52 protein-coding genes (2 of these 52 cut by a window edge) are annotated in these 57,671 nt (G+C 52.4%); 28 read left to right on the forward strand and 24 right to left on the reverse strand.

Annotated features, from left to right (window positions below):
- From fghA to ptrR, 3 genes are all read right to left on the reverse strand, one after another.
- Nucleotides 1–616 carry the 5' portion of an S-formylglutathione hydrolase gene (fghA, locus tag NAL19_RS08380; RefSeq protein ID WP_317630311.1) on the reverse strand. Its footprint begins 230 nt before the window's first position, so the window shows 616 of its 846 coding nt (coding positions 1–616); it begins with the start codon at nucleotides 614–616; its stop codon lies off the left edge, out of view.
- A 40-nt stretch (nucleotides 617–656) separates the two neighbouring features.
- On the reverse strand, nucleotides 657–1,778 hold the full coding sequence (locus NAL19_RS08385; RefSeq protein ID WP_161529211.1) for an S-(hydroxymethyl)glutathione dehydrogenase/class III alcohol dehydrogenase: 1,122 nt from the start codon (nucleotides 1,776–1,778) through the stop codon (nucleotides 657–659).
- Nucleotides 1,779–1,889: 111 nt separating this feature from the next.
- Nucleotides 1,890–2,780, reverse strand: coding sequence for a putrescine utilization regulator PtrR (gene ptrR / locus NAL19_RS08390; protein WP_263059404.1), 891 nt, complete (start codon nucleotides 2,778–2,780; stop codon nucleotides 1,890–1,892).
- 690 nt (nucleotides 2,781–3,470) lie between these two features.
- Here ptrR and NAL19_RS08395 point away from each other — a divergent pair.
- The 3 genes from NAL19_RS08395 to yeiB all read left to right on the forward strand — a co-directional run bounded on the left by NAL19_RS08395 (nucleotide 3,471) and on the right by yeiB (nucleotide 7,470).
- The gene (locus NAL19_RS08395) at nucleotides 3,471–5,153 is read left to right on the forward strand and encodes a methyl-accepting chemotaxis protein (RefSeq protein ID WP_263059405.1); all 1,683 of its coding nucleotides are present in this window, start codon (nucleotides 3,471–3,473) and stop codon (nucleotides 5,151–5,153) included.
- 328 nt (nucleotides 5,154–5,481) lie between these two features.
- Nucleotides 5,482–6,144, forward strand: coding sequence for a GTP cyclohydrolase I FolE (gene folE / locus NAL19_RS08400; RefSeq protein ID WP_005967317.1), 663 nt, complete (start codon nucleotides 5,482–5,484; stop codon nucleotides 6,142–6,144).
- Nucleotides 6,145–6,282: 138 nt separating this feature from the next.
- A complete protein-coding gene (gene yeiB / locus NAL19_RS08405; protein ID WP_263059406.1) occupies nucleotides 6,283–7,470 on the forward strand; it encodes a DUF418 domain-containing protein YeiB in 1,188 nt (395 codons plus the stop codon).
- A gap of 9 nt (nucleotides 7,471–7,479) precedes the next feature.
- Here yeiB and sanA read toward each other — a convergent pair whose 3' ends face one another.
- Entirely contained in the window at nucleotides 7,480–8,259 is a 780-nt protein-coding gene (sanA, locus tag NAL19_RS08410) for an outer membrane permeability protein SanA (RefSeq protein WP_263059407.1), read from the reverse strand.
- Between the two features lie 225 nt (nucleotides 8,260–8,484).
- Nucleotides 8,485–9,798, reverse strand: a complete 1,314-nt coding sequence (rimO, locus tag NAL19_RS08415) for a 30S ribosomal protein S12 methylthiotransferase RimO (RefSeq protein ID WP_263059408.1) — start codon at nucleotides 9,796–9,798, stop codon at nucleotides 8,485–8,487.
- A gap of 156 nt (nucleotides 9,799–9,954) precedes the next feature.
- On the opposite strand from rimO, the gene NAL19_RS08420 reads away from it, so the two are divergent.
- From NAL19_RS08420 to NAL19_RS08430, 3 genes are all read left to right on the forward strand, one after another.
- The gene (locus tag NAL19_RS08420; RefSeq protein WP_263059409.1) at nucleotides 9,955–10,263 is read left to right on the forward strand and encodes a hypothetical protein; all 309 of its coding nucleotides are present in this window, start codon (nucleotides 9,955–9,957) and stop codon (nucleotides 10,261–10,263) included.
- Nucleotides 10,260–10,913 (forward strand): zeta toxin family protein, encoded by a 654-nt coding sequence (locus NAL19_RS08425; RefSeq protein WP_263059410.1) that lies wholly within the window; start codon nucleotides 10,260–10,262, stop codon nucleotides 10,911–10,913. Before NAL19_RS08420 ends, NAL19_RS08425 begins: the two co-directional genes overlap by 4 nt.
- A gap of 139 nt (nucleotides 10,914–11,052) precedes the next feature.
- A complete protein-coding gene (locus tag NAL19_RS08430) occupies nucleotides 11,053–12,219 on the forward strand; it encodes a PQQ-dependent sugar dehydrogenase (protein ID WP_263059411.1) in 1,167 nt (388 codons plus the stop codon).
- A 31-nt stretch (nucleotides 12,220–12,250) separates the two neighbouring features.
- Here NAL19_RS08430 and NAL19_RS08435 read toward each other — a convergent pair whose 3' ends face one another.
- The gene (locus NAL19_RS08435) at nucleotides 12,251–12,868 is read right to left on the reverse strand and encodes a glutathione S-transferase family protein (RefSeq protein ID WP_263059412.1); all 618 of its coding nucleotides are present in this window, start codon (nucleotides 12,866–12,868) and stop codon (nucleotides 12,251–12,253) included.
- Nucleotides 12,869–13,012: 144 nt separating this feature from the next.
- Between NAL19_RS08435 and NAL19_RS08440 the strand changes: the two genes are divergently transcribed.
- The 4 genes from NAL19_RS08440 (at nucleotide 13,013) to NAL19_RS08455 (ending at nucleotide 17,096) form a co-directional block, all read left to right on the forward strand.
- Complete coding sequence (locus NAL19_RS08440; protein WP_263059413.1) at nucleotides 13,013–13,858, forward strand: MetQ/NlpA family ABC transporter substrate-binding protein; 846 nt, start codon at nucleotides 13,013–13,015, stop codon at nucleotides 13,856–13,858.
- 82 nt (nucleotides 13,859–13,940) lie between these two features.
- Nucleotides 13,941–14,957, forward strand: coding sequence for a methionine ABC transporter ATP-binding protein (locus tag NAL19_RS08445; protein WP_225087809.1), 1,017 nt, complete (start codon nucleotides 13,941–13,943; stop codon nucleotides 14,955–14,957).
- Nucleotides 14,950–15,609, forward strand: coding sequence for a methionine ABC transporter permease (locus NAL19_RS08450; RefSeq protein ID WP_180777004.1), 660 nt, complete (start codon nucleotides 14,950–14,952; stop codon nucleotides 15,607–15,609). Before NAL19_RS08445 ends, NAL19_RS08450 begins: the two co-directional genes overlap by 8 nt.
- Before the next feature lie 281 nt (nucleotides 15,610–15,890).
- Nucleotides 15,891–17,096 (forward strand): serine hydrolase, encoded by a 1,206-nt coding sequence (locus tag NAL19_RS08455; protein ID WP_263059414.1) that lies wholly within the window; start codon nucleotides 15,891–15,893, stop codon nucleotides 17,094–17,096.
- On the opposite strand, the gene deoR is transcribed toward NAL19_RS08455, so the two are convergent.
- The 3 genes from deoR to NAL19_RS08470 form a co-directional block, all read right to left on the reverse strand.
- The gene (deoR, locus tag NAL19_RS08460; protein WP_225087812.1) at nucleotides 17,093–17,866 is read right to left on the reverse strand and encodes a DNA-binding transcriptional repressor DeoR; all 774 of its coding nucleotides are present in this window, start codon (nucleotides 17,864–17,866) and stop codon (nucleotides 17,093–17,095) included. The two genes, NAL19_RS08455 and deoR, sit on opposite strands and share 4 nt — an antisense overlap.
- Before the next feature lie 31 nt (nucleotides 17,867–17,897).
- Nucleotides 17,898–18,566, reverse strand: coding sequence for a deoxyribose-phosphate aldolase (deoC, locus tag NAL19_RS08465; protein WP_263059415.1), 669 nt, complete (start codon nucleotides 18,564–18,566; stop codon nucleotides 17,898–17,900).
- A 331-nt stretch (nucleotides 18,567–18,897) separates the two neighbouring features.
- A complete protein-coding gene (locus NAL19_RS08470) occupies nucleotides 18,898–20,586 on the reverse strand; it encodes an aspartate:alanine antiporter (RefSeq protein WP_225087814.1) in 1,689 nt (562 codons plus the stop codon).
- Between the two features lie 384 nt (nucleotides 20,587–20,970).
- Between NAL19_RS08470 and NAL19_RS08475 the strand changes: the two genes are divergently transcribed.
- Entirely contained in the window at nucleotides 20,971–21,342 is a 372-nt protein-coding gene (locus NAL19_RS08475) for an inner membrane protein YbjM (RefSeq protein ID WP_225087815.1), read from the forward strand.
- Between the two features lie 79 nt (nucleotides 21,343–21,421).
- Here NAL19_RS08475 and NAL19_RS08480 read toward each other — a convergent pair whose 3' ends face one another.
- A complete protein-coding gene (locus tag NAL19_RS08480) occupies nucleotides 21,422–21,688 on the reverse strand; it encodes a GrxA family glutaredoxin (protein ID WP_010277298.1) in 267 nt (88 codons plus the stop codon).
- A gap of 307 nt (nucleotides 21,689–21,995) precedes the next feature.
- Here NAL19_RS08480 and nfsA point away from each other — a divergent pair, with 307 nt between their 5' ends.
- The 9 genes from nfsA (at nucleotide 21,996) to rlmC (ending at nucleotide 30,965) form a co-directional block, all read left to right on the forward strand.
- The gene (nfsA, locus tag NAL19_RS08485; protein WP_263059416.1) at nucleotides 21,996–22,715 is read left to right on the forward strand and encodes an oxygen-insensitive NADPH nitroreductase; all 720 of its coding nucleotides are present in this window, start codon (nucleotides 21,996–21,998) and stop codon (nucleotides 22,713–22,715) included.
- 16 nt (nucleotides 22,716–22,731) lie between these two features.
- Nucleotides 22,732–23,643: a 30S ribosomal protein S6--L-glutamate ligase gene (gene rimK, locus NAL19_RS08490; RefSeq protein ID WP_263059417.1), complete on the forward strand. Its 912-nt coding sequence runs from the start codon at nucleotides 22,732–22,734 to the stop codon at nucleotides 23,641–23,643.
- A 278-nt stretch (nucleotides 23,644–23,921) separates the two neighbouring features.
- Nucleotides 23,922–24,401, forward strand: a complete 480-nt coding sequence (locus tag NAL19_RS08495) for a YbjN domain-containing protein (RefSeq protein WP_039275494.1) — start codon at nucleotides 23,922–23,924, stop codon at nucleotides 24,399–24,401.
- Nucleotides 24,402–24,773: 372 nt separating this feature from the next.
- Nucleotides 24,774–25,883 carry a spermidine/putrescine ABC transporter substrate-binding protein PotF gene (potF, locus tag NAL19_RS08500; RefSeq protein ID WP_263059418.1) on the forward strand — a complete coding sequence of 370 codons (1,110 nt, stop codon included), beginning with the start codon at nucleotides 24,774–24,776 and terminating at the stop codon, nucleotides 25,881–25,883.
- Nucleotides 25,884–26,086: 203 nt separating this feature from the next.
- Nucleotides 26,087–27,220 carry a putrescine ABC transporter ATP-binding subunit PotG gene (gene potG, locus NAL19_RS08505; RefSeq protein ID WP_181829136.1) on the forward strand — a complete coding sequence of 378 codons (1,134 nt, stop codon included), beginning with the start codon at nucleotides 26,087–26,089 and terminating at the stop codon, nucleotides 27,218–27,220.
- A gap of 14 nt (nucleotides 27,221–27,234) precedes the next feature.
- Nucleotides 27,235–28,200: a putrescine ABC transporter permease PotH gene (gene potH, locus NAL19_RS08510; protein ID WP_194430074.1), complete on the forward strand. Its 966-nt coding sequence runs from the start codon at nucleotides 27,235–27,237 to the stop codon at nucleotides 28,198–28,200.
- Nucleotides 28,197–29,042 carry a putrescine ABC transporter permease PotI gene (potI, locus tag NAL19_RS08515; protein WP_010277277.1) on the forward strand — a complete coding sequence of 282 codons (846 nt, stop codon included), beginning with the start codon at nucleotides 28,197–28,199 and terminating at the stop codon, nucleotides 29,040–29,042. Before potH ends, potI begins: the two co-directional genes overlap by 4 nt.
- Nucleotides 29,043–29,250: 208 nt before the next feature.
- Nucleotides 29,251–29,703, forward strand: a complete 453-nt coding sequence (locus NAL19_RS08520; protein WP_225087819.1) for a YbjO family protein — start codon at nucleotides 29,251–29,253, stop codon at nucleotides 29,701–29,703.
- 128 nt (nucleotides 29,704–29,831) lie between these two features.
- Nucleotides 29,832–30,965: a 23S rRNA (uracil(747)-C(5))-methyltransferase RlmC gene (gene rlmC / locus NAL19_RS08525; RefSeq protein WP_263059419.1), complete on the forward strand. Its 1,134-nt coding sequence runs from the start codon at nucleotides 29,832–29,834 to the stop codon at nucleotides 30,963–30,965.
- A gap of 343 nt (nucleotides 30,966–31,308) precedes the next feature.
- Here rlmC and artJ (NAL19_RS08530) read toward each other — a convergent pair whose 3' ends face one another.
- The 5 genes from artJ (NAL19_RS08530) to artP form a co-directional block, all read right to left on the reverse strand.
- Nucleotides 31,309–32,040 (reverse strand): arginine ABC transporter substrate-binding protein, encoded by a 732-nt coding sequence (gene artJ / locus NAL19_RS08530; RefSeq protein ID WP_010306608.1) that lies wholly within the window; start codon nucleotides 32,038–32,040, stop codon nucleotides 31,309–31,311.
- Nucleotides 32,041–32,323: 283 nt separating this feature from the next.
- Nucleotides 32,324–32,992, reverse strand: coding sequence for an arginine ABC transporter permease ArtM (artM, locus tag NAL19_RS08535; RefSeq protein ID WP_263059420.1), 669 nt, complete (start codon nucleotides 32,990–32,992; stop codon nucleotides 32,324–32,326).
- Nucleotides 32,992–33,708, reverse strand: a complete 717-nt coding sequence (gene artQ, locus NAL19_RS08540) for an arginine ABC transporter permease ArtQ (RefSeq protein WP_180741276.1) — start codon at nucleotides 33,706–33,708, stop codon at nucleotides 32,992–32,994. Before artQ ends, artM begins: the two co-directional genes overlap by 1 nt.
- A gap of 11 nt (nucleotides 33,709–33,719) precedes the next feature.
- Nucleotides 33,720–34,451, reverse strand: coding sequence for an arginine ABC transporter substrate-binding protein (gene artJ, locus NAL19_RS08545; RefSeq protein ID WP_225087823.1), 732 nt, complete (start codon nucleotides 34,449–34,451; stop codon nucleotides 33,720–33,722).
- 20 nt (nucleotides 34,452–34,471) lie between these two features.
- Nucleotides 34,472–35,200, reverse strand: coding sequence for an arginine ABC transporter ATP-binding protein ArtP (gene artP / locus NAL19_RS08550; protein WP_225087825.1), 729 nt, complete (start codon nucleotides 35,198–35,200; stop codon nucleotides 34,472–34,474).
- A gap of 314 nt (nucleotides 35,201–35,514) precedes the next feature.
- Between artP and NAL19_RS08555 the strand changes: the two genes are divergently transcribed.
- The gene (locus NAL19_RS08555; RefSeq protein WP_263059421.1) at nucleotides 35,515–36,342 is read left to right on the forward strand and encodes an N-acetylmuramoyl-L-alanine amidase; all 828 of its coding nucleotides are present in this window, start codon (nucleotides 35,515–35,517) and stop codon (nucleotides 36,340–36,342) included.
- On the opposite strand, the gene NAL19_RS08560 is transcribed toward NAL19_RS08555, so the two are convergent.
- The 3 genes from NAL19_RS08560 to hcp form a co-directional block, all read right to left on the reverse strand.
- Nucleotides 36,339–37,775 carry an SDR family oxidoreductase gene (locus NAL19_RS08560; RefSeq protein WP_263059422.1) on the reverse strand — a complete coding sequence of 479 codons (1,437 nt, stop codon included), beginning with the start codon at nucleotides 37,773–37,775 and terminating at the stop codon, nucleotides 36,339–36,341. The two genes, NAL19_RS08555 and NAL19_RS08560, sit on opposite strands and share 4 nt — an antisense overlap.
- Before the next feature lie 173 nt (nucleotides 37,776–37,948).
- Nucleotides 37,949–38,956: an NADH oxidoreductase gene (hcr, locus tag NAL19_RS08565; RefSeq protein ID WP_263059423.1), complete on the reverse strand. Its 1,008-nt coding sequence runs from the start codon at nucleotides 38,954–38,956 to the stop codon at nucleotides 37,949–37,951.
- 96 nt (nucleotides 38,957–39,052) lie between these two features.
- Nucleotides 39,053–40,705: a hydroxylamine reductase gene (gene hcp, locus NAL19_RS08570; protein ID WP_263059424.1), complete on the reverse strand. Its 1,653-nt coding sequence runs from the start codon at nucleotides 40,703–40,705 to the stop codon at nucleotides 39,053–39,055.
- Nucleotides 40,706–41,002: 297 nt separating this feature from the next.
- Between hcp and NAL19_RS08575 the strand changes: the two genes are divergently transcribed.
- A complete protein-coding gene (locus tag NAL19_RS08575; RefSeq protein ID WP_225088132.1) occupies nucleotides 41,003–42,667 on the forward strand; it encodes an ATP-dependent endonuclease in 1,665 nt (554 codons plus the stop codon).
- A 223-nt stretch (nucleotides 42,668–42,890) separates the two neighbouring features.
- Here NAL19_RS08575 and cspD read toward each other — a convergent pair whose 3' ends face one another.
- Nucleotides 42,891–43,130: a cold shock-like protein CspD gene (gene cspD / locus NAL19_RS08580; protein WP_263059425.1), complete on the reverse strand. Its 240-nt coding sequence runs from the start codon at nucleotides 43,128–43,130 to the stop codon at nucleotides 42,891–42,893.
- A gap of 420 nt (nucleotides 43,131–43,550) precedes the next feature.
- Between cspD and clpS the strand changes: the two genes are divergently transcribed.
- Nucleotides 43,551–43,871, forward strand: a complete 321-nt coding sequence (clpS, locus tag NAL19_RS08585; RefSeq protein WP_005967385.1) for an ATP-dependent Clp protease adapter ClpS — start codon at nucleotides 43,551–43,553, stop codon at nucleotides 43,869–43,871.
- 29 nt (nucleotides 43,872–43,900) lie between these two features.
- Nucleotides 43,901–46,174, forward strand: coding sequence for an ATP-dependent Clp protease ATP-binding subunit ClpA (clpA, locus tag NAL19_RS08590; protein ID WP_263059426.1), 2,274 nt, complete (start codon nucleotides 43,901–43,903; stop codon nucleotides 46,172–46,174).
- A gap of 162 nt (nucleotides 46,175–46,336) precedes the next feature.
- Here the strand turns inward: clpA and infA are convergent, their stop codons facing one another.
- The 5 genes from infA to trxB form a co-directional block, all read right to left on the reverse strand.
- Nucleotides 46,337–46,555, reverse strand: coding sequence for a translation initiation factor IF-1 (infA, locus tag NAL19_RS08595; protein ID WP_002211347.1), 219 nt, complete (start codon nucleotides 46,553–46,555; stop codon nucleotides 46,337–46,339).
- 113 nt (nucleotides 46,556–46,668) lie between these two features.
- Nucleotides 46,669–47,373 (reverse strand): leucyl/phenylalanyl-tRNA--protein transferase, encoded by a 705-nt coding sequence (gene aat, locus NAL19_RS08600; RefSeq protein ID WP_263059427.1) that lies wholly within the window; start codon nucleotides 47,371–47,373, stop codon nucleotides 46,669–46,671.
- Nucleotides 47,374–47,407: 34 nt separating this feature from the next.
- Nucleotides 47,408–49,147 carry a heme ABC transporter ATP-binding protein/permease CydC gene (gene cydC, locus NAL19_RS08605; RefSeq protein ID WP_263059428.1) on the reverse strand — a complete coding sequence of 580 codons (1,740 nt, stop codon included), beginning with the start codon at nucleotides 49,145–49,147 and terminating at the stop codon, nucleotides 47,408–47,410.
- Nucleotides 49,147–50,913 (reverse strand): heme ABC transporter permease/ATP-binding protein CydD, encoded by a 1,767-nt coding sequence (gene cydD / locus NAL19_RS08610; RefSeq protein ID WP_263059429.1) that lies wholly within the window; start codon nucleotides 50,911–50,913, stop codon nucleotides 49,147–49,149. The genes cydC and cydD overlap by 1 nt, the downstream gene beginning before the upstream one ends.
- 235 nt (nucleotides 50,914–51,148) lie before the next feature.
- Complete coding sequence (gene trxB / locus NAL19_RS08615) at nucleotides 51,149–52,111, reverse strand: thioredoxin-disulfide reductase (RefSeq protein ID WP_263059430.1); 963 nt, start codon at nucleotides 52,109–52,111, stop codon at nucleotides 51,149–51,151.
- A 584-nt stretch (nucleotides 52,112–52,695) separates the two neighbouring features.
- On the opposite strand from trxB, the gene lrp reads away from it, so the two are divergent.
- The 4 genes from lrp to NAL19_RS08635 form a co-directional block, all read left to right on the forward strand.
- Nucleotides 52,696–53,190: a leucine-responsive transcriptional regulator Lrp gene (gene lrp / locus NAL19_RS08620; RefSeq protein ID WP_010277211.1), complete on the forward strand. Its 495-nt coding sequence runs from the start codon at nucleotides 52,696–52,698 to the stop codon at nucleotides 53,188–53,190.
- A gap of 114 nt (nucleotides 53,191–53,304) precedes the next feature.
- On the forward strand, nucleotides 53,305–56,778 hold the full coding sequence (locus NAL19_RS08625) for a DNA translocase FtsK 4TM domain-containing protein (protein ID WP_263059431.1): 3,474 nt from the start codon (nucleotides 53,305–53,307) through the stop codon (nucleotides 56,776–56,778).
- Nucleotides 56,779–57,009: 231 nt separating this feature from the next.
- A complete protein-coding gene (gene lolA / locus NAL19_RS08630; RefSeq protein WP_263059432.1) occupies nucleotides 57,010–57,621 on the forward strand; it encodes an outer membrane lipoprotein chaperone LolA in 612 nt (203 codons plus the stop codon).
- Nucleotides 57,622–57,628: 7 nt separating this feature from the next.
- Nucleotides 57,629–57,671, forward strand: the beginning of a protein-coding gene (locus tag NAL19_RS08635; protein WP_263059684.1) for a replication-associated recombination protein A. The gene runs 1,301 nt beyond the window's last position; only the first 43 of its 1,344 coding nucleotides appear in the window; it begins with the start codon at nucleotides 57,629–57,631; its stop codon lies off the right edge, out of view.

Here is a 57,671-nt window from a genome sequence, read left to right on the forward strand (position 1 = left end):
GGCAGCTGTCATACTGCAACCACTGCGTTTCATCCTCGCCGAGATAGGCAGTCAGCGCCTTGCGTCCCCAGGGAACCTGACTTGGGTTAACGATCGGTGCGAACGCCGATGCAGACAGGAATTTTTCCGGGTTGCGTAGCGCCAGCATCAGCGCGCCGTGTCCGCCCATCGAATGCCCGCTGATGGACTGACGACTATTCACGTTAAAATGCTGCTGAATCAGTGCTGGCAGTTCACTGCTGATGTAGTCATACATCCGGTAGTGTGCCGACCAAGGCGCCTGCGTGGCATTCACGTAGAACCCTGCACCCTGACCCAAATCGTACCCTGCATCGTTCGCTACGCCATCGCCGCGTGGGCTGGTATCCGGCATGACCAGCACCAGACCCAGCTCGGAAGCAATGCGCTGCGCGCCCGCTTTTGTCGTAAAATTTTCGTCGTTGCAGGTTAACCCGGACAGCCAGTAAAGCACGGGCGGCGGTGTATCATCCTGCGTCGGCGGCAGATAGATGCTGAACGTCATCGCGGTGTTCAGCGTGTCTGACACATGGCGGTAGCGCTGTTGCCAGCCGCCAAACATACGGTGTTCTTCCAGCAGTTCCAGTGATGAAGTCATCGCTGTACAGCCTCCTTTTTCTGTTCCTGACGGTGTGCAATTAACCGAAATGGATCACTGAGCGAATCGATTTGCCTTCGTGCATTAAATCGAATGCGGTGTTGATGTCATCCAGTCCCATGGTGTGGGTGATGAAATCATTCAGCGGGAACTCACCTTTCAGGTAACGATCGACAATGCCTGGCAGTTCGCTACGGCCTTTTACGCCTCCGAAGGCAGAACCGCGCCATACGCGACCGGTCACCAGTTGGAACGGACGAGTGGCGATTTCTTCGCCTGCACCTGCGACGCCGATGATGATGGATTCACCCCAGCCTTTATGACAGCACTCTAGCGCGGAACGCATGACATTGACGTTACCGATACACTCGAAGGAGAAGTCCACGCCGCCATCGGTCAGTTCAACGATGACGTCCTGAATCGGCTTATCGTAATCTTTCGGGTTGATCAGGTCGGTGGCACCCAGTTTACGCGCCAGATCGAATTTACTGGTGTTGAGATCGATCCCGATGATGCGTCCGGCGCCCGCCATCTGCGCACCGATAATCGCCGACAGACCAATGCCGCCGAGACCGAAAATCGCAACGGTATCGCCCGCTTTCACTTTGGCGGTATTCAACACGGCACCCATACCGGTGGTGACGCCACAGCCCAGCAGGCAAACTTCTTCCAGCGGCGCTTCTTTATTCACTTTCGCCAGCGAAATTTCAGGCACGACGGTGTGCTCTGCGAAGGTAGATGTGCCCATGTAATGGAAAATCGGCTGGCCATTTTTAGAGAAACGGGTGGTGCCGTCTGGCATCAGGCCTTTACCCTGCGTGGAACGAATCGCCTGACACAGGTTGGTTTTGCCGGAGCGACAGAATTTACATTCGCCACATTCTGGGGTGTAAAGCGGAATCACGTGATCGCCAACGGCAACGCTGGTCACGCCTTCCCCGATGGCTTCGACAATCCCGCCGCCTTCATGACCAAGAATCGCCGGGAATACGCCTTCAGGATCTTTGCCCGACAGCGTGTAGGCATCCGTGTGGCATACGCCGGTTGCGACGATACGTACCAGGACTTCACCTTTCTGTGGTGGCATCAGATCCACTTCTTCAACCGACAGTGGCTGGTTGGGACCCCAGGCGATGGCGGCACGGGTTTTAATCATTTGCATGGTGGAGACTCCTAATGGCATTCCGTTATGGGTTGTAAATTGCATGAGAGGACGGGGTATTCATCACTGTGTCGTCCTGTCTCGAAAAGGCTTACTCAGGGAAAATAAGGGTTAATTCTGCTGAGTAGGTGGTTCAATCATGCTGCACTGTTCAATAATGAGTTTTTTCAGCGCTTCGACATTAGGGCCGAAGGCGTCGCGCCGCCAGACGAGCCACGTAGACGCGGTGGCGATGTCGGGCGGCAATTCATGTACCTGAACGCGCGCACCAGCTGGCAACGATTCAAGGACGGTATACGGGAGCATGGCGAGCCCGGCACCGCTGGCTACACAGGCAAGCATGGCATGGTATGAGTGAATTTCCATGATAGTACCGGGCACTACGCCATCTTGCTGGAACCAGCTCTCAAGGCGCTTTCGATAGGAACAACTGGGGCGGAAAGCAAACAGCGTATCGTGGCTGGCATCCCGCGCATGGCTAATCGGCGCGTGCGTCGTGCCGGATATCAGTACGAGTCGTTCCGTAAAGCATGAACAGCCATTCAGCTCATCGTAAACGACGGGGCCATCGACTAACGCTGCTGCCAGCGTTCCTGCACGTACGCGCTCAATGATTTCCCCGGAAGTACCGGTATTCAGAGACAGCGACACGCTGGGGTAACGCTGATGGTAAGCCGCTAATAGCGTAGGTAAACGGGTTGCCGCCGTGCTTTCCATTGAGCCTAGCGCGAAATTACCTGCGGGTTCGCCCGTACGCGTCATGCTGATCGCTTCTTCGCTAAGCGCCAGAATACGCTGCGCATAGCATAAGAAATTGTGCCCAATCGGGGACAGGCGCAGGCGCTGTTTCTCACGGATGAACAGGTCGGTACCCAATTCCTGTTCCAACTGGCGTAACCGCGTGGTCAGATTTGAGGGCACCCGATGAAGCTGTTCCGCGGCGCGTGCGACGGAGCCCGTTTCAGCAACGAGACAGAACATGCGGAGCTGGGTCAAATCCATATCTTTCTCTTTTTGTAATGAACTGGTGTTTGATTATTCATTTTTTGTGAAGTGTAGCGACAAGCTGCGCGTTTCGCAACTGGCTTAGGCCACATTGATGTGAACGTTACGTAAACCCGACGTGATGAAATGTGCGCTGAATGATGAAAATGACGGGCGTAATTATCATCAGAATTAATATTTTGGCTTAGAAAGAGATAAAACGATCACGACCTGAATTAATAGCTCCACAATCAAATTTATAACGAGTAGGGGCATATTTTTCTGAGAATAAGACCAGAATGGAAAATAAGAATAATCACAGGAAAATAAACCTGTATTTTACCCTCGCACAATAGTAAAGCAGGAAGTAAATATATAATTAAAATAAATAGTTAAATGTATAAATAAATTATCGTATCAAAGCAATAGACAAAAGCTATCACAATATATTGTTTTGATCGCATTTACTAATGAAATGACGTAAAGTGCCTGCCAGAAGTGCCGATAATGTTAATGTATGGTAGGAATATCTTATCATTATTGTAAGGAAGTGTATCTTTTGGTTATTAAAGGAAAATAATTCTAACTAATGAGAGCATCTGCTTTTCATTAAATGACGTAACACCAGGCGTATTTCCAATTAAAAATGTGCAGCTATGTTGCAGAAAGCGCAGAGGAAAGTCGCCAGATAATTTATAGGAGTCTTCTGTGAATTTTTTTAAAAATATTACCATCAGGGCAATGCTTTTAACAATATTGGGTCTGTTTCTGGTTGTATGGGGAGGCGCGTCTTTCTTTACTACCACCTCATTAAGCAGCATGACCAAGTTATTAGAATCCGGTGAAACTCAACGTAAAAACGTAGCGATGCTGGCAAAAGGCAATGACCAATATTTTCGTACGGTTACTCGTGTCGTTCGCTCGATGGATTTCCAGCAAACGGGTGATGTCGCTGATGCGGAAAAAGTATTCACGTCTGCCACTGCGGCATTTAAAATCACGTCAGATCAACTGGCTGCTTTTAAAGCCGTTGAGCACGTCGGCGTTGATAAAGCAACCGTAGATAATATGATCGCCGCGTGGACCCAGCTACTGGATAACGGGTTGACGCCGATGCTGAATGCTGCGCGTGAGAATCGTCAGGAGGAGTTCCGTCAGCTTTTCCGTAAAACCTACCCGCCGTTGAGCGTGGCATTCGGCGCTAATATGGAGAAATACCAGACGGCGCTCCTTTCCTCGTCACAGGCGTCAATGAGCGAGGTCTATGGGCTGGCTAACTGGAGTAATCATATACTGTTGGGCGCGGCCATTCTTGGATTGCTCATCCTGCTGTTGACGGATCGCTATCTGGTTCACTACCTGGTTAAGCCGTTGAATATAATCAAAGGGTATTTTCAGTTGCTGGCTGCCGGGCAACTTAACCACCCGATTGACGAGTTTGGTCGTAACTGTGCCGGGCAGTTGATTCCTTATCTGAAAGAGATGCAGTGCAGTCTGGTTAATACGGTGTCCATTATCCGCGACAGCTCTGCCTCCATTCATCAGGGTTCCAGTGAAATCAAAAGCGGCAATAACGATTTGTCCGCACGTACCGAGCAGCAGGCTGCGGCACTGGAACAAACGGCCGCCAGTATGGAAGAGCTGAGTGCGACGGTGAAACAGAATGCTGATAACGTTCATCAGGCCACCAAGCTGGCGCAGGATGCTTCCGTTGCGGCGAAGAAAGGGGGCGACGTCACGGCAGATGTGATGGCGACGATGGCAAGCATTACGACCAGCTCGAAGAAAATTGCTGATATCACCAGCGTGATTAACGGCATTGCCTTCCAGACCAACATTCTGGCGTTGAACGCGGCAGTGGAAGCAGCCAGAGCCGGTGAACAAGGGCGTGGTTTTGCAGTGGTGGCGGGTGAAGTGCGTAATCTGGCGCAGCGCAGTGCTCAGGCGGCGAAAGAAATTGAAAGCCTGATTACGGAATCGGTTGAACGTATCAACACGGGGTCAAATCAGGTTACGCAAACTGGCGAAGCGATGGATTCCATCATTTCTGCCATCACCCGGGTGAACGACCTGATGGGGGAAATCGCATCGGCATCGGATGAGCAAAGCCGCGGTATTACTCAGATTGGTCAGGCGGTGACTGAGATGGATGGCGTGACACAGCAGAACGCCGCGCTGGTACAGGAGTCTGCCGCTGCCGCTGCATCGCTGGAAGATCAGGCTCGCCAGTTGACTGAGGCTGTATCGGTATTCCAGCTGTCGGCCGCAGAGGCGCATCGTCGCCCTCAGCAGCGTCTGGCAGAGAAAGCGCCAGCGGTGGAGAAGCCGATGTTATTAGCGGCCGCAGGTGGTAGAAAAGGCAATGCTAACGACAACTGGGAAACCTTCTGATAGCCCTACGACACGCGGCGTCAGCGCGCTGACGCCTGCAAAAATCAGATGATTTATCGCTAAAAGCACTGGGATTTTCCCGGTGCTTTTTTTGTTTATCAATGGAACATTGATGGCGGAATCGTGGTCTTCCTGTGCACAAGATTTCACCCCCCGTTACGGCACAGTGGTACACCCACTGCGGGTGATAACCTGAATCTATTTCAACAATCATGACGTACAATCACTGGATAATCGTAACTCTCTCAACTAGAGTGTTGACGGCGCTAAGGTCTGATCAAGGCCGTGATAGTGCGATAGGCATAGTTACACCTGCAGGAGAATAATAATGTCATCACTAAGTAAAGAAGCCGTTATGGTGCACGAAGCACTACTGGCACGCGGCCTGGAAACGCCGCTGCGCGGGGCGCTGTTGGATCGGGATACGCGTAAGCAACGTATTGCCGAGCATATGACGGAAATTATGAATTTGCTGAGTCTCGATCTGAGCGATGACAGTCTGGCTGAAACACCGACTCGTATCGCCAAAATGTACGTTGATGAAATATTCTCCGGCCTGGACTACGCCAATTTCCCCAAAATCACCATCATTGAAAACAAAATGAAGGTCGATGAAATGGTTACCGTGCGCGATATCACGCTGACCAGCACCTGCGAACACCATTTCGTGACGATCGATGGGAAAGCGACGGTGGCGTATATTCCGAAAGATGGCGTCATTGGGTTGTCGAAGCTCAACCGTATCGTCCAGTTTTTCTCTCAGCGCCCGCAAGTGCAGGAGCGCTTAACGCAGCAGATTCTCGTCGCGCTGCAAACGTTATTGGGAACCAATAACGTTGCCGTTTCGATCGATGCGGTGCATTACTGCGTGAAGGCGCGCGGTATTCGTGATGCGACCAGCGCCACAACCACGACATCGCTCGGCGGGCTGTTTAAATCCAGCCAGAACACGCGTCAGGAATTCCTGCGCGCGGTTCGCCACCACAATTAAGCCCGCTCTGATTGGTGATGATGAAGGAATTCCCTCTCGTCATCGCCACATCGGCTATCGTCAAATCAGCAAGCATCTTCGCTTTTTCCCTTTCTGTGCATACAATCGCTACTTCGATGATTTGAACATGTAATTTGTATGCCTTCTCACACTGTACCATCACCTCATTTGCCACTTTCGCGGCCACCTTCACGGATAGCTACGCTGGATTTCGCGCGCGGCGTCGCCATCCTGGGTATTTTACTGCTGAATATTACGGCGTTTGGTTTACCGCATGCGGCATACCTTAACCCAGCCTGGCAAGGAGACCCCACGTTGTCCGATGCCTTAACGTGGGCGGCGATGGATCTGCTGGCGCAAGCAAAATTCCTGACACTGTTTTCTCTCCTTTTTGGTGCGGGGCTACAGCTATTGCTGCCGCGAGGGAAACGCTGGGTACATGCGCGTCTGTTCTGGCTGATGATCATCGGGCTAATTCATGCCATTTTTCTGTGGGATGGTGACATTTTGCTCGACTATGCGCTGATAGGGTTGGTGTGTTACGGCATGATTCGCCATGCAGAAAGCAGCCAGTTGCTCATGCGCACGGGGGCGGTTCTGTATCTGGTGGGAATCGGCGTGCTGTTTGTACTGAGTCAGATTCTGAGCCTGCAACCGGGGCGATTCTGGCTACCAGGTATGGCGGATGTCACCTACGAGGCTTATTGGCGGGCGTTAGGTGGGCCGGAAGCGTGGAGTAATCGCGTCGATCTGCTTACGGAAAGCCTGTTGTCGCTGGGCGTGCAGTACGGCTGGCTGCTGGCGGGATCGATGCTATTAGGCGCCGGGTTGATGCGCAGCGGCTGGCTGAAAGGGGAATTTAGCACGGCGCACTATCGTAAGGTGGCACTGTGGTTGATTCCACTGGGCGTGGCGATTAACAGTATCGGCGTGGTGGGGCAGTGGCTGGTGGACTGGGAATATCGCTGGAGCGGGCTGTTATTGCAAATTCCGCGCGAGCTGAGTTCACCCTTGCAGGCGATAGGTTATCTGGCGTTGTGCTACGGTTTTTGGGGCACGCTGTGCCAATGGCGCATCACGTACTGGATTACGGATGTTGGGCGCATGGCATTAACCAACTATTTGCTACAAACGCTGATTTGTGTGCTGCTGTTTAACCAGCTCGGTCTGTTTATGGCTTTCAGCCGCCTGCAATTGTTGGCGCTGGTTCCCATTATCTGGATCGCCAATCTGGTCTTTTCTCACTACTGGCTGCGCTATTTCCGTCAGGGACCGTTGGAATGGCTATGGCGCAAACTCACCCATGCGATAGGGAAAACCGAGTAGAACAAGCCCCTAAGGTGCGGCGTGCTCGTTCTGCGGTTTGGATTCGGGCTCGGTTCTCGCTGGTTGGTCAGGTTTAGCCTGATGAACGGGCGAGGGCAGCACCTGCTCCGGCAGAACGGCAGGATAATCCGGGGCATCTTCTGGAATGGTATGTTCTGCGGGAATCGGCACCTGCGGCCCTAAAAAGCGCGGTTCGCGTTTGAGGATATACAGATCGAACAGCGCACCCAAACGAGCGCCAAACTCACGAACCCGCACGGTCATCATATTTTTGGGCGAAGGCACGGCGTAACACTGCGCCTGAATCCCGAGGTGCAGCGCAATGAATAGCGCGCGTTCGCAGTGGAAACGTTGGGTGATGATGGTGAAATCGTTGGTATCAAACACCTTGCGTGTTCTGACGATGGAATCCAGCGTTCGGAACCCCGCATAGTCCAGCACGATATCCGAAGGTGGAACGCCCGCGGCGATCAAATCGCGACGCATTGTCATCGGTTCATTGTAGCTTTGCAGCGCGTTATCACCGCTGAGAAGCAGATAGCTGACTTTACCGCTGTTGTAAGCGTTAATCGTCCCTTGCATACGGAACAGATAATATTGGTTGATCACGCCGGTGCGGTAGTATTTCGCCGTCCCCAATACGACGCCAACCTGACGCTTTGGCAAGGTCTGAAGTTCATCGTAAATAAATGGCGCAGTTTTCCAACTGATCCAACGATCGAGGGCAAAAGCAGAGAGCAGCAGCACGCCAATGAGGGCTAACAAACCGAATGTCAGGCGTTTCCACATGCTTATGCCTCGGGCAAGGCTAGTCGACTAATCATGCCTCAAGGCTACTTTACCTGACAGGGTGACGCAAGACGAAGGCGAGGAACGGGCTGTCTATTGATTGAATTTTCAGCGTTAAGGTGAAAGGGCGTGAAAGTAAAACGCCAGCCTTTCGGGCAGAAAAGCTGGCGTGATGGGCATACAGGTCTCGCTCCTAACCGATCGGCATGAAGCGTGATGGGCGTGTTAAATCCGGCTACCCCACAGATCGTATTCATCGGCGTGTTCGACTTTGACCTTAACGATATCGCCGACTTTCACGCCAGTTTCTCCGTTCAGGTAAACCGCGCCGTCGATTTCAGGAGCGTCGGCCATGCTGCGGCCAATCGCGCCTTCTTCGTCGATTTCATCGATCAACACCAGCACTTCACGGCCAATTTTATCCTGCAAACGCTGGGTAGAAATGGCCTGCTGAAGCTGCATGAAACGATGATAGCGCTCTTCCTTGATCTCTTCCGGCACCGGATCCGGCAATGCGTTGGCGGCTGCGCCTTCGACCGGGCTGAATTTAAAACAGCCCACGCGGTCGAGTTTGGCTTCTTTCAGGAAGTCGAGCAGCATTTGGAAATCTTCTTCCGTCTCGCCAGGGAAACCGACAATGAAGGTAGAACGCAGCGTTAAATCTGGGCAGATTTCGCGCCAGCGCTTAATACGCTCCAGCGTTCTTTCTACTGCGCCGGGGCGCTTCATCAGTTTGAGAATTTTCGGGCTGGCGTGCTGGAGCGGGATATCCAGATAAGGCAGGATTTTGCCTTCCGCCATTAATGGAATCACATCGTCTACGTGAGGGTAAGGGTAGACATAGTGCAGGCGCACCCACACACCGAGAGACGCCAGTTGCTCACACAGGCTGACCATGCTGGTCTTGACCGGCTGCCCGTTCCAGAATCCGGTACGCTGCTTCACATCTGCGCCGTACGCCGAGGTATCCTGAGAAATCACCAGCAGCTCTTTTACGCCGGCATCCACCAGACGTTTCGCTTCATCCAGCACCGAGCCGATCGGGCGGCTATCCAAATCGCCACGCATGGAAGGGATGATGCAGAATGTACAGCGGTGGTTACAGCCTTCTGAAATTTTCAGATACGCGTAATGGCGCGGCGTGAGTTTCACGCCCTGCTCGGGAACCAGGCTGGTAAACGGGTTGTGCGTTGGTTTAGGGACATATTGATGCACGTGCGACAGCACCTGCTCGTAGCTGTGCGGGCCGGTAATTTCCAGCACTTTTGGATGCACTTCGCGTATTTGATTTTCTTTGGCACCCAGACAGCCTGTGACGATAACTTTACCGTTCTCATTCAGCGCTTCGCCGATGGCTTCCAGCGACTCTTGTACGGCGCTGTCAATAAAACCACAGGTATTGACGATCACCAGTTCAGCGTCGTCATAGCGCGGGACGACCTGATAACCTTCAGTACGCAGTTCGGTCAGAATCCTCTCGGAGTCGACGAGGTTTTTCGGGCAGCCGAGGGAAACAAAGCCGATACGTGGTTGTTGCATATTATTCGCTCACAAAATAAACAGAAAATAAAAACCGGAGGATTCTACACCATAGTTGATTATCCTTATAGTCAGTGGTGTAAAACTCAGCATTTTATCGCCGTAGTGGTGATGGTTTTTGTGGAAGGCGCTTCGCAAAGAAGGGCTAAATAGTAAATGCACGCAGAACGTTATGGTATACTTTTTCATCATTACCATGATTCAGGAGGCATGATGGTGCAGCGAATTAAAATCGTGCGGAAGCATCAACGTAAAAGCAAAATTGATGATAATCGGACCTTAATGCAGATCGGTGCCCGTGCCTCAAAGCAGGCGATCAAAGAAGCGTTGGATTCCGGTGTATCAATCGTTTATATCAAAGATGGCTGGCTGGTCAGTCAAGCACCTGATGGTACGCTCTCAGAAATTAAACCCGTGGACGGTCAACCGCCAATTAAGCTTAGGGAGCTGCTTTGCCGAGCTTGAGACTGGTTGCAGGCCCGAATGGATCGGGCAAAACGACGTTGACTAAAGAATTGCGAGAAACCTACGCCGTTCCTTTGGGGCAGTACCTTAACCCCGATGATATTGCAAAACATATTGATCTCCCTGCGTTGCTGGGGGAAGTGGTCGATAAAGCACTGTTGTCCGATGAATCAGCCGCTAGGCTGGCACAGAGAATTTCCTTAGGTTTGAGAGAGGACTGGATTCGCGATCGGCTTTCTTTTACCTATGAGTCCGTGATGAGTCACAAAAGTCATCTCGATTTTGTAAAAGCGGCAAGAGAAAGCGGTTATAAACCCTATCTTTATTATGTCTGTACGTCAGATCCAGAACTCAACGATGAGCGAATCACTCAGCGTGTTGCATTAGGCGGGCATAGTGTGCCGAAGGATAAGGTCTTCGGGCGTTATCAGCGTAGCTTGGTGTATCTCTCTGAGATGATCCGGCTCTGCCATCGTGCTTATTTTTTCGATAATTCAACGACGACGCTGACGTTTCTTGGTGAGGTTACACCGGATGGCTTTCTTGATATCGTCGAGGAATCGTTTGATAACGTGCAGCCTATGTGGTTGTACAAAAATGTGATGACGTCGTGGGATGAAAACAAAATCAGGATGATTCAGCCGAGATAACCCAATTTATCATGTCCGCCGCTTCAGCTACTGGTTTCTTTGAATTTCTTCAATAAATGTAAACCTTGCCCCGTTTTTTTGCACAAACATTGCCCGCAGCCTAAATTTACAGGACTTTTTGTTGGATGGAGACAACGCTATGTCCTATTGCCCGATGCCTCGCAATTCTGCTTCACACACCCGGTTACGACGATTTTCTGCTGCGCCACATTGGCTGCTGCTCAGTGCGACACTGCTGTTTTCCAGCCAGCTAGTAGCGGCGGAACCGAAGGTAACGGAATTGCAGGATAAGCTGGATCACCCGTGGTCATTAGCTTTTTTACCGGAGAATCAGGGGATTCTGATTACAGAACGTGCCGGGAATTTACGCTTATGGAAAGCGGGCAGTGCGTTGTCTGCCCCGATAGCGGGCGTGCCGAAGGTCTTCGCTAAATCACAGGGCGGATTGCTGGAAGTCGCGCTATCGCCGGACTTTGCGCAGAATCGACGCATCTACCTGAGCTTTGCCGAAGAGGGGGGCGAGGGTAAAGCGGGAACCGCGGTCGGCTACGGTAAACTGTCCGAGGATAATAAGCGGTTAGAGAATTTCACGGTCTTCTTCCGTCAGGAACCGAAGCTGTCGACGGGTAACCACTTCGGCGGCAAGCTGGCGTTTGATCGACAAGGGCATCTGTTTATCGCACTGGGCGAAAACAACGAACGCCCGACCGCACAGGATCTGGATAAACTACAAGGCAAGATTGTTCGCCTGACGGCGGAGGGGAAAGTACCGCCCGATAACCCGTTTGTGAACACGCCTAACGCACGGCCGGAAATCTGGTCCTACGGACACCGTAATCCGCAGGGGTTGGCGATTAATCCGTGGTCTGGCGTACTGTGGGAAAATGAACATGGCCCGAAAGGCGGCGATGAAATCAATATCCCCAAAGCCGGTGAGAATTATGGCTGGCCGATTGCGACCCACGGTATTAACTATTCCGGGTTAAAGATTCCAGAAGCGAAAGGAAAAGAGATTGCAGGGATGGCGAACCCGGATTTCTATTGGGAAAAATCACCGGGCATCAGCGGAATGGCTTTCTACAACAGCGATCGTTTCCCGCAGTGGAAAAATTCGGTTTTTATCGGCGCACTGGCAGAGAAGAACCTGATTCGTCTAACGCTTGATGGCGACAAAGTCGTTTCACAAGAGCGCTTGCTGAGCAACCGCGATGAACGCATTCGCGACGTAAGGCTGGGGCCTGACGGTTACCTCTATTTGCTGACCGATCACGACAATGGCAAATTGCTGAAAGTCGGACTGGAGTAAGAAATCAGGCACTTTGCGGTGCCTGTTTTACTTAAGACAGAGGAATCATGACGTGCTTCTGATACGCCGGGCGCTCGGTGAGTTGCTGATACCAGCGTTCCAGATGCGGGTGCGACTGCTGCTCAATCGGCATATTCAGCCAGCCGTAAACAATACAGCCTAGTGGAATATCGCCAACGCCAAACTGTTCACCGGATAGCCACGGCTGATTAGCCATAACCGTATCGACAATATCGAACAGGCGTTCGCATTCGGTGATGCCTTTCTGTACTAACGCCATATCGCGTTTTTCCGGTGCGACGCGCACCATATTGATGAACACTGGCCCGAAATAAACGGCGAGGGCGCTGGCCCAGTCCATCCATTTTTCAGCACTGGCGCGTTTGCCGGGATCCGCGAGATACAGCGAATCCTGGCCATACTGCGCCGCCAGATAACGAACGATGGTGTTGGACTCCCACAGCACCAGGTCGCCGTCCCGCAAACAGGGGATGAGGCCATTCGGGTTCATCGCCAGATAATCGGCTTCATGGTTAAGGCCGAATTGCCCACCCGCCGCAATATGCTGATAAGGCAGCGCCAATTCTTCCGCGCACCACAGGACTTTCTTTACGTTGGTCGAATTATCACGACCCCAAATCGTTATCATACCTGCCCCTCTTTCTTCGTGAAGCTTGCCCCGGTCATCCGCGACAGCCGATGAGAAATAATGATATGCCTTTTTATTCTTTATGATTTAACTTGTCATTCTTAATAATGACAGCAAGTTACATTCAGACAGGAAAGTTACACAATGAAATTGACGCATTCTGTTCGCGCCGTGTTGGGCATCACATTGCTGACTGCTGGTATGCAACTGGCGATGGCCAGCAGCGATCCTCAGACGATCACATTTGGCGTGGCACCAGGGCCGTATGGCGACATGGTGAATCTGGCCATCAAACCTGAGCTGGTGAAAAAAGGCTACAAGGTCGTCGTGCGTGAATTCAGCGATTACGTTCAGCCTAATCTGGCGCTGGCCAACGGTAGTATTGATGCCAACCTCTTCCAGCATACGCTGTATCTGGAAAAATTCGCCGCCGATAAAGGGTTAAAAATTTCCCCGCTGATTACCGTTCCGACAGCCAGCATGGGCTTCTACTCGAAGAAAATCAAATCGCTGGATGAGCTGAAAAAAGGAGATGTCGTCACGCTTTCTAACGACGCCACCAATCTGGCGCGTGGCCTGCGTTTCCTGCAATCGCTGGGGCTGATTACGATTAAGTCGGATATCGATCCGACGAAGGCTTCCGAGAAGGATATTCTTGAAAATCCGCGCGGGTTGGTCTTCAAACCGATGGAAGCGGCGCAACTGCCCCGCACGCTGGATAGCGTGACGGCATCGTTGGTGAACGGTAATTTCGCGCTGGCGTCTGGTCTGAAACTGTCATCAGCCATTAAGCTGGAAACGCTGGATGAGAACCTGAAGAACGTTATTGCCGTGCGCACCGACGATCTCGATAAACCCTTTGTTAAAGATACTAAGGCGATTGTGGAATCACCCGCTTATGCCGCGGTGATCAACGATCCGGCGTTGATGTATAGCCAGTTCCAGAAACCTGAGTGGATGCAGGCAAAAACGCCAGCGCCCGCACAGTAAGCGTCAGGCTTACACAGAATACCATTTGGCCGGTCTATGACCGGCTTTCTTCTTGTGCGCTCAGGCCAGGAGTTTGCGGATAATGATTCAGTTAGAAGGGGTAAGCGTTGACTTCTCTCACGGGAAGCAGCCAGAAAACCGCGCGGTAGACGATGTGTCGCTGCACATCCAGCGCGGGGAAGTTTACGGCATTGTTGGCACCAGCGGTGCGGGAAAAAGTACGCTGCTGCGAACCATCAATCTCTTGCAGCGGCCGACGTCAGGCCGTGTGCGCGTCAATGGCGTGCTCATCAGCGAGCTGTCAGGACATCCTCTGCGGGAACAGCGGCAAAAAATCGGCATGATCTTTCAGCATTTCAATCTGATGCAGACGCGTACCGTGGCGGAAAACGTGGCATTTAGCTTGAAAGCCGCCGGGAAATCCAACGCGGATATCGCGACGCGCGTGCCGGAAATTCTGAATCTGGTGGGGCTGGCAGATAAAGCATCGTCTTATCCGGCACAGCTCAGCGGTGGTCAGAAACAGCGCGTAGGCATTGCCCGAGCGATTGCCAACGATCCCGAAGTCTTGTTGTGCGATGAGCCTACGTCGGCGCTCGATCTGGAAACTTCCGCTGCCATTCTGGCGCTGTTGAAAGAGATTAACGACAAACTGGGCATCACCATCGTGCTGATTTCTCATGAAATGAGCGTGATTAAGGCCGTTTGCGATCGGGTGGCGGTGATGACGGGCGGTCGGGTTGTGGAAGAAGGCGATGTTTTTGATATTTTCGCGACGCCGCAACACGCGTTCACGCGTCAACTTGTGTCCCACACGCTCGATTTGGCGCTGCCGCCGCGCTTGCTGAAGGATTTGCAGGGCACATTATTGAAGATTCTGTTCGTCGGCGAATCGGCGGAGCAACCTGTGCTGTCGGATGTCGCGACGCGCTTTGGCGTGTCCGTCAATATCCTGCACGGTAAGATCGAATACATCGGCAATCGTGCGCTAGGCATCCTCGTGGCGCTATTGACCCATCCATCCAACCCCGTAAAAGTGACGGAAGCGGTGGAGCATATTCAGGTAAGGACGGCGAACGTGGAGGTGCTGCATGGCTGATTTATGGATCGATCTGGTCGCGGCGTTCGGTGAAACGTTCCAGATGGTGGGAATTTCTACGCTGCTTGCCGTCATCGGCGGTTTACCGCTGGGGCTGCTGATTTATGTCACGGACAGGAATCTGTTCTGGCAAAATCGTGCCGTCTATCTGTTTGGCACCGTGCTGGTGAATATTATCCGCTCAATTCCCTTCGTGATTCTGCTGGTCTTGCTGTTACCGCTCACGCAGTTTCTCTTGGGGAATACGATTGGCCCAGTGGCGGCGGCGGTGCCCATGTCGGTGGCAGCCATCGCATTCTATGCGCGTCTGGTGGATAGCGCACTGCGTGAAATTGACCCCGGCATTGTGGAGGCGGCCGAAGCATTTGGCGCCAGCCCGATGCGTATTATTGGCACGGTGCTACTGCCAGAAGCGAAAGCAGGATTATTGCGCGGCCTCACGATTACGCTGGTGAGCCTCATCGGCTATTCGGCGATGGCGGGTATTGTCGGTGGCGGTGGCGTGGGGGATCTGGCGATCCGCTTCGGCTATTACCGCTATGAAACCGAGGTGATGGTGATCACCGTGGTTGCACTGGTTATTCTGGTGCAGGTGGTACAGACGCTGGGTGACTGGCTGTCAAAGCGTGCAGATAAGCGCGAACGCCGTTAAGGGTTTTCCATGCACTGGCACGGGGGTTGGATTGCCATGTTCCTCGTGCCATCCGTTATGTCCTCTGATTACCTGATACCTACATTTTCAGATATTCCTTATTTTTCCTAAGTCCTTTTTTTATCAGCATTTTTTGAGACGCTTTCATTTCTTTGACTATCTTTACAGAAGGAACGGTTTTCATCCCAGAGATGACGCGTTACCTTTATGTGTTACTAAAGTTTTCAAAACATATTGAAAATTAAGAATTTTTAACGACTGATGGACATTGCGGCGAACTCATGAAAACAACCCCTTTCCTGACCAGACTCACGTCTTTCTCTGTAGGTACGGTATTGCTTGTTGGTTTGGTGCCCTTCACCTATGCGGAACAGCTGCCTGCGGTGCCGCAGATCGAAGCCAAAGCCTTTATTCTGATGGATTATCATAGCGGCAAAGTGCTGGCGGAGAGCAATGCCGATGAGCGCCTTGACCCTGCCAGCCTGACAAAAATTATGGCGAGCTATGTCATTGGTCAGGCTATTAAATCCGGTAAAATTAGTCCGACTGATGAAGTGACCGTCGGCAAAGATGCCTGGGCAACCGGCAATCCAGCGCTGCGTGGTTCGTCGCTGATGTTCCTTAAGCCGGGTGACCGTATTCCCGTTTCTGAGCTAAATAAAGGCATTGTCATTCAGTCCGGTAACGATGCCAGCATTGCGCTGGCGGATTACGTCGCGGGCAGTCAGGATGCGTTTGTCAGCCTGATGAACAATTATGTGAAGGCGCTTAACCTGACGAATACGCACTTCCTCACCGTGCACGGGCTTGATGCCGCAGGGCAGTATAGCACTGCACGTGATATGGCGCTGTTAGGGCAGGCGCTGATCCGCGACGTGCCGGAAGAGTATGCGTTGCATAAGGAAAAAGAGTTCACCTTCAATAATATCCGCCAGCCTAACCGCAACCGCCTGTTGTGGAGCACGAATCTGAATGTGGACGGCGTGAAAACCGGCCATACCAACGGTGCGGGGCATAATCTGGTGGCCTCGGCAACGGAAGGCAATATGCGCCTGATCTCCGTGGTGCTGGGTGCGCAAACCGATGCCATCCGTTTCCGTGAAAGCGAAAAGCTGCTTACGTGGGGCTTCCGTTTTTTTGAAACGGTAACGCCTATTAAGGCGGATTCCCCCTTTACCACGCAGCGGGTTTGGTTTGGCACTGAGACAGAAGCGCGACTTGGCGTCGCACAGGATGCCGCGCTGACCATCCCGAAAGGGCAAATGAAGAACCTGAAAGCCAGCTTTACGCTCAATCAGCCGCAGCTTTCCGCGCCGCTGACCAAAAATCAGGTTGTCGGCACCATTGATTTTCAGCTGGATGGTAAAAGCATCGGTCAGCGTGAACTGGTGGCGATGGATGATATCCCCGAGGCCGGTTTCTTTAGCCGCCTCTGGGATACGGTAATGATGAAGATGCAGCAGTGGTTCGGCGGGTTATTCGGTTAATTCCCCGCGTGGATTAACTGAATGCCGTTGTTGGCGAAGTAACGTAGGTATGGTTCGCCCGGTGCGCTGTCGGAAATGACCGTATCAAACAGCGTGATCGGGCCGATACAGGCGCGCTTGATCTGGCCGAATTTGCTGCTGTCTGCCACGATAATGATGCGCTGTGCGGTTGCCATGGCGCGTTGCTTCATACCCAGCTCGGCAAAATTAAAACAGGTCGCGCCTGCGTTAAGTTCGATACCCGCCGCAGAAATAAACGCTTTATTCGGGCAGATGTTGTCCAGCTCGCTGCGCTGGTTGAGCGGAGTGAAAATCGCGTTATCGGGATGGTATTCCCCACCGCACAAAATCACTCTGCACGCCTTTTTTTCCTGTAGTGCTAAAAAGGTATTCAGGGAATAGCAAATCGCGGTAAAAGGCAGTTCATCAGGAATGGCATCAATGATGAAGGGGATAGTGGTGCCGCAGTCGAAAAAAACGGTATCGTTTGCTTCCACGAGATGCGCAGCCGCCGCACCGATAGCCTGCTTTTCTCTGACCTGTTTGGTCTGCTGGTCGGAGACGAAATAGTTTGTGACGCCGTTATTCTTCAGGTCGCTCACGACGTAGCCGCCGAGCAGTATGACGCAGCTGGAATCTGCGTTCAGATCGCGGCGAACGGTCATCTCGGACACGCCGAGTAGCTGTGCGGCGTCCTTCAGATGGAGTTTATCGGTTTTCTTTAATGCCTGAGCCAGTCTGCCGATTCGTTCGTCGCGCCGCGTTTCCATAAAATTCCCAGCTCGTAAGCTATTTTTGTTGTTAGTAGTTTCCTGCTGCGCCGGCTTCGCCTGAAACGATAGCGACGCCTGAGCTGGTACCGATGCGTGTGGCGCCTGCTTCAATCATACGCTGTGCCGTTTGGCGATCGCGAACCGCGCCAGATGCTTTGACACCCATCTCGCTGCCGACGGTGTTACGCATCAGTCGAACGTGTTCTTCGCGTGCACCGCCGGTGCTGAAACCGGTAGACGTTTTGACGAACGCGACATCCAACTGACGACACATTTCACACACCAGTACAATCTGTTCGTCATCAAGCAGACAGGTTTCCAATATTACCTTCAACGGTATAGCGGCGCAAACCTCGCGCACGGCCTGAATATCCGCTTTGACGGCGTCAATCTTCCCGCTTTTCAGCCAGCCGACGTTAATTACCATGTCGATTTCCTGAGCACCGGCATCAATTGCCGCTTTGGCTTCAAAAGCCTTGCTGGCCGTCAGGCCTGCACCGAGAGGGAAACCGATAACAGAGCACACCTGAACGTCAGTGCCTGTCAGCTTTTCGGCGACTAAGGGAACGTAGCCTGAATTCACACAAACAGCATAAAAACGGTGTGCTATCGCTTCCTCGCACAGCGTGATGATTTGCTGTTCGGTAGCATTGGCGGCCAGCAGTGTGTGGTCGATATAGCGTGCGTAGTCAGTCATGGTAAATCCTTGATGATATCGATAAGAGAGCGTGATTATGACACTCAATGATTTTAATGTCACAAAAATAACAATAAAATTAATTTTTGTTATTTAAATAACATCTCATGAAATGAATGTGATTACCGATGGATGACAATCAAGAAATAGGAAAGAGAGTGGATAGCGCAAGGTAGAAAAGAAAACGCCCATCATTCTTGAACCTGAAAGGCGGGAACGATGGGCTCCTCAATAAGGGGAATCAAAGAAAAGCAGTGGCACTTATTCAGACTTTAGGGCAAAGAAAAAGTTCTCGCTTATCTGGAAAATAATGACGATTTCTTACATTTTTTCAGCCGGGTAGTTCAGGCCAAATAACCACGATCAGTGAACCCGCTAATGTCAGCAGTACGTTAGCGATAGCATAGGTACCTGCATAGCCGAGCGCAGGGATGTTACTGCGAGCCGTATCGCTGATAATGTCCATGGCGGGGGCGCAGGTTCGTGCGCCCATCATCGCGCCGAACAGCAGCGCCCGGTTCATTTTCAGTACATAGGCGCCGAACAGGAAACAAATTACCACCGGAACCAGACTGACAATAAGCCCCGAAGCCAGCATCTGAATACCGACTTCTCCCAGGCTGCTGTTGATTGTGCTGCCCGCGCTCAGGCCAACGCCTGCCATAAAGACCATCAGGCCAAATTCTTTGACCATGTTGAGCGCGCCTTGCGGGATATAGCCGAAGGTCGGGTGGTTGGCGCGCAGGAACCCCAGCATGATGCCAGCGAATAGCAACCCGGCTGCGTTACCGATGCCGAAAGTGAAGTTGCTGAATTGGATGGTGATCAGCCCGATCATTACACCGATGACGAAAAACGCGCAGAAGGCCAGCAGGTCGGTAACCTGGCTGTGAATAGAAATAAATCCGATTCTGTCAGCAATGCTTTTTACCCGACGGGCGTCGCCGCTGACCTGCAAAACATCCCCTTTATTCAGCACGACGCTATCGTCAATCGGCATTTCAATCTGGCTGCGGATAATACGGTTCAGGAAACAGCCGTGATCGGTGAGTTTCAATTGGCTCAGGCGTTTGCCGACGGCATTGTGGTTCTTGACGACGATCTCTTCCGTCACAATGCGCATGTCCAGCAAGTCACGATCGAAAACTTCCTTGCCGTCGCGGAAATTGGAGTTCAGGCGAGCGTGCGAGTCTGGATAGCCGACCAGCGCGATCTCATCACCGATTTGCAAAACGGCGTCGCCGTCGGGGCTGGCCAGAATTCCGTTGCGGCGGATGCGTTCGATGTAGCAGCCGGTCTGGCGATAGATTCCCAGCTCGCGTAAATTTTTGCCGTCCGCCCAGTCGACCAACTCCGGCCCGACGCGATAGGCGCGAATGACGGGCAAATAGACTTTTCTCTGGCTGTCTGCGTCCAGCCCGCGCTCGCGTGCAATCTGCTGTGCGCTGGTGGGCAGGTCCTGATGCTGGAGTTTGGGCAGATAGCGAGCACCGAAAATGAGGCTGACCAGCCCGACCAGATACGTCAACGCATAGCCCAGACTCAGGTGATCTTGCTCAATACCGAGCTGGCTTCCCATACTGGCGGTATTGCGCAGCGTGTCGCCCGCACCGACCAGCACGGGCGTCGATGTCATGGAACCGGCCAGCATCCCCGCCGTCAGACCAATCCCCCAACCAAATAATTTACCTAACCCCAGCGCCAGTAGCATTGCGCTACCAACCATTACCAACGCCAGCATGAAATAATTTTTCCCGTCACGGAAGAAAATAGAAAAGAAATTGGGGCCGGCTTCCACTCCCACACAAAAAATAAATAACATAAAACCGAGGCTCAGCGCTTCGGTATTAATCGAAAAATGTTGTTGGCCGAGTAATAAAGAAACAACTAAAACGCCAATAGAATTACCGAGTTGTACTGGCCCGAGGCGCAATTTCCCCAGACAGAGTCCTAATGAAAGAACCACAAATAACAGCAGAATGTAATTCCCATTTAACAAATCAGCGACGTTTATATTCATGGAATGTAACTTGTTGTTTACCAGTAAGTGCTTGATGTTATTCATTATGGCGGCTAGATTTAGCCATGAAATGCATGAGTTCCCGTGACGGTATCAATACGCGTCAGCTGAAAGGAATCAGCCTCGTTCAGTATAATTTATCCGATAAAATTGTTCAGTGTAATTATTGTTTAATTTAATGATTGTGGTGTCGCTGTTGAAGGAATGTAGCAGGTTATTGTCTTTTTCTGCGGATAATCTGCGCGTCGAATAAATCGTAGCGAAGCCTCATGTTTTTCATATCGGGGAATACGATACCCATCATTTTTACCATGCCGCATGTTTTCTCGCATGTTGCGGTATCTGGTGGATGCAGATTGGGAGGCATATTGAAAGGGGCGATTTATGGCAAAAAATAAAGGTTGGGTGGGTGCGATCTGCTGTTTTCTCTTGTTCACCGTTGTATTTCTGAGTCAAAAATTTGAGGTATCGGATGTCGCGGTGAATGACGGGTTGCGTGGCAGCCCAGGGATGTTGCTTTTTCTGCTGCCCGGCATGGTAGCCTGTTTTCTTTCCGCGCGTGGTCGCTTGCTTTACCCGCTGTTTGGTGCGCTGGCGGCGATGCCCGTATGCTTATTGGTGCTTCACCTGTGGAATACGCCGATGCGCTCTTTCTGGCAAGAGCTGGCCTACGTGATGAGTGCGGTCTTTTGGTGTGTGCTGGGCGCGTTGGGTATGCTGTGTTTACGCGGTGTTTATCGACGCTATCTTCGCTAAGCGCTTATTTCATCACCATAAACGCATCGCCATAAAAAAGCGCGGACTTTCGCCGCGCTATTGTCCTGCCAGTTCGATATTATGACTGGAACAGAGCCAGGTGCTCTTTGGCATAGGCTTCAAAATCGGTGCAGCCGCCGATGTGTTTTTCATCCAGGAAAATCTGCGGTACGGTTTCAACTGGTTTTCCTACCGTCTTGGACAAATCTTCTTTTGAGATGCCTTCTGCATGGATGTCAACATAGCGGAAGCTGAAGTCATCACGTTGCTCGGCCAGTTTTTCTGCCAGTTCTTTCGCACGTACACAATAAGGGCAAGCTGGGCGCCCGAAAATTACAGCGAACATGTAAACTCCTTTGTAAAATTAGAAAATGTTCTCATTCCTGAAACGCATAGCGTGACGTCTATTGCAGACAAGATCACGACTAAAAGTGTTACGGTTAATGAGGTTACTGCGAATTACGCTACTATACCGACATTTATCAATACTATGCCCGTATTCATTGATGAAAAATAGTCGTCATTACCTGTTACAACGATTTGCTGAAGCTATTAGGCAGTGGAGTAATGCAGCTTCTGCCTGAGCTACGATATAATTCCGCCATACTTCAAGCTGCCTATTAGATGTACTTTATCGACTGAAGGATGCCAGTGTGACACCAACCATTGATTTGCTACAGCGCCATCGTTCTATCCGCGCGTTTACGTCTCAGGCAGTGACGGATGAGCAACGCCACGCCATTATTACCTCCGCACAAAGCGCGTCCAGCTCCAGCTTTTTACAATGCAGCGCCATTATTCGTATCACCGATCCTGCCGTGCGTGAAACGCTGGTTCACTATACCGGCGAGCAAGGCTATGTGGCGCAAGCGGCAGAATTTTGGGTCTTTTGTGCCGATTTCCACCGCCATGTGGAGATCTTTCCACAGGCTGAAACCGGGCTGGCCGAGCAGTTGCTGATTGGCTGTGTCGATACCGCCCTCATGGCGCAGAATGCACTGGTCGCCGCGGAGTCGCTGGGGTTGGGCGGGGTATTTATCGGCGGAATCCGTAACCGCATTGCTGATGTGACACAGTTACTGCAATTGCCGCCGCTGGTTATACCATTGTTTGGCCTGTGTCTTGGATACCCGGACGCGGAACCGATGCTCAAGCCGCGCATGCCAACCGCCATGATGCTGCATGAAAATATCTATCAGCCGCTCGATCGTGATGTGCTGGCGCAATACGACCAGCACATGGAGGAATATTATCTGCAACGTACCGGTAGCCGCCGCGAGAGCTGGAGTGAGCACGTCGAACGGACGCTGAAAAAAGAGTTACGTCCATTCATGCTGGACTACTTACATCAACAAGGATGGGCGATACGCTAGTATCTGTAGGATATTTATGAAGATAGCCATTCTGTCTCGTGATGGGGCGTTATATTCCTGTAAACGCCTGCGTGAAGCGACTGAGGCGCGCAAGCACAGCGTTGAGATTATCGATCCGCTTTCCTGCTACATGAATATCAATTCAGCGGCGCCGTCGGTGCATTACCGTGGTCGTCGGCTGGATAAATATGACGCGGTGATTCCGCGCATTGGTTCACAGATTACGTTTTACGGCACGGCGGTATTGCGCCAGTTTGAAATGCTGGGAAGCTACCCGCTGAATAATTCTGTGGCGGTAATCCGCGCCCGCGACAAACTGCATTCACTGCAACTGCTAGCCCGCGAAGGCATTGACCTGCCAATCACCGGATTTGCCCACTCGCCGGATGATACCGGTGACCTGATCGCGATGGTAGGTGGCGCGCCGCTGGTCGTTAAACTGGTGGAAGGCACGCAGGGGATTGGTGTGGTATTGGCCGAGACGCGTCAGGCAGCGGAAAGCGTAATTGATGCCTTTCGCGGGCTGAATGCCCATATTCTGGTGCAGGAATACGTGCGTGAAGCGCAGGGTAAAGATATTCGTTGTCTTGTGATCGGTAATCGGGTTGTTGCGGCGATTGAACGGCAGGCGAAAGCGGGGGAGTTTCGTTCAAATCTGCATCGCGGTGGCTCGGCGAATAACGTGAAAATTACGGCACAGGAGCGTGCGATTGCCATCAAGGCGACGAAAACGCTGGGGCTGAATGTCGCAGGCGTTGATATTTTGCGCGCCGACCGGGGGCCGCTGGTGATGGAAGTCAATGCCTCACCGGGGTTGGAAGGGATAGAAACGACGACCGGGTTCGATATTGCTGGCATGATGATTGAGTTTATTGAACAAAATACTCAGAGGCGCTTCGCAACATCGGCAACAATAAGTAAAAGTTAGCTTTCTGAAACAGGGGCTGCGCCGTAAAATACGGTGTTCCCCATTGGCGTGTGGGCATGGTGCAGCGTGCGCTATCGCGCAACCGAACAAGGAATGCGGGTGGTGGCGCGCTTTTATCATGGCATCGTCGCGCAATATTCCGTAAGCTATGTGCCGTTTTTAACGATGTTTCTTTCGTTACGGCAGCTTCTGGTTTACGTTTTAACATCGCTCTGGTGTGAGCGGTGCTTTCTTTTCAACAACGCTGTTTTTACGGCGACAGGTATGAGGCAAACATGATGGATTCACTCATCGTCCCGGATTTGGCTATGCTACGGCGGTGGCTGGACCAACTGAATATTCTGTATTTCGAATGTGATTCCTGTCAGGCGCTTCATCTTCCTCATATGCAAAATTTTGATGGCGTGTTTGATGCGAAAGTTGATCTGGTAGATAACGTGATCCTGTTTTCCGCACTGGCTGAAGTGAAGCCCAGCGCGCTGATTCCTCTGGTCGGCGATCTGAGTCAAATCAATGCCAGCTCGTTGACCGTCAAGGCGTTTATTGACGTTCAGGACGATAATCTGCCGAAACTGATTGTCTGCCAGTCATTCAGCGTTGCCGCCGGCATGACATTGGAACAGTTCCGACATTTCATGCAGCAGTCCGAAGAACAGATCTCAATGGTGATCCTTGAGGCCGGCGCTAATAATCTGCTGTTTATCGGCGAGGAAGAAGAGGGCTCTGCTGCAAGAGTCACAACCTCACATCTGCATTGATACGGTTGCTGCCAAAGGCAGCAATTGGTTTTACTTATTTTCCTCTTACCGACATTTATTCTGGTTATTTCGCATTATTGCCGGATATTTCTCTTTGTTTGTCGCTAAACGCCTGCATCACATCGATAAAATGTGAATAAATAATCGTTAAAACCCATTTTTTACGTTCAAGTATGGTGCACAGGATGTTGTGGGGTTATGCTTTATTCCTGTAAGACACAGACAGCTGAATCAGGGCTATGTCTGTGTTTGAGCGAATAAAAATCGGTGCATACTCATTCATCGGTTGGAGAGCGCGGCAGGACATATTTTGTATCGGAACGATACAGGCTTATTTCCATGAATCACCCCCTTATATGGAGGAAGGAACGGATGTTCACCCAACGTAAAAAATGGCTATCGGGTGTTGTTACCGGCTTGCTGATGGCCGCGTCCGTCACCGCATCTGCGGAAGAGAAAACGCTGCATGTTTATAACTGGTCCGACTATATTGCGCCGGACACATTAGCCAATTTCCAGAAAGAAACCGGTATTAAAGTCGTCTATGACGTGTTTGATTCCAACGAAGTCTTGGAAGGCAAGCTCATGGCAGGCAGCACGGGTTTTGATCTGGTCGTGCCTTCTGCCAGTTTTCTGGAGCGTCAGCTCTCTGCGGGCGTTTTTCAGCCATTAGATAAGAGCAAACTACCGAATTACAAAAATCTGGATCCTGAGCTGATGAAGCTGATCGCGCAGCACGATCCAGGTAACAAATATGCCCTGCCTTACCTGTGGGCGACCACGGGCATCGGCTATAACGTCGAGAAAGTCAAAGCTGCACTGGGTGCCGATGCGCCGGTTGACAGCTGGGATCTGGTACTGAAGCCAGAGAATCTGGAAAAACTGAAAAGCTGCGGCGTCTCCTTCCTGGATGCACCGGAAGAGATCTTTGCAACCGTGCTGAACTATCAGGGTAAAGATCCGAACAGCACCAAACCGGGTGATTACACCACGTCGGCAACAGACCTGCTGCTGAAGCTGCGTCCGAGCATTCGCTACTTCCATTCATCGCAGTACATCAACGACCTGGCAAACGGCGATATCTGCGTCGCAGTAGGTTGGGCTGGCGATATTCTGCAGGCAGGAAACCGTGCGAAAGAAGCGAAGAACGGGGTGAATATCCAATATAGTATTCCGAAAGAAGGCGCGCTGGCATTCTTTGATGTCCTCGCGATTCCAAAAGATGCTAAAAATCTGGATGAAGCCTATGCGTTTCTGGATTATCTGATGAAGCCGGAAGTGATGGCGGGAATCAGTAACCACGTGTATTACGCGAGCGGTAACCTGGCCTCTTTGCCGTTGGTCAACGCAGAAATTCGTAACAACCCTGGTGTCTATCCGCCAGCGGATGTGCGAGCCAAGCTGTTTACCCTTAAAGTGCAGTCTCCTCAGATTGATCGTACGCGTACGCGTGCATGGACTAAGGTTAAAAGCGGCAAATAGCCTCTTGGATCTGGATAGTTGCCCAAGAGCTTGACGGTTGCTGGTTGCGGCAACCCGATAATGGATGGGTATAAAATGTGGCGAACAGGCGGATAACCCGCCTGTTCGCGCTCTATATTGTGTCACACCGCTGAATGCAAAAAGTGCCGAATGGCGGCATTGGCGATGTGGCTTGTTCTGCTTTTGCCGGAGAGCAATGCGAAGTGAATGACGCGATCCCCCGCCCTCAATCAAAACCTCAAAAAGCGGCCACGCCGCTGCTGGAAGTGCGCAACCTGACGAAGTCGTTCGATGGTCAGGCCGCCGTCGATGATGTCAGCCTGACGATTTATAAAGGCGAAATTTTTGCTCTGCTGGGTGCATCTGGCTGTGGGAAATCCACGCTGCTGCGCATGCTGGCCGGTTTTGAACTCCCGACGCAGGGGCAGATTGTTCTGGATGGTCAGGATTTATCATTGGTGCCGCCTTACCAGCGTCCCATTAATATGATGTTTCAGTCTTATGCGCTGTTCCCACACATGACGGTGGAAAAGAATATCGCGTTTGGCCTGAAGCAGGACAAGCTACCGCGCGCGGAAATCAAAGATCGTGTGGAAGAGATGCTATCGCTGGTGCATATGCAGGAGTTTGCTAATCGTAAACCGCATCAGCTTTCCGGTGGTCAGCGTCAACGTGTAGCGCTGGCTCGCAGTCTGGCGAAGCGTCCCAAACTGCTGCTGTTAGATGAACCGATGGGCGCGTTGGACAAGAAACTGCGTGACCGCATGCAGCTCGAAGTTGTCGATATTCTGGAACGCGTGGGCGTGACCTGCGTGATGGTAACGCACGATCAGGAAGAAGCCATGACCATGGCGGGTCGTATCGCCATTATGAACCGCGGCAAATTCGTACAGATTGGCGAGCCGGAAGAGATCTATGAGCACCCGAACACGCGTTTCAGCGCGGAGTTTATCGGCTCGGTCAATATGTTTGAAGGGATTTTGCAGGAACGTCAGGACGATGCGCTGATCATCAAAAGCCCCGGACTGGTGCATCCGCTGAAGGTGGATTCGGATGTCTCGGTAGTGGATGGCGTTCCGGTCTACATCGCGTTGCGTCCAGAGAAAATCATGCTGTGTGAAGAGGTTCCGGCCGACGGCTGTAACTTCGCGGTAGGGGAAGTGGTGCATATCGCCTATCTGGGCGACTTGTCGATTTACCACGTCAGGCTCAACAGCGGGCAAACCATCAGCGCGCAATTACAAAATGCTTACCGCTATCGCAAAGGCGCGCCGACCTGGGGAGATGAGGTTCGGCTGTGTTGGGATGCGGATAGCTGTGTGGTTCTGACGGTGTAGCGAGGAAGAATGCCATGACTTTATTTCCCGAACATAACACGGCGGAACCACCGGGCAAGGCCAGACTCTGGCTCCGTGTGTTGATGGCGCGCTGGCGTCAAAAGCACGGACGTAAGCTCGTCATCGCGCTGCCGTATCTGTGGCTGCTGCTGCTGTTCATGCTGCCGTTCCTGATCGTGTTCAAAATCAGCCTGGCAGAGATGGCGCGGGCGATCCCACCGTATACCGATCTGGTTTCCTGGATGGACGACAAGCTGGATATTTCCCTGAATCTTGGGAATTACCTGCATTTGTTGGACGACCCGCTGTATTTCGATGCCTATATGCAATCGCTTCAGGTTGCTGCCGTGTCGACGCTGTGCTGTCTGCTTATCGGCTACCCACTGGCCTGGGCGGTGGCACATAGTAAACCGTCAACGCGCAACATCCTGTTACTGCTGGTGATTTTGCCATCGTGGACGTCATTCCTGATTCGCGTCTACGCATGGATGGGAATTCTGAAAAACAACGGAATCCTGAATAACTTCCTGCTGTGGCTGGGCGTGATCGATGAACCGTTGGTCATTCTGCATACCAATCTGGCGGTTTATATTGGCGTCGTGTACTCCTATTTGCCGTTTATGGTGCTGCCGATCTATACCGCGTTGATGCGGCTGGACTACTCGCTGGTGGAAGCGTCGTTGGATCTGGGCGCGCGGCCGCTGAAAACCTTCTTCAGCGTGATTGTTCCGTTAACGAAAGGCGGAATTATCGCGGGCTCGATGCTGGTCTTCATCCCTGCGGTGGGGGAGTACGTCATCCCAGAACTGCTCGGCGGGCCGGACAGCATCATGATTGGCCGTATTTTGTGGCAGGAATTCTTTAATAACCGAGACTGGCCAGTGGCGTCTGCCGTTGCTGTCGTCATGCTGCTGCTGTTGATTATGCCGATTATCTGGTTCCACAAACATCAGAGCAAAAGTGCGGAGGGTGAAGCGTGAATAATTTACCTGTTGTTCGCTCACCGTGGCGTATTGTGATTTTGGTGCTGTGCTTTACGTTCCTCTATGCACCGATGCTGATGTTGGTGATCTACTCGTTCAATAGCTCCAAGCTGGTTACCGTATGGGCTGGCTGGTCGGCACGCTGGTATGTCGAACTGTTCCACAATACGGCGATGATCAGCGCGGTGCTCCTGAGTCTGACCATTGCTGCCGCCTCGGCCACGATGGCGGTGATTCTTGGAACGATCGCCGCCGTGGTGATGGTGCGTTTTGGCCGCTTTCGTGGCTCCAACGGATTTGCCTTTATGTTGACGGCGCCGCTGGTTATGCCAGATGTGATTACCGGTTTGTCGCTGCTGTTGCTCTTTGTGGCGTTAGGGCATGCCATTGGGTGGCCGGCGGAAAGAGGGATGTTAACGATCTGGCTGGCGCATGTCACATTCTGTACCGCGTATGTCACCGTGGTGATCAGCGCGCGCCTGCGTGAACTTGACCGTTCTATTGAAGAGGCGGCGATGGATTTGGGCGCGAATCCGCTCAAGGTGTTCTTCATTATCACGGTGCCGATGATAGCCCCTGCGCTGCTTTCCGGCTGGCTGCTGGCGTTTACGCTGTCGCTGGACGATCTGGTTATCGCCAGCTTCGTGGCAGGGCCTGGTTCAACAACACTACCGATGCTGGTGTTCTCCAGCGTCAGAATGGGCGTTAATCCACAAATTAACGCATTGGCTTCCCTGATATTGTTAGTCGTTGGTATTATTGGCTTTATCGCCTGGTGGTTTATGGCGAGAGCAGAGAAACAGCGCTATCGCGATATGCAAAAAGCGAGACGCGGCTGATTCGATCTCTCATCGTAATTTGTTAGCCTAGCGAAAATTTCCAGCAACGCCGCCAGAGTATGGGGGCGTTGTTGTTTTATATTCCGATTAAGATTTATATTCGCATTAAGTTTTATCTCTGCACCCTATTTTATGTGGGTGTTGTATTTTTGGCGGATAACTGGCCGCATGAAGGGAGAGCGTTGAAATTCTGTATACAAAGAAGGAAATGACACAACGCAAAGTTTATGCCCCGGTACCCGTCATGGTGGCGGGGATTGCGATTATTGCGACCCGTTTTTTGGGGATTTTGCTGCTGGTGTGGGAGTTAGGGCTCAGCGATTTTAGCGGCTGGATTGGCAGCAATGCGGAAGCCTGGGATTCGACGCTGGTGTTACTGTTATCACTTTTTGTTGTTGGCGTTGAGATTCGCTGCGGCTTTGCTGTTTTGGCCGGTGTGAACTGGGGCCGATGGGGCTATGTAGCCTGCCAGGGTGTGGTGGTGTGTTATCTGTTGCTGGCGTCGTTCAGTGAGTTTATGCCAGCGATATTCCATATTTCAGGAGAGAATAATGCTGCTGTGCTGCATCAGCTCCTGCTGCAAAAGATCCCGGATCTGCTGGTGATTGTTTTACTGTTTCTGCCACGGCGCAGTAAGCGTTTTTTTATGCGTCAGAAATAGACATTGATCCCTCCTGAGCGCGTCTGGCTGCTGGCGTTGCCCATGACTACGCGGAAAGATCGCAGGGTGACGCCATCTGGGTGTTATAATCCTCTCATTCCGTATTATTTTTAATAGTTAGATTTTTTATGCATTGTGCCCGCTACAGCACGGGAACCTGTCGTTCCTGCCAATGGCTGGAAAAAGCCTATCCCCAGCAACTATCCGATAAGCAGCAGCATCTCGAAGGCTTGCTACAGCCACACGCGGTGCAGCACTGGCTACCGGTGCAGCCCTCTGCGCAGTCCGCCTTTCGTAATAAAGCCAAAATGGTGGTGAGCGGCAGTGTGGAACGCCCGCTACTGGGGATGTTACATCGTGACGGAACGGCGGTGGATCTCTGCGATTGCCCGCTTTATCCATCGAGTTTCGTGCCGGTTTTCGATGTGCTCAAAGTCTTCATCGCCCGAGCGGGGCTGACGCCTTATAACGTAGAACGACGCCGCGGGGAGCTGAAATATCTGCTTCTGACGGAAAGTACGCAGCGCGGTACGTTTATGCTGCGCTTTGTTTTACGTTCGGAAACCAAACTGGCGCAGTTGCGTGCCGCATTGCCCTGGCTACATCAGCAGTTGCCGCAGCTTGAGGTGATATCGGCCAACATTCAGCCGGTACATCAGGCGATTATGGAAGGGAAAACAGAAATTATCCTGAGTGAGGCGGCCGCGTTGGCCGAACAGTTCAATCAGGTGCCGCTGTATATCCGTCCGCAAAGTTTTTTCCAGACGAACCCACAGGTGGCTGCCACGCTGTATGCAACAGCTCGCGACTGGGTTGCAGAGCTGAATATCACCAGCATGTGGGATCTGTTCTGCGGAGTAGGGGGTTTTGGCCTGCATTGTGCGTCATCCGAGATGCGTTTGACGGGCATTGAAATCAGCGCTGAGGCGATAGCCTGCGCGCGTCGTTCTGCGGAGCAGCTTGGGCTGAAACAGGTGGAGTTTCAGGCGCTGGATTCAACGCAGTTCGCGACAGGGAAAGCGGAAATCCCCGATCTGGTGCTAGTCAACCCGCCGCGCCGCGGTATCGGCAGTGAACTGTGTGCCTACCTGAGCCGCATGGCCCCGAACTATATTCTCTACTCCAGCTGTAACGCTGAAAGCATGGCAAAAGACATGACGGAATTGGCGAATTACCGCGCGCTACGCGTACAGCTATTCGACATGTTCCCGCATACGGCGCACTACGAAGTGCTGACGTTACTGAAGCGTGAGGATGGCTAAGGCAAAGCCAGGACATCTGAATACTTTGCGGTGTTGCTACCGTAGGCGTAAAAAATTGCGCTGAGGTGGGCGTGGCCGCCGGATGAGCGGCATGGACGCCGCGAAAGTCTGCGCCGCGTAAGGAACGCGTCGCAGACGGTCCGAGCAGCGGATACGAACGCCGAAGGCATCGCGAAGCGGCGCAATTAACGCCGAAAAGCCAGTGGTCAAGGCGCTGCGGCGTTTGAGCGCGCCTTGTCGGGCGTGTGATGAAATGACAGAAGAATACGGTAATTAACACGCCCGAAATCGTTAAACGACCTAACACCTAATCGTGGAAGCGTTCGATAACGCGATGCGATCCTTATTGCGGAAACCACTTATCATTGATGGTTTTATACGTGCCGTCGGCTTTGATGGCATCCAGCGCTTTATTCAACTTCTCCAGTAGCGCTTTGTCATCGGGACGAACGGCGATGCCTAATCCGGTACCGAAGTATTCTGCGTCAGTCACGTGTTCACCAACCGTTGCCAGTTCAGGGTTCGTCTTAATCCATTCGTTGACGACAGCGGTATCACCGAATACGCCATCAATACGGCCGTTTTTCAGATCCAGTACTGCGTTCTGGTAGCTGTCATAAGAGACCGTTTGTACTTCCGGGTGCTTATCGTGCATGTATTTCTGGTGCGTCGTGCCGTTTTCCATCCCAATACGTTTGCCTTTCATCGCCGCAAAATCGCTGAATTTCCCTTTTTGCGCGATAACCACGGCTGAGTTGGCGTAGTAAGGCTGCGTGAACGCGACTTGCTTGCTGCGTTCTGGCGTGATGTCCATACCGGAAATCACCGCGTCATAGCGACGGAATTTCAGCGCAGGAATCAGGCTGTCAAAGGCCTGATTGGTGAACGTACAGGTCGCCTGCATTTGTTTACACAGCGCTTTCGCCAGATCCATATCGAAGCCAACGATCTCATTGCTGGCATCCAGTGATTCAAACGGCGGGTAGGTGGCTGATGAGGCAAAACGGATGGTGTCTGCGGCGGTGGCGCTGAAGGCGATTCCTGCCAGCAAGGTGGCGAGCACTAATTTTTTCATTACCTACTCCTGTTTTTCTTATATTGATAAATATACTTGCGCGGAAGGATTCCAGCGTCATGGTCGTTACCGTGCCACTAAGTGAATTTATATGCAATTAATATGATTAATAAGTCGATTTATTGCGTGTTTTTACATCAGCGGGCAATAAAAAATTTCCGGGAGAAATTTTTAACCTTGCGTCAGCAATGGCCCGTAAGGAAGACGGGCAGGGATGGCACTCTATAAAAAAAGCAGGCTATCAAAGCCTGCTTTTAGGTAAGTCGGTACGATGTGAAAAGCATCAGTTACGACGTTCGAATACCAGCGAACGGCGCTCAACCCAGCGCATCAACAATGTCAGTAACCCATTGACACACAGGTAGATAATCCCAGCAGCACCAAATACCATCACGTCATACGTCCGGCCGTACATCAGTTGGCTATAGCCCATGACTTCCATCAGCGTGATGGTGTACGCCAGCGACGTACTCTTAAACACCAGCACCACTTCATTTGAATAAGAAGACAGCGCGCGTTTAAACGCGAACGGCAACAAAATACGCAATGTCTGCTTCTGATTCATTCCCAGCGCCGCACAGGATTGCCACTGTCCGGGGGGAATCGCTTTTACTGCGCCGTAGAATAACTGTGTGGTATAGGCCGCGCTATTGAGCGCCAGCGCCACCATCGCACACAGCCACGGCTGTGAAAGCAGGTTCCACAGCCAGGGAATTTGCTGAATAGAGGTAAATTGCCCAGGGCCGTAGTAAATCAGAAAGATTTGCACCAGCAGCGGCGTGCCGGTAAACAGCGTAATGTAGCCTTTCGCCAACATCGACACGACAGGGGGTTTGAGCGTCAGCACGACGGTCAGCAGCAGTGATAACACCAGTGCCACGACGATGGAGACGGCCGTTAGGGTCAGGCTGGTATGCAGGCCTTTTACTAGCTCAGGTAAATAAGCGAGCATCAGGAAGGTCTCCGCTCAAAACGCGTAGTGCGCAGTTCAATGCGTTTCAGCACATACTGACTTAACAGCGTGATAATCAAGTAAATTGCTGCCGCGACTACGTACCAGGTAAAAGGCTCCTGCGTTCGTGTCGCAATACTCTTGGTTTGCAGCATCAAATCATTAACGCTAATCAGCGACACCAGCGCGGTATCTTTCAGCAATACCAGCCACTGATTGCCTAAACCCGGCAGGGCATGACGCCACATCTGCGGCATAATCAGACGGAAAAAGATGGCGGATTTACTGAGCCCGAGAGCCTGACCCGATTCCCATTGCCCTTGAGGGACGGCTTTCAGCGCGCCGCGCAGCGTTTGGGAAGCATAGGCGGCATACAACAGCGCCAGCGCAATCACGCCACACAGGAAGGGGCTGATTTCAAACATGCCGATATCCAGTTTTACTGGGATCTGCACGATGAAGAGATTCAGGGTAAAACCGTCTGCCAACATCAGCAGCAGCTGGGACGATCCGAAATAGATAAACAGCACGACCAGAATTTCTGGCAGGCCGCGCAGCAGCGTGACGACCGCCGTTCCCGTCCAGCTAACGGCTTTCCAGCGGACGGTTTCCCAAACGGCAAACAGCATCGCCAGCACGAGGCCGAGCACCAGTGCACAAACAGCAAGGCCGACGGTCATCCCGGCGGCGCTTGCAAGAGGTTGAAATTCAATCATTGAGCGTCAGATTACTGCTGGAACCATTTTTTGTAGATGGTCTCGTAAGTACCATCCTGCTTGATTTTGTTGAGCGCATCGTCGAATTTTTTCAGCAACTCATCGTTGTTCTGGCGCACGGCGATGCCCAGACCGATACCGAAGTAACCTTTATCCGTCACTTTCTGGCCCACGGTACTCAGCGTATCGTTTTGTTTCAGCCATTCGTTAACGACGGCGGTATCACCGAATACGGCATCCAGACGACCATTTTTCAGGTCCAGCACGGCATTCTGATAGCTGTCGTAAGGCACGGTTTTGATATCGCTATGCTTTTCCATCAGGTATTTCTGATGCGTGGTTCCGTTCTGTACGCCAACGCGTTTTCCCGCCAGTGCGGCGATATCGGCCACTTTCCCTTTCTGGGCAATAAACTGCGCGGAGTTGTCATAGTAAGGCTGGGTGAATGACACCTGCTGCTGACGCTCTGGGGTAATATCCATTCCCGCGATGACCGCTTCAAAACGACGGAATTTCAGACCGGGGATCAGGCTGTCGAAAGCCTGATTGCTGAACGTGCAGGTTGCCTGCATTTCTTTGCACAGTGCATTGGCCAGATCGATATCAAAACCCTGAATTTGGTTATTGGCATCGACAAATTCGAACGGAGGGTAGGAGGCTTCTGTCGCGAAACGGATGGTATCCGCAGCGTTAGCAGAGGCGGCGCCCATGGCGAATAAGGCTGCAACAATCAATTTTCTCATTATCATTTTCCTGATAGTAATCAATGTGATAAGTAACCAGCGAATTCAGGCGTCTGCGGCTGGGTAAAGTGCGTCGCATCCCCCTGTTCAACAATGCGGCCGTTTTCCATATACACCACACGGCTGGCCGTTTTACGGGCAAATTCAACCTCGTGAGTCACGATCACCTGCGTGATGCCGGTTTCTGACAATTCACGGATAATGTTGACGACCTGAGCGGTAATCTCTGGATCCAGCGCGGCAGTCGGTTCATCAAACAGTAGAACCTGAGGTTCCATCATCAGCGCACGGGCAATCGCGACACGCTGTTGTTGTCCGCCAGAAAGATGAAGAGGGAAGCGATCGGCAAAGTCATTGAGGCGCAGACGCGTCAGCAGTTTGTCTGCTCGCGCTTTGGCTTCTTCTTTACTCAGCCCCAGCACGCGGCAGGGCGCTTCAATCAGGTTTTGCACCACGGTCAGGTGCGGCCATAAATTGTATTGCTGGAACACCATCCCAACGTTCTGACGCAACTCACGGATCGCGCTGTCGGATGGCGTGCGCTGAAAATCAAACTGATTACCGGCGATGGAAAGCGTGCCAGAGCGTGGCATTTCCAACAGATTAAGAACGCGTATCAGCGAGCTTTTTCCCGCACCGCTGGGGCCAAGAAGCACCAGCGTTTCACCCGCAGGACAATCGAGGGTGATGTCAAATAGCGCCTGGTATGTGCCGTAGAAACAGTTAATGCCGTTTAGTTGAATACTCATGCGTAAGAATTGAATAGACATTGATGCGGCGAATGTTAACGTTGGCAGAATAGTTATGCAATCACCGTGGGGTAAAATTTGCCAATAAGCGATTTGTTGGTTAAACAATAGCACAAAATAACGGCTTACAGCCTGGAGCCATGCTTTCCCTGCGTGGGTTGCCAGCAGTGCCGCACGTTGATAATCAGTAACAGTAAAATTTCTCAGATAGCGGCGAATGGCTTCAAATAATGGTGCGCGAAGGTGAGTGATCGCGTGTGGGTTGGCGAAGGCATGTAGTGAAAAGCGCAAATAGCAAATATAGTGGAATAACGATGTTAAAATGGATGGTCTGCATAGCGTTGGGGCTGTTGACGGGGTGCCAATCGGCTTCCTCGTTGCAGGAACAGAATAATTATGTGCTAGAGACCGCATTGCAGTCGCGTGCGCAGGAATCTCGCATCCGCTTTTTGGTGATTCACTACACGGCAGAAGACTTTGCCTCCTCGCTGAATATTCTGACGAATGAACACGTCAGTGCGCATTATCTCATTCCAGCACATCCACCCTTGCGGCGGGGCAAACCGCTTGCCTGGCAATTGGTGCCGGAATCTCAGGCTGCCTGGCATGCGGGAGCCAGCAGTTGGCGTGGGTTTAGCCGGTTGAATCATTCCTCGATTGGTATTGAGATCGAAAATGCGGGCTATCAGCGCACGCTAACGGGCTATACGTGGGAACCGTTCACCGCCTCGCAGATTCAACTTGTGACTGCTCTCGCCCGTGACATTGTCGATCGCTACCAGATTGCTCCGCAGAATGTCGTCGCGCACAGCGATATTGCCCCACAGCGAAAACAAGATCCCGGGCCGCTATTCCCCTGGCAGGCGCTGGCACAGGCGGGAATCGGTGCCTGGCCGGATGCACAGCGGGTCGCATTTTATTTGAACGGACGACCCGCGATACAGCCGGTGGATGAAGCGGTTCTGCTGGAAAAATTGGGGCGCTATGGCTATGCGGTGCAGGAAACGATGACCGCGCGTGAGAAGCGGCAGGTGATTGCCGCTTTCCAGATGCATTTCCGCCCTGAAAACTATCAAGGCCAGCCAGATGCGCAGAGTGAGGCGATTGTTGATGCGCTGCTGGAGAAATACGGCAGCCGCTAAATCGCTTCCTTCTCTGCCAGTTTCGCAATACGCGCCGCCATGCCACGGAAGATAAACAGGTGAGCGGGCATCATCAGAAACCAGTAAACCAGCCCGTTGAACCCGGAAGGGTGCCAGCGTGCGCGGACGTCCACGGTGCGATGAGTGCCTTTGTCCGTGATAGTAAAGTTGAGTTTACCCAGCCCCGGCGCTTTCATACCAAATAGCAGCACCAGCTGACGTTGTGGTTTGATCGAAATGACCTTCCAGCCGTCAATCTTGTCACCCACTTCCAGCGTCGGGCGCTCAGGGCGTCCATAAGTGACGCTGTTACCGCAAAGATCGTCGAGTCGGGCGCGAATATTCCACAACGTATTCGCGTAAAAATAGCCTTCCTTGCCTCCGACCTGCTGGATGACCTGCCAGAGCGCCTGACTGGAGGCTGTCGTCTCCATCGTATGACCCGCCTGCTTGGGGTAAAAACCGTAATTGGGCTTCCAGCGCGCGCGAACCTCAGTGTCATCGCCCCAGTCGGCCTGCTGTACGCTCTCCATTTCGCTTTGCAGCGTGAGGCGCACGGCGTCATCAAAGCTCATCAGCGTTTGTGGAATCAATGCCTGAAGTTCGCGGCCATCGGCCTGTAAATCGTGTTTTAGCCCCTGAATCAGCGCGCGGGCGATGGAGGGAGGAACCGAGGTCACCAGATGCAAGAACCAGACGGACACCAGATGTGTCGGCATCGGAACGGGGATCAGCACTCTGCGCTTGCCGCTAATTTGAATGAAACGCTCAAACATCGTCTGATAGCTGATGTATTCGGGGCCTGCGGCGTCCATGATGCGATTTTCTGTCGCGGGGTGTTGCAGGATGTCGATGAGATAGACCAGCAGGTTTTCCAACGCAATGGGGGATGATTTAGAGCGCACCCAGCGCGGCGGTGTCAGCACCGGCAGGTTATAGACCATATCACGCATGATCTCGAACGCCGCGGAACCCGCGCCGATAATAATGCCCGCACGCAGCTCCGTAACGGGAATGCCGCTGCTGCGCAGAATATCACCGGTAATCTGGCGCGCCTGCATATGCGGTGAAGTGTCATCTTTCGCCTGAAGCGAGCCCAGATAGATAATCTGTTTTACACGGCTGGAGGTCAGTGCCAGCAACAGATTCATGGCCGCCATCCGCTCCCTTGCCACGAAGTCCGCGCCGTCGCCCATGCTGTGCACCAGATAATAGAGCGTTTCCGCGCCCCACAAGTCATCGGGCAGGCTTTCTGGCTTGGTCAGATCCACCTGTTGGCAGTCGACACCCGGCCAATGCCGTGACGCGAGGGATTCGGTATGACGACCCGCCGCGATAACCCGATTGCCTTGCTTGCTTAAGCGCTCGGTTAAATGGCGGCCAATGTAGCCGGTTGCGCCCAGAATCAGGATCGGGGCAGAGGGGGATGTCATGTGCCAGCGGCTCCACAGCAAAATATAACCATGGCTTACTATATCCTAAATAATTCGTGACGGGGAAACGGGGAAACAGCGAAAAGTCTGCGATAACAAGGGGTAATTGACGATAAGCCTACCTGCCCGATAGCAGACACTACCGGGCAGAAGGGGGTAAAGCAAGGGGCGTATCAGGCCAGAACGGTGTTGCCTTGCAACTGGCAACTACAGGCCAAAACATAGCCTTGTTCGATTTCGGCTGGTGTTAGCGTCATGGTACTGGTCGTGGTGTAATGACCGGATAGCACGCGGGTTTTACAACTCCCGCAAACCCCGGCGCGGCAGGCGGCGACGACCGGCACCTTATTGGCCTCCAGTGCGGCCAACAGGCTGAGACCGACCGGCACGCTTAGGTTTTTCAGCGGACGGCTGATGGTCAACGTGAGCCGATCGGCATCTTCATCCAGCGCTTCATCTGCTGGACGGAACTGCTCTTTAAAGATGCGGTTTGAGGCAACGCCAAGCTGCTGACTCAGGGCTTCAATCTGGTTCATGTACGGAGCCGGGCCGCAGGTCATCACGGTACGGCTGGCGATATCCGGCACCTGTTCGACTAACCGATCGCCGCTGATACGTCCGGCGAGAAAACCGGGCACGGCGTCAAACTCCGCCATCAGCGTCAGATGTAGCTGCTGCGGATAACGCTGCACCAGCTCTTGCCATTCGCTGGCGAAAATCACCTGCAACGGATTGCGCACGTTGAAAATGACGTGGATATCAGTTTGCGGTTTGTTTGCCAGCAGCCAGCGGCACATTGACATAATCGGCGTGACGCCACAGCCTGCCGCCGCCATCAGATAGCGATCGCTGACCGCGTTGGCACAGGTAAATTCGCCCTGTGCATCGGACAGCCACAGGTAATCGCCGACTTTCAGCGTTTGGGTCAGCCAGCGGGAGCCGATACCGTCGTCCAGCCTTCTTACTGTCAGGGTAATAAAGCGGCTGAGCCCCGGTGAAGAAGAAATTGTATAAGCCCGGAGCGTCTCCGCGCTGTTAGCAATGCTGACCAACGCATACTGACCCGGCTGGTACGGATAAAAATCATGATTAACTAGTGAAATCGTCCAGACATCGGGCGTTTCCTGAGTAATGGAATGCACCTGCATGCGGTTAGAACAAAGCGGTGTCGGCATTGTCATTGTTATTCTCCAAAAGAAACGGATTTGCGGCGCATTGGGAAGTGCGCCGCCGGGACGTCATGTGATGACTGTCGATACGTCGTCCGTCTTAATTCATTACGCAGCCAGAATGGTGTTCATGTCCTGTTCAACGGTGGTGATCGCCCGCATACCGAATTTCTCGTTCAGAATGGCGAGCAGGTTGTCTGTCAGGAAGCCCGGCGCCGTTGGCCCAGTGTAGATATTCTTCACGCCGAGGGACAGCAGGGTGAGCAGGATGACGATCGCCTTCTGTTCAAACCAGGACAGCACCAGGCTCAGCGGCAGGTCGTTCACGCCACAGCCCAGTTTTTCTGCCAGTTTGACGGCCAGAATAATGGCGGAGTAGGCATCATTACATTGGCCGACATCCAGCAGACGCGGCAGGCCTTCCAGCGTACCGAAATCCAGTTTGTTGAAACGGTATTTACCGCAGGCCAGCGTCATGATCAGGCAGTCCTGTGGAACGTTCAGCGTGAAGTCAGTGAAGTAGCTACGTTCTTCACGGCTACCGTCGCACCCGCCAACCAGAAAAACGTGGCGCAGTTTTTTCTGCGCGACCAGATCGATCACGGTATCAGCAGCGCTCAGCAGGGTTTCACGGCCAAAGCCAACGGTGATCATGTGCTCGATTTCGCTGTATGGGAAACCCGCCAGGCCCTGTGCCTGTTCGATGACCGGGCTGAAATCGTCGCCTTCCAGATGGTTCACACCCGGCCAGCCAACGATACTGCGCGTCCAGATACGATCGCCGTAGTTACCGACGTTTGGATCGATAATGCAGTTAGAAGTCATGACGATTGCGCCAGGGAACTTGGCGAATTCGGTCTGCTGGTTCTGCCAGCCGCTGCCGTAGTTGCCTGCCAGATGCTTGAATTTTTTCAGTTCTGGGTAACCGTGCGCAGGCAGCATCTCGCCGTGGGTATAAATATTGACGCCTGTGCCTTCGGTTTGCTCCAGCAACATGCGCAGGTCTTTCAGATCATGGCCGGAAATCAGAATGGCTTTACCTGCAATCGGACGGACGTTAACGGCGGTCGGCTGTGGGTTACCGTAAGCGTCGGTTTCGCCCCGGTCGAGGATCGCCATGACGTTGAAATTCATTTTACCGATGCCCATTGCGTTGTTCAGCAGGGTATCAACATCGGATGGCCGTGTGCCCAACCATGCCATGAAGGCATGATATTCGGCATAGATCGCGTCATCGTACTGACCGAGAACGTGAGCATGCTCCATATAGGCCGCGGCACCTTTCAGGCCGTAGAGGTTGAGCATGCGCAAGCCGTGAAGATCATCGCCGACGAGAGCTTTATCGCTGTCCAGCGCAAAATCCGCCGCCTGTTGCAGCAAGGTCGGAATATCGTTGCCAGCCAGTTGCAGCGCTGCCATTGGGTGATCCACCGTCGCAGTGGCATCGTGCAGACGGCAGCGAACAGCCAGAGACTCACGCAGTGTGATGGCTTCCTGTGCGTAGCCAATAATGCGCTGGGAATCGAAATTTACGTTGGTCAACGTAGAGAAAAAGGCGCGTGGCGCAAAACTGTCTATCTCGTGATCGATGATATCCAGCTCGCGCGCTTTCAGCGCCCAGGCAGAAAGCCCTTGCAGCACAGCGACCAGCAGGTCTTGCAGGTCGGAGGTTTCTGCGGTTTTACCGCACATGCCCTGCGCGTAAGAGCAGCCGTTTCCAACAGGGGTACGAATCGTTTGTTCACATTGCACACAAAACATAATGATGTCCTTTTTTAAGTTGCATTTTAAATGCTTGTTTAAAGCATAGTGTCAGCCGAGGCAGGTAAAAAGGCTTTTTTACTGCAACTTTAGGTAAATTTGATTTAGCGCAATTTTGATGATGAGCAATGAAAATCACTCTCAATTAAGGAACAAAATGTGACCATTGAGTAAAATAATGTTTTCTCGTGGAATGTGACAACATGCGCGGTAGTCAGATGATCTACACTACTCGCGATGACAGCAGAATACGCGATAGCAGCAGAAAACCGCAGGCAGCCGCTACAGGAGAGAAGGATGCATCTGGAAAGTATTGAAATCCTGGGATTTCGGGGAATCAATCGTCTGTCGCTGATGTTGGACGAGAATAATGTGCTGATTGGTGAGAACGCCTGGGGGAAATCAAGCCTGCTGGACGCGCTCTCACTGCTGCTGGCACCGACGTTGCCGCTTTATCATTTTGATATGCAGGACTTTCACTTCACGCCGGGGGATGAAAATAGTCGGGAAAAGCATCTTCAGATTATTTTCACCTTTTGTGAAACCGCACCCGGCCACCATTTATCCCCACGTTACCGCTCGCTTAGCCCTGTGTGGGTGGAAGGCGAGGCATCGCTGTATCGCATTTTCTATCGGCTGGAAGGTGAAGTGGACGAAAGCCAGTCGGTTTTCACCTGGCGCAGCTTTCTGGACGCCGACGGGCATCCGATACCGTTGGATGATATTGATGAACTAGCCAGAGAGATTATTCGTTTACATCCGGTGCTGCGGCTGCGCGATGCGCGTTTTATGCGGCGCCTGCGTTCCGGGACGCTGGCGGCGACGCTAGATAACAGTAATGAAAAACTGGCTCAGCAGTTTGAGCAACTGATGCGTGAACTGGCGCAAAATCCGCAGAAGCTGACGGATAAAGAGTTACGTCATGGTCTGGTGGCGATGCGGCAACTGCTGGAGCACTATTTTTCCGAGCAGAATGCCACGGATAACGATCGACGCCACCATCGTCATGCCCGAGCGCACAACGGTAAATCGTGGCGATCGCTAGACAACATCAACCGCCTGATTGCTGACCCGAATAGCCGCAGTCGCCGCATTATCCTGCTGGAGTTGTTTTCTACGCTGTTGCAGGCGAAAGGATCGGTGGTGCTGGATGCGCATGCCCGTCCGCTCTTGCTGATTGAAGACCCCGAAACCCGCCTGCATCCGATTATGCTGTCCGTCGCCTGGGGGCTTCTGGTGCAGTTGCCGCTCCAGAAAGTCACGACAACGAATTCAGGAGAGCTGCTGTCGCTGGTACCGATGGAGCAGGTGTGCCGTCTGGTGAGAGAGTCTTCACGGGTTGCGACATACCGTATTGGTCGTCAGGGCATGAGTGCGGAAGACAGCCGGCGCATTGCGTTTCATATTCGCATGAATCGGCCTTCTTCACTCTTCGCGCGCTGCTGGCTGCTGGTGGAAGGGGAAACAGAAGTCTGGATGCTAAATGAACTGGCACGCCAATGCGGGCATCATTTTGAAGCGGAAGGCGTGAAGGTTATTGAGTTTGCCCAGTCCGGACTTCGGCCATTACTGAGGTTCGCACGACGTATGGGGATTGAATGGCATGTGTTGGTCGATGGCGACGACGCGGGGAAAAAGTATGCCGCAACGGCGAAAAGCATGCTAACTGCTCAGGACGAGAGTGAACGCGATCACCTGACCGTCTTGCCCGCATCGGACATGGAACACTATATGTACCGTGAGGGGTTCAGCCACGTTTACCACCGCACCGCGCAACTACCGGAGAAGGTGCCACTATCGATGCATAAAATCATCATCAAGGCGATCCATCGTTCATCCAAACCCGACCTGGCGATTGAAGTGGCGATGGAAGCCGCGGCGATGGGAAGCGATGCTATTCCGCCACTGATTCGCACTATGTTCTCTCGCGTGCTGTGGCTGGCTCGCGGGCGGGCGGATTAGCGGTATATATCAATAAAAAAATGCCGTTCGTGGTGCTGAACGGCATTTGTCGCATTATAGTCATTTTACGGTTTAGCGTAGGTATTCTGAGTAAACGTGTAGGGTGTATACCCGTCATACTTCAAGTTGTATGTGCGTTGGCTGCGTTCAGTCACCCGAATCACTTACTCAAGTAAGCTCATCGGGATTCCTTCCCTTGCCGCCTTCCTGAAACTCGAATTATTTAGGGTATAGAAGGGGGGCAGGATGCGGCCTCGGCGATTTGCGGGACGATCAGGCAGGCGTGATTACCTTTCGGCCCTTGATGAACATCAAACCTGACAACCTGTCCGGCTTTCAGAGTCCGGTAGCCATCCATTTGAATGGTAGAGTAGTGTGCGAAGATATCGTCACCCCCCCCTTCTGGACAGATAAAACCAAACCCTTTGGCATTATTGAACCATTTAACAGTACCTGTCTCCATGCATTGACATCCTTCGCAAGAGTATTCTTTTCAGTAAGGTGTGGTTATTTGGTTACTACGAATACGAATTGATTAAAACCCCATCAATTCATCCGTACACTTTAGTGAAATCGATCCCGGCGTCAAGCGATCCACGGCGAGGTGTTGAGGGGAGTTTGTCAAAGTTTGATGCAGGTAACGCTATTGATGAATCCACTATTCCGTTGCGCACTCAAGATATCGGTTACAGGCCTTGAATTTTGCTTTCCAGGAACCATTTAATCCCTCAGGTGGTAAAATAAAAAGTAGACGTGATACTGTAAATACAGAGATACCCGTCATCTTTCAAGTTGCAGGCTTCATTTCCTGCTTCTCGAATCTATTGGGAATAACAGACCAATGTCGCGGGTCGCGATATTCGTTACATGATGTGGATAGAGAATGGGAAACAACAGTACGTGGTCACAATCTGAGAACCTGACCGCCGATAAGCAGAAAGAAAAATTGCAGCCGCCCTCCATGTATAACGTGGTGTTAAATAACGATGATTACACCCCGATGGAATTTGTTATTGACGTTCTGCAAAAGTTCTTTTCTTATGATATTGAACGTGCCACACAGCTTATGTTAACCGTGCATTATCAGGGTAAAGCGATTTGTGGCGTATTCAGCGCTGAAGTGGCTGAGACCAAGGTCGTACAAGTCAATCGTTATGCCAGAGAAAACGAGCACCCGCTGCTCTGTACGCTGGAAAAAGCCTGAAGTCAGGCGATTTATTGGGAGAGGTGCCTATGCTCAATCAAGAACTGGAACTCAGTCTCAACATGGCTTTCGCCAGAGCGCGTGAGCACCGACACGAGTTTATGACCGTGGAGCACCTGCTGTTAGCACTGCTCAGTAACCCAGCCGCCCGTGAAGCACTGGAAGCCTGCACGGTAGATTTAGCTGCGCTGCGCCAGGAACTGGAAGCGTTCATTGAGCAGACCACACCAACATTACCGCAGAGTGACGATGAGCGAGAAACTCAGCCAACGCTCAGCTTCCAACGCGTACTCCAACGCGCTGTCTTCCATGTGCAGTCCTCCGGCCGCAGCGAAGTGTCCGGCGCCAACGTTCTGGTCGCGATTTTTAGTGAACAGGAATCTCAGGCCGCCTACCTGCTGCGTAAGCATGACGTCAGCCGTCTGGATGTCGTGAACTTTATTTCTCACGGCACGCGTAAAGAAGAAACCGATCAGGCGCCGAACCCTGAAAATCCCGTCAATGAAGAACAGGCAGGAGGGGAAGATCGTATGGAAAACTTCACCACCAATCTGAATCAGCTGGCTCGTGTTGGCGGTATCGATCCGCTCATTGGCCGGGATAAAGAACTGGAACGCACGATTCAGGTATTGTGCCGCCGTCGTAAAAATAACCCGCTGCTGGTCGGCGAATCCGGCGTGGGGAAAACCGCGATTGCTGAAGGGCTGGCCTGGCGTATTGTGCAGGGCGATGTACCGGAAGTGATGGCAGAGTGCACGCTGTACTCGCTGGACATCGGTGCGCTGCTGGCAGGCACGAAATATCGCGGTGACTTTGAAAAACGCTTCAAGGCGCTGCTGAAACAGCTCGAACAGGATAAAAACAGTATTCTGTTCATTGATGAAATTCACACGATTATCGGCGCGGGTGCCGCGTCCGGTGGTCAGGTTGATGCCGCTAATCTGATTAAACCGCTGCTTTCCAGCGGCAAGATTCGCGTCATCGGTTCAACCACCTATCAGGAATTCAGTAATATCTTTGAAAAGGATCGGGCGCTGGCGCGTCGTTTCCAGAAAATCGACATCACTGAACCCAGCGTGGAAGAAACCATACAAATCATTAATGGCCTGAAACCGAAGTATGAGGCTCACCATGATGTTCGCTATACGTCGAAAGCAATTCGCGCAGCGGTAGAGCTGGCGGTGAAATATATCAACGATCGTCACCTGCCGGATAAAGCGATCGATGTGATCGATGAAGCGGGCGCTCGCAGCCGTCTGGTGCCAGCCAGCAAGCGTAAGAAAACGGTTAATGTGAGTGACATCGAATCCGTTGTCGCCCGTATTGCCCGTATTCCAGAAAAAACCGTCTCCGCCAGCGATCGTGATGTGCTGAAGAACCTCAGCGACCGCCTGAAAATGCTGGTGTTCGGGCAGGACAAGGCTATCGAAGCGCTGTCTGAGTCTATCAAGATGAGCCGTGCAGGGCTGGGGCAGGAGCGTAAACCGGTCGGTTCCTTCCTGTTCGCTGGTCCAACTGGTGTTGGTAAGACGGAAGTGACGTTACAGCTGGCTAAAGCGCTGGATATTGAACTGCTGCGCTTTGATATGTCCGAATATATGGAACGTCATACGGTTAGCCGCTTGATTGGTGCGCCTCCCGGCTACGTGGGCTACGATCAGGGCGGCCTGCTGACGGATGCCGTCATTAAGCATCCTCATGCGGTACTGCTGCTGGATGAGATCGAGAAAGCGCATCCTGATGTCTTTAATCTGCTGTTGCAGGTGATGGATAACGGGACGCTGACGGACAACAATGGCCGCAAAGCGGATTTCCGTAATGTCATTGTCGTCATGACCACCAACGCAGGCGTGCGAGAAACACAGCGTAAATCTATCGGTATCATCCATCAGGACAATAGCAGTGATGCGATGGAAGAGATCAAGAAGGTATTTACGCCGGAATTCCGTAACCGTCTGGATGGCATTATCTGGTTCAACCATCTGTCTACCGACGTCATTCAGCAGGTTGTCGATAAATTTATCGTGGAACTTCAGGCGCAGTTGGATGCGAAGGGCGTATCGCTGGAAGTCAGTGAGGAAGCACGTAACTGGCTGGCAGAAAAAGGCTACGACAAAGCTATGGGAGCCCGACCGATGGCTCGTGTGATGCAGGAAAGCCTCAAGAAACCGCTGGCTAATGAGCTGCTGTTTGGTTCGCTGGTGGACGGTGGCTCTGTCACGGTGGAACTGGATAAAGAGACGCAGCAACTGACTTACGGCTTCAAGAGCGCGGAGAAGCGGAAAGCGGAAAGCGTTAATTAATCGATAGCGTATGTTGTTATCTAAGAGGGATGCTAAGGCATCCCTTTTTTACATCCCTTTGCCAGACGCACTCCAAAAACAAAAGCCCTTACCATGAAAGGGAAGGGCTGGGGAGGGAGTCACATCCTCATATATCGCTGTTCTCAGCGATGGGCGAACCGGTTAACGGCTGCGGAAGACAATGCGGCCTTTACTCAGGTCGTACGGGGTCAACTCTACAGTGACTTTGTCGCCCGTCAGGATGCGGATATAGTTTTTACGCATTTTACCGGAGATATGAGCGGTAACCACGTGCCCGTTTTCCAATTCAACGCGGAACATGGTGTTGGGCAGCGTATCAAGCACGGTGCCTTGCATTTCAATATTGTCTTCTTTGGCCATCGAATCCTCTAGGTCTCACTACCTTTATTTTTTAACCGCAAGATAATGCCGAAAAACCGCCATTATGTAAAGAAGCGTTCACGCTTGGGACGTTATTTACCCGCTTTTCTCTGTCACAGTACGGGTTCGGCGAGTGGTTGTGGTAACCAACAACCGTCGTCGACGGCGAGATCCTGCCACTGAGAAAGCAGTTGCAGGAAGCGATCGCGGGGGATTTCACTCACGCCCAGCGACGCGGTATGGGCGTTTAACACCTGACAATCGATCAAATGACCACCGTGGCGGGTAAAATGTTGTTGAAACGCCAGCAGTGCGTATTTTGACGCATTATCCGTGCGGCTGAACATGGATTCACCGCAAAATAATCTTCCTTGCTCAATGCCATATAATCCACCAACCAGTTTGTCATCCTGCCACACTTCGACGGAATGGGCTTTCCCAACCTGATGAAGCTGGCGATAGGCTGAAATAATACCCGACGTAATCCAGGTGCCGTCCTGATGTTCATTCGCGCAGGCGTGAATGACATCATCAAACGCCTGATTCAGGGTGGCGTGAAACGTATGGCGCTTCAGAAATTTTTTCATACTGCGGCTGACATGGAGTTCATCAGGAAACAGCACTGCACGCGGATTCGGAGACCACCATAAAATAGGCTCACCGGGGGAAAACCAGGGGAAAATGCCTTGTCGGTAAGCTGCTGTTAACCGGGCAACGGAGAGATCGCCGCCAACGGCCAGCAGGCCGTTGGGGTCATCCAGAGCATGATTCGGATCAGGAAACTGAAGCGATTGGGACGATAGCTGATATAGGCGCATGTTTTTCAAACGTTGTGTTTCAACTGAGTTTGCCTCAAACGTGTTGGCGGAATTGCCAATAACGCCCTTTTTCTGCCATTAACATCTGATGGCTACCCTGCTCGATCACTTTGCCGTCGTCCAGAATACAGATGCGATCCATGGATTCTAAGCCGTATAACCGGTGAGTGATGACGATTAGCGTCTTATCAGCACAGTGCTGGCGCAGCAGTTGCAGAATACGTTGTTCCGTCTCCGCATCCAACCCTTCGGTGGGTTCATCCAGCAGAACCAGCGGCGCGTCGTGTAATAAGGCACGTGCTAAAGCGATACGGCGCTGTTCACCGCCGGAGAGCTGGCGACCGCCTTCTCCCAGCCAGGCATTCAGCCCTTCATTTTCCAACAGTTTTTCTAACCCGACCTGCTGTAACACCTCGGCCAGCTTTTCGTCCCGCGCAGTGGGGGCGGCCAGCAGCAGGTTGTCGCGCAGCGTTGCGCTAAAAATATGTACGCGTTGTGGTACGACGCTCATCATTGCACGGAGATCGGCTTCCCGCCAATCGGCAAGAGAATGGCCATTCAGCGTAATGTCGCCGTATTCACAACTCCATGCCCGAGTCAGCAACTGTAATAGCGTCGATTTCCCGCATCCGGTACGGCCCAGCAGCGCCAGATGTTCGCCCGGTTTAATAGAAAGGGAAATATTCTGTAGTACGGGCTGGGGCTGACCGGGGTACGTGAACCCGACATGCGAGAGTTCGAGTGAGGCCTCGCGTGACGTTTCTGGCCCATGCTCCGGGAATGTGACGTCAACGGGCTGACGAATGATTTGATCGACCCGAGCGGCGGAGGCAATCACTTGCCCCATATGCTGAAAAGCCACCGTGACGGGAGCCAGCGCCTCGAAGGCGGCAAGCGAGGCAAACACGAACAGGGCAATCAACGCGCCGGGCTGTGGATTACCACCAACGCCATCTGCTGCCAGCCACAGAATCAGGGTAACGGTCAGCCCACTGCACAGAATCATCACCGCCTGAGACAGGCCGGTAAGATTGGCTTGTTGGCGTTGACGACGCAGCCAGTTAATTTCCACCAGCGCCAACTGCTGACGAACGCGATCGAGTGCGCCGAAGACGGTTAGCTCCGCCTGACCTTGCAGCCAGGTGGTTAGTTGGAGGCGGTACTGTGCCCGCAGCGCGGTCAAATCCTGCCCGATACTGTTTCCTGCCCGATAAAACAGAATTGGCAGACATAACAACAGCACCAGCATGATGGCACCAAGCGTTAACGCCAATGAGGCATCAATGAAGCTCAGACCGTAACAGACGATAAGAATGACGGCGAATGCGCTGACGATGGGGGAAATCACGCGAAGATAGAGATGGTCGAGCGTATCCACATCCGCCACAAGTCGATTGAGCAGTTCAGCCTGACGAAATTGCGCCAGCCCACCCGGAGAGAGCGGCAAAATACGTGAAAAGGTGAAAACACGTAAACGCAGCAGAACGCGGAAGGTGGCGTCGTGACTGACGACTCGTTCGCCATAGCGCCCGGCCGTACGTGCAATCGCCGCACCCCGCACGCCGGCGGCTGGCAGCATATAGTTAAAGGTGAGCAGCCCAACAATGCCTGCTAGTGCAGCACCCGCCAGAAACCAGCCGGATAGCGCGAGCAGGCCGATGCTGGCAAGTAGCGTAGCGATAGCCAGCACAATGCCCAGGCTTAAGCGCCAGATGTGTTGGCGGTAGAGTGCCAGAAACGGTTTTAATACCTGCATCGTTTTTCTCTGAGCCATTACAGCGCCTCCTGTCGTTGTGCCAGCAGCGCCGCGAAGGGGCCAGCTTCGGCGCGGAGTGTTTGATAATCACCCCGTTGGACTAACTGACCGCCGTCCATGACCCAAATCGCATCATATTCGGTGATATCCGTGAGCTGGTGCGTGACCAGCAGTGTGGTCTGGTGGCGTGCGGCTTCGTTCAACGCCGCCATAACCAACTCTTCGCTATGGGCATCCAGACTGGCTGAAGGTTCATCCAGCAACAATAATTGGCAAGGGTGGATCAGCGCGCGGGCAACGGCGACGCGCTGTGCCTGCCCGACGGATAAGCGCGCCGCGCTGTCACCGATCGTGGTTTCCAGCCCTTGTGGAAGTTGTGGTAAAAATTCCTGCACATAGGCACGCTCAATCGCCTGCTGTAACTCCACAATACTGGCCTGCGGGTTGCCCAGCAGAATATTGCTGCGCAGCGTTTGCTCCGGTAAATGGGGATTTTGCCCAACCCAGCTCAGTTGTTTACGCCATGATTCAGGGGTTAGCGTGTTTAAAGCCTGACCGTTAACGGTCAGTGATCCGCGATAGGGCAGGAACCCCAGCAGCGCATTAAGCAGCGAACTTTTTCCTGCGCCGCTGAGGCCGACTAGCGCGATACGCTCGCCTGCGTGAATATCGAACGTCAACGGTTGAGTTAGCGGTGTACCATTCGGCGCGAGGACAACCAGATTTTCCGCCCGAATGGCAATGGCGGTATTGCTGCTGAATACTTGGGTGCCAAAACCTACCGTTTCTCCTTCCTCGGCTAAAAAGGTCACCAGCGATTCTGCTGCGCCGATAGCCTGAGCTTTGGCATGATAGAACGTACCCAGGTCGCGTAAAGGCTGAAAAAACTCCGGCGCCAGAATGAGCACGAGAAAACCAGCAAAGAGCGTTACCCCCATTCCGTAATGGCCGAAGTCCAGTTCCCCGAGATAAGAGAAACCGAAATAGACGGCGACAACGGCGATCGAAATGGAGGCAAAAAACTCCAGTACGCCCGAGGAGAGAAACGCCATGCGCAGCACTTCCATCGTACGGCTACGGAAATCTTCGGAAGCGTGGCGGATTTGTTCGGTTTCGGCCTGGCCACGATGAAACAGGCGTAGCGTCTCCATTCCGCGCAGGCGATCGAGGAAATGTCCGCTCAGGCGAGCCAGCGCCAGAAAATTGCGTCGGTTGGCATCCGCCGCGCCCATGCCGACCAGCGCCATAAAAAGCGGGATGAGCGGGGCAGTCAAAAACAGAATCAAGCCAGCAGCCCAGTTGATCGGGAAGATCGTGATTAAGATAAGTAACGGAATCAGCGCGGCAAGATACATCTGTGGCAGGTAGCGGGCGTAATAATCCTGCATATCATCAACCTGCTCAAGAATCATCGTTGCCCAACTGCCGGCGGGTTTGCCTTGTACCCAGGCAGGACCAAGCTGTTGCAGTCGGTCCAGTACCAGTTTACGAATTTGCTGTCGAACCGCTTGCCCACACAGAAAACCGACGCGCTCGCGTAACATGCTGTTGAGCGCACGTAGAATGAAGGTCGCGATCAGTAGAAAAAACGGGGAGAGCAGGGATTCTCGGGGGGCATGCTCAATGATAAGGGCATGAAGCAGCGTAGCTAATAGCCAGGCTTGTGCGATGATTAATGCACCGCTCAGGAATCCAAGCAGCAGTGAAATCCGTAGCCAACGTTGCGCCAGCTTACTCTGCTGTTTCAGCCAAGCGGTCAGTTCTTGCTGTCTGGTTTTTTTCATCAGGCACCAGTTCGTTATATTGCAGAAATGGACTTAACAGAAAATAACTCTTATGTAACTGTTAGTTAACAAAATTATCTTCTATCAGGCAGATAGACGCCATGTTACCGCGACGGGGACGCGCTGCAAACGAAAAGGAGAGATGAAATGTGGGAGACGATCAATTTTTGTGTTGCGTGAGGTAATCAGAGGGAAGAAACGGAACGGCTATCGCCGCTCCGTTCTTAATCGCGTATTACTTGCTGACGGTTAATCCGTCCAGGTAACGTTCTGCATCCAGTGCCGCCATACAGCCAGTACCTGCGGAGGTAATAGCTTGACGGTAAATGTGGTCCATAACGTCGCCTGCGGCAAAGACGCCAGGAATACTGGTCTGTGTCGCGTTGCCGTGAATACCGGATTGCACTTTAATATAGCCGTTTTCCAGTTCCAACTGACCGCCGAACACAGCCGTATTCGGGCTATGACCGATAGCGATAAACACGCCAGCCAGTTCCAGCTCTTCCGCTGCATCGCTTTGCGTATCGCGGATACGAACACCGGTCACACCCATATCATCGCCTAGCACTTCGTCCAGCGTACGGTTGGTATGCAGGGTGATGTTGCCATTTTTGACTTTGTCCATCAGACGATCGATCAGAATCTTCTCCGAACGGAACGTCTCGCGGCGGTGGATTAAATGCACTTCCGCAGCGATGTTAGACAGATACAACGCTTCTTCAACAGCGGTATTCCCGCCACCCACCACGGCAACTTTCTGATTACGGTAGAAGAATCCGTCACAGGTTGCACAGGCGGAAACGCCCTTGCCTTTGAATGCGTCTTCAGATGGCAGACCAAGGTAGCGAGCCGATGCCCCAGTGGCGATGATCAGCGCGTCACAGGTGTACTCGTCGCTATCACCGAATAAACGGAAGGGGCGGTTCTGCAAATCAACACGTTCAATATGATCGAAGATCACTTCGGTATTGAACTTGGTTGCATGTGCGTGCATGCGTTCCATTAACAGTGGGCCTGTTAAATCATCGGCGTCGCCCGGCCAGTTTTCGACTTCGGTCGTGGTCGTCAACTGACCGCCTTTTTCCATACCAGTGATTAATACTGGCTGTAAGTTCGCCCGTGCAGCATAAACTGCGGCAGTATAGCCAGCCGGGCCTGAACCCAGAATCAATAACTTGTGATGTTTAACGGTACCCATGCTTTCCTCATTTCATGACGGCGGATAATGTTCATATGAACGGTCTCTACGACAAACACGCTGACTTATTACGAACAGTCTCTACCACGGACAATGAGAACGATTGTAAGGAAATTACAGGAGTAAAAAAAGTATGCAGAAAAGTTGCTGGCTATTTGTTTAATCGTTAATGGCGATGGTGATGACAAATAGCTGAAAAATCAGCCACATTCATAAGTAAAATGATTGAAGTCACCTTGGCGAATGGCTCTGGCTTATCCAATCTGGCAGTTTCTTCTGATTTTCGTTGTTTTGCTTTGACAATCGGCTGTGCATTTGCGAAAACATCTGGGTAAGAGGAAATTTTTTGTATGTGGACAGTTAAAAGCTCGGTTTTTTATTCGTTTTTGCGCAGGTAGTAGGCCTCTGGGCCACGGATATGACGTGATGGTCTTTTCGCGGGTGAGCAATACGTGGGGCGAGAACGAGAAGTTAATGACTTTTGATATACAAAATAGGCAGCGTGTCTTCTTTAAGGGTAGCTCTGATACATGAGGTCTATCGGGGTAAGCGGGTGCAGGGAAAAGTGAAGAGAGACAATAATAATGGTAGACACTAAAAAACGGCCAGGAAAAGATCTCGATCGTATTGATCGTAACATCCTGAACGAATTGCAAAAAGATGGGCGTATTTCCAATGTCGAGCTGTCCAAACGTGTTGGGCTGTCGCCAACACCTTGTCTGGAGCGCGTGCGTCGTCTGGAAAGACAGGGTTTCATTAACGGTTACACAGCGCTGCTAAACCCGCATTATCTGGATGCGTCACTGCTGGTTTTTGTTGAAATAACGCTAAACCGCGGCGCGCCTGATGTGTTTGAACAGTTTAATGCTGCGGTGCAGAAGCTGGAAGAAATTCAGGAATGTCATCTGGTTTCTGGTGATTTTGACTACCTGTTGAAAACGCGCGTGCCGGATATGTCTGCCTACCGTAAGCTCCTGGGTGAAACGCTGCTGCGTTTGCCGGGCGTAAACGACACCCGTACCTACGTGGTGATGGAAGAAGTGAAGCAAAGCAACCGTCTGGTTATTAAGACGCGATAAACGTGTGGGTGCAAAACCCGATAAATTCAGCTACACTCCTGTGAATTTATACAGTCCCAGCGCCGGGTTTTCTCGGCGCTTTGTCATAAACCTTACAGGCCCCTGGAGAGACTCTTGAGCCAGGAATATACAGAAGATAAAGACGTTACCCTGAAAAAACTCAGTGGAACACGTCGTTTGCTTGAAGCGATTTTAATCGTTGCGGCACTTTTTGCGGTTTATCTTAGTGTCGCACTACTCAGTTTCAGCCCCTCCGATCCCAGTTGGTCACAGACTGCTTGGCATGAACCGATTCACAACTTTGGTGGTGTGGCGGGTGCATGGCTGGCGGATACGCTGTTCTTTATTTTTGGTGTGCTGGCCTATGCCATCCCGCCGGTTATGTTATCCCTGTGCTGGGCTGCTTTCCGCCAGCGTGATAACCACCAGTCTATCGACTACTTTACCTTTTCGCTTCGCCTGATTGGGACATTGGCGCTGATCCTGACCTCTTGTGGTCTGGCTGCGTTGAATATTGACGATCTCTACTATTTTGCTTCCGGTGGTGTTTTGGGAAGCCTGTTGAGCAGCTCAATGATCCCGCGTTTCAATAGCATGGGTGCGACACTGATTCTGCTGTGCGTGTGGGGCGCAGGGCTAACGCTGTTTACCGGCTGGTCATGGTTAACGATCGCTGAAAAAATTGGTGCCGGTGTCCTGGGTTGTCTGACATTTATGTCAAACCGTTCACGTCGCGATGAAGACTACCGCGAAGAAAACGACCGTGAAGAAGATGAACACGATGTGCTTAACCTGCGCCACGATGAAGCGTCGGGCGAGGCGGTAGCGCAACCGCGCGATGACGATGATGTGCTATTTTCTGCGCCTTCTGTGGCTGATGCTGCAAATGATATTGCGGCAGACAATAAAATGGAGACGTCATCATCCTCTTCAACCGAAAACGCGTCGGTGACTACACCAGCGAGCTTCTCAGCAGAGGCGTCAGTTGCGGGGGCAACATTCCCTGAACTGGCCGCGTCTGATTCGGCGTTGCCTGACACATCATCTGGTATTGTGCCACCTGTTGTCCCATCAACGATCGATAAGACATCGTCGCTGAATCCACCGCTGTATTCGTTTGAAATCCCTGAAACGCCTGCGGCGATGCCAGAGATTGCGACGTCGCCTGAACGCCATAGCAGCGCGTATGCACCTTACGGGAATAGTTACGGAGAGAGTACCGTACCGCCGATCGTAACGGCAGCGGCGGTTCAGCCCTTTGCTGCGGCACCACAACCTGAGCGTGATACGGATTTCAACGCGAACAACACCTTTATGCCAGCGTTCAGCGCCGATGGGGATGATAACCCGCAGATTAAACGCGGCGTTGGACCGGAACTGCCGCGCCCTAATCCGGTGCGTATTCCTACTCGTCGCGAATTGGCGTCATACGGAATCAAACTGCCGTCGCAGCGGCTGGCCGAAGAGCAAGCAAGGCTACAGGCGCAGAATGAGAGTGCGGAAACGGACTTGGCGAACGACATCTATCAGGAAGAAACACCTGATGAGATTGCCCGTCAGGAAGCCGCGCTACAGCAGGAGTACCTGAATCAGCAGCGCGAGCGTTACGGTGATGAATATCCGTCACAGCAAGAGGATGAAGACGCGCTTCTGCAAGCGCAGCTCGCCAGGGATTTCGCTGCACAGCAACAGTCGCGTTATGATGCCAATGCGTTGCAGCGCAATGAGGACATTTCTGCGCCGACAGCATCACCAACTGTCAGTGAGCCTGTTCAACCAACTCCTGCGGTAGCGCATAACGATTTTTCATTCTCACCGTTTAGCGCGGAGAATGAGCGCGAACCTGAGCCGCCTACGTTCAGTGAGCCAACGTATACACAGCCGTCTTATCGTGTCGAACCCGATCTTCCTCCGATGCATGCCGGTGAGGATGACGACGCTGATGAGCGCAGTCCATTAACATTTGGTCAGCCAGCGCAACCAACGTCAGCGCCTGTTGAGGCCGCGAAACAGGAAACTGTGGCAACACCAACGCATCATCCTGCAATGGATGGCTTGATTCACCCGTTCCTGATGCGTAATGAACAACCGCTACAGAAGCCGACTACGCCGCTGCCAACGTTGGATTTGTTGACGCCGCCGCCGGCTAGCGAAGCGCCTATTGATAATTTCGCATTGGAACAGACGGCGCGACTGATCGAAGCGCGTTTGGCTGATTTCCGGGTAAAAGCAGATGTGGTCGATCATTCGCCAGGCCCGGTGATCACTCGGTTTGAATTGGATCTGGCGCCGGGCGTTAAAGCGGCGCGCATCTCGAATCTGTCGCGCGATTTGGCGCGTTCTCTGTCCGTTGTTGCAGTGCGTATTGTTGAGGTGATTCCGGGCAAACCGTATGTCGGTCTGGAACTGCCGAATGCGCATCGTCAGACGGTTTATCTGCGTGAAGTATTGGACTGCGACAAATTCCGTGATAATCCGTCGCCGCTGTCGATTGTGCTGGGTAAAGATATTGCAGGCGAACCGGTCGTTGCCGATCTGGCGAAAATGCCGCACCTGCTGGTTGCGGGTACGACAGGGTCGGGGAAATCGGTCGGCGTCAACGCCATGATTATCAGTATGTTGTATAAAGCCACGCCGGAAGACGTGCGCTTTATCATGATCGACCCGAAAATGCTGGAACTTTCGGTGTACGAAGGTATTCCGCATTTGTTGACGGAAGTCGTGACCGACATGAAGGATGCGGCAAATGCGTTGCGTTGGTGCGTCGGTGAAATGGAACGTCGCTATAAGCTGATGTCGGCGCTTGGCGTGCGTAATCTGGCGGGATACAACGAACGGGTGATGACAGCAAATGCGATGGGACGCCCGATCCCCGATCCGTTCTGGAAGCCGGGCGACAGTATGGATATGACGCCGCCAGTGCTGGAAAAACTGCCATATATTGTGGTGATGGTCGATGAATTTGCGGACCTGATGATGGCGGTGGGCAAGAAAGTTGAAGAACTGATTGCCCGACTGGCGCAAAAAGCCCGTGCTGCGGGTATTCACCTGGTACTGGCGACGCAGCGTCCTTCTGTTGATGTTATCACCGGATTGATCAAGGCAAATATTCCGACGCGTATCGCGTTTACTGTGTCCAGCAAAATTGACTCACGGACTATCCTCGATCAAGGCGGTGCAGAGTCGCTATTGGGCATGGGGGACATGCTGTATATGGCTCCGAACTCCTCGATACCTGTCCGTGTTCATGGCGCTTTTGTCCGTGACGAGGAAGTTCACGCCGTCGTTCAGGACTGGAAAGCGCGTGGGCGTCCTCAATATATCGATAATATTGTCAGTGGTGGCGATGATGTTGAAGGTGGAAGCGTCGGCCTTGATGGCGATGAAGAACTCGATCCTCTGTTCGATCAGGCAGTAGAGTTTGTGGTCGATAAACGCCGTGCATCCATTTCCGGTGTACAGCGCCAGTTCCGAATCGGCTATAACCGCGCCGCGCGAATCGTTGAGCAAATGGAAGCGCAGGGCATCGTCAGCCCCCCTGGGCACAATGGCAATCGCGAGGTATTGGCACCGCCATCAATGGAATAAGTGCGTTGTATTGATTGACCTCACTCCACTATAAGGGCTGCGCGTGCAGCCCTTATGCAAAGAAGCGTAAAAGCGGTGATAAGCAGATAATTCACCTATCACCGCCCGAGTGGGTTCAGATAACATAGATCTACAAATAACACTGATCCACAAATCACATTAGTCTCGTGCAAGGCACCTGAGCTCATTATGTGAAGGTTTTTATATCAGGAAATTCAAAGGATTATGCGTATGAAAAAGTGGTTAGCTATCAGTTGCCTGATTGCCGGTGTGACCTCAACCGCTGTCTATGCGGACGCGGCAAAAGATTTGCAGGGTCGCCTCAATAAAGTAAACAGTTTCCATGCGAATTTTAGCCAGAAAGTCACCAGTGCTGACGGCGCAGCCGTGCAGGAAGGGGAAGGTGAACTGTGGTTGAAACGCCCTAACTTATTTAACTGGAAAACCACCTCACCTGATGAAAGTACGCTGATTTCTGACGGAAAAACGCTCTGGTTCTACAATCCGTTTGTGGAGCAAGTCACGGCAACCTGGCTGAAGGATGCAACAGGAAATACGCCGTTCATTCTGATTACGCGTAACGATGCCAGCGACTGGAGTAAATACGATGTGCGCCAGAAAGGCGATGATTTTGAGCTTACGCCGAAATCTGCGAGCGGCAACCTGAAACAGTTCGCGATTAATGTGACGACCAACGGCACGATCAAGCAGTTTACCGCGACGGAACAGGATGGCCAGCGAAGCACTTATGTGCTGAAGAACCAGCAAAATTCTGCTGTTGATGCCGCGCAATTCACGTTCACACCGCCGAAAGGCGTCACGCTGGATGACCAGCGTCAGTGAGGCCAGAGTGAGCAATCTGTCCCTTGATTTTTCCCACAACGAATTTCAGC

It is taken from the genome of Pectobacterium sp. F1-1, assembly GCF_025643735.1.
Taxonomy (GTDB): domain Bacteria; phylum Pseudomonadota; class Gammaproteobacteria; order Enterobacterales; family Enterobacteriaceae; genus Pectobacterium; species Pectobacterium colocasium.

What these genes read in the sequence shown, in the direction of transcription:
- NAL19_RS08385 (WP_161529211.1), bottom strand. Translation starts at nt 1,778, where the DNA reads ATGCAAATGATTAAAACCCGTGCCGCCATCGCCTGGGGTCCCAACCAG.
- ptrR (WP_263059404.1), bottom strand. Translation starts at nt 2,780, where the DNA reads ATGGATTTGACCCAGCTCCGCATGTTCTGTCTCGTTGCTGAAACGGGC.
- folE (WP_005967317.1), top strand. Translation starts at nt 5,482, where the DNA reads ATGTCATCACTAAGTAAAGAAGCCGTTATGGTGCACGAAGCACTACTG.
- yeiB (WP_263059406.1), top strand. Translation starts at nt 6,283, where the DNA reads ATGCCTTCTCACACTGTACCATCACCTCATTTGCCACTTTCGCGGCCA.
- sanA (WP_263059407.1), bottom strand. Translation starts at nt 8,259, where the DNA reads ATGTGGAAACGCCTGACATTCGGTTTGTTAGCCCTCATTGGCGTGCTG.
- rimO (WP_263059408.1), bottom strand. Translation starts at nt 9,798, where the DNA reads ATGCAACAACCACGTATCGGCTTTGTTTCCCTCGGCTGCCCGAAAAAC.
- NAL19_RS08420 (WP_263059409.1), top strand. Translation starts at nt 9,955, where the DNA reads ATGCACGCAGAACGTTATGGTATACTTTTTCATCATTACCATGATTCA.
- NAL19_RS08430 (WP_263059411.1), top strand. Translation starts at nt 11,053, where the DNA reads ATGTCCTATTGCCCGATGCCTCGCAATTCTGCTTCACACACCCGGTTA.
- NAL19_RS08435 (WP_263059412.1), bottom strand. Translation starts at nt 12,868, where the DNA reads ATGATAACGATTTGGGGTCGTGATAATTCGACCAACGTAAAGAAAGTC.
- NAL19_RS08440 (WP_263059413.1), top strand. Translation starts at nt 13,013, where the DNA reads ATGAAATTGACGCATTCTGTTCGCGCCGTGTTGGGCATCACATTGCTG.
- NAL19_RS08445 (WP_225087809.1), top strand. Translation starts at nt 13,941, where the DNA reads ATGATTCAGTTAGAAGGGGTAAGCGTTGACTTCTCTCACGGGAAGCAG.
- NAL19_RS08450 (WP_180777004.1), top strand. Translation starts at nt 14,950, where the DNA reads ATGGCTGATTTATGGATCGATCTGGTCGCGGCGTTCGGTGAAACGTTC.
- NAL19_RS08455 (WP_263059414.1), top strand. Translation starts at nt 15,891, where the DNA reads ATGAAAACAACCCCTTTCCTGACCAGACTCACGTCTTTCTCTGTAGGT.
- deoR (WP_225087812.1), bottom strand. Translation starts at nt 17,866, where the DNA reads ATGGAAACGCGGCGCGACGAACGAATCGGCAGACTGGCTCAGGCATTA.
- deoC (WP_263059415.1), bottom strand. Translation starts at nt 18,566, where the DNA reads ATGACTGACTACGCACGCTATATCGACCACACACTGCTGGCCGCCAAT.
- NAL19_RS08470 (WP_225087814.1), bottom strand. Translation starts at nt 20,586, where the DNA reads ATGAATATAAACGTCGCTGATTTGTTAAATGGGAATTACATTCTGCTG.
- NAL19_RS08475 (WP_225087815.1), top strand. Translation starts at nt 20,971, where the DNA reads ATGGCAAAAAATAAAGGTTGGGTGGGTGCGATCTGCTGTTTTCTCTTG.
- NAL19_RS08480 (WP_010277298.1), bottom strand. Translation starts at nt 21,688, where the DNA reads ATGTTCGCTGTAATTTTCGGGCGCCCAGCTTGCCCTTATTGTGTACGT.
- rimK (WP_263059417.1), top strand. Translation starts at nt 22,732, where the DNA reads ATGAAGATAGCCATTCTGTCTCGTGATGGGGCGTTATATTCCTGTAAA.
- NAL19_RS08495 (WP_039275494.1), top strand. Translation starts at nt 23,922, where the DNA reads ATGGATTCACTCATCGTCCCGGATTTGGCTATGCTACGGCGGTGGCTG.
- potF (WP_263059418.1), top strand. Translation starts at nt 24,774, where the DNA reads ATGTTCACCCAACGTAAAAAATGGCTATCGGGTGTTGTTACCGGCTTG.
- potH (WP_194430074.1), top strand. Translation starts at nt 27,235, where the DNA reads ATGACTTTATTTCCCGAACATAACACGGCGGAACCACCGGGCAAGGCC.
- NAL19_RS08520 (WP_225087819.1), top strand. Translation starts at nt 29,251, where the DNA reads ATGACACAACGCAAAGTTTATGCCCCGGTACCCGTCATGGTGGCGGGG.
- rlmC (WP_263059419.1), top strand. Translation starts at nt 29,832, where the DNA reads ATGCATTGTGCCCGCTACAGCACGGGAACCTGTCGTTCCTGCCAATGG.
- artJ (WP_010306608.1), bottom strand. Translation starts at nt 32,040, where the DNA reads ATGAAAAAATTAGTGCTCGCCACCTTGCTGGCAGGAATCGCCTTCAGC.
- artM (WP_263059420.1), bottom strand. Translation starts at nt 32,992, where the DNA reads ATGCTCGCTTATTTACCTGAGCTAGTAAAAGGCCTGCATACCAGCCTG.
- artQ (WP_180741276.1), bottom strand. Translation starts at nt 33,708, where the DNA reads ATGATTGAATTTCAACCTCTTGCAAGCGCCGCCGGGATGACCGTCGGC.
- artJ (WP_225087823.1), bottom strand. Translation starts at nt 34,451, where the DNA reads ATGAGAAAATTGATTGTTGCAGCCTTATTCGCCATGGGCGCCGCCTCT.
- artP (WP_225087825.1), bottom strand. Translation starts at nt 35,200, where the DNA reads ATGAGTATTCAACTAAACGGCATTAACTGTTTCTACGGCACATACCAG.
- NAL19_RS08555 (WP_263059421.1), top strand. Translation starts at nt 35,515, where the DNA reads ATGTTAAAATGGATGGTCTGCATAGCGTTGGGGCTGTTGACGGGGTGC.
- NAL19_RS08560 (WP_263059422.1), bottom strand. Translation starts at nt 37,775, where the DNA reads ATGACATCCCCCTCTGCCCCGATCCTGATTCTGGGCGCAACCGGCTAC.
- hcr (WP_263059423.1), bottom strand. Translation starts at nt 38,956, where the DNA reads ATGACAATGCCGACACCGCTTTGTTCTAACCGCATGCAGGTGCATTCC.
- hcp (WP_263059424.1), bottom strand. Translation starts at nt 40,705, where the DNA reads ATGTTTTGTGTGCAATGTGAACAAACGATTCGTACCCCTGTTGGAAAC.
- NAL19_RS08575 (WP_225088132.1), top strand. Translation starts at nt 41,003, where the DNA reads ATGCATCTGGAAAGTATTGAAATCCTGGGATTTCGGGGAATCAATCGT.
- cspD (WP_263059425.1), bottom strand. Translation starts at nt 43,130, where the DNA reads ATGGAGACAGGTACTGTTAAATGGTTCAATAATGCCAAAGGGTTTGGT.
- clpS (WP_005967385.1), top strand. Translation starts at nt 43,551, where the DNA reads ATGGGAAACAACAGTACGTGGTCACAATCTGAGAACCTGACCGCCGAT.
- clpA (WP_263059426.1), top strand. Translation starts at nt 43,901, where the DNA reads ATGCTCAATCAAGAACTGGAACTCAGTCTCAACATGGCTTTCGCCAGA.
- infA (WP_002211347.1), bottom strand. Translation starts at nt 46,555, where the DNA reads ATGGCCAAAGAAGACAATATTGAAATGCAAGGCACCGTGCTTGATACG.
- aat (WP_263059427.1), bottom strand. Translation starts at nt 47,373, where the DNA reads ATGCGCCTATATCAGCTATCGTCCCAATCGCTTCAGTTTCCTGATCCG.
- cydC (WP_263059428.1), bottom strand. Translation starts at nt 49,147, where the DNA reads ATGGCTCAGAGAAAAACGATGCAGGTATTAAAACCGTTTCTGGCACTC.
- cydD (WP_263059429.1), bottom strand. Translation starts at nt 50,913, where the DNA reads ATGAAAAAAACCAGACAGCAAGAACTGACCGCTTGGCTGAAACAGCAG.
- trxB (WP_263059430.1), bottom strand. Translation starts at nt 52,111, where the DNA reads ATGGGTACCGTTAAACATCACAAGTTATTGATTCTGGGTTCAGGCCCG.
- lrp (WP_010277211.1), top strand. Translation starts at nt 52,696, where the DNA reads ATGGTAGACACTAAAAAACGGCCAGGAAAAGATCTCGATCGTATTGAT.
- lolA (WP_263059432.1), top strand. Translation starts at nt 57,010, where the DNA reads ATGAAAAAGTGGTTAGCTATCAGTTGCCTGATTGCCGGTGTGACCTCA.